General features: G+C 34.3%; 63 protein-coding genes (1 of these 63 running past the window's edge). 9 read left to right on the top strand and 54 right to left on the bottom strand.

Translation table 11 applies throughout. The annotated features are described in order from the left end of the window. The 4 genes from QZU81_RS00315 to QZU81_RS00300 all read right to left on the bottom strand — a co-directional run. Positions 1 to 614, bottom strand: partial view of a DUF354 domain-containing protein gene (locus QZU81_RS00315; protein ID WP_292825942.1) — the 5' portion only. The gene continues 418 nt to the left of window position 1, outside the view; 614 of the gene's 1,032 nt are visible here — the first part of the coding sequence; it begins with the start codon at positions 612 to 614; the stop codon falls past the left edge of the window. 21 nt (positions 615 to 635) lie between these two features. Beyond that, entirely contained in the window at positions 636 to 1,289 is a 654-nt protein-coding gene (gene hypB, locus QZU81_RS00310; RefSeq protein WP_292825945.1) for a hydrogenase nickel incorporation protein HypB, read from the bottom strand. Positions 1,290 to 1,307: 18 nt separating this feature from the next. Next, complete coding sequence (gene hypA / locus QZU81_RS00305; protein WP_292825948.1) at positions 1,308 to 1,685, bottom strand: hydrogenase maturation nickel metallochaperone HypA; 378 nt, start codon at positions 1,683 to 1,685, stop codon at positions 1,308 to 1,310. A gap of 150 nt (positions 1,686 to 1,835) precedes the next feature. After that, positions 1,836 to 2,132, bottom strand: a complete 297-nt coding sequence (locus QZU81_RS00300) for a putative quinol monooxygenase (RefSeq protein WP_295588834.1) — start codon at positions 2,130 to 2,132, stop codon at positions 1,836 to 1,838. Between the two features lie 201 nt (positions 2,133 to 2,333). Between QZU81_RS00300 and QZU81_RS00295 the strand changes: the two genes are divergently transcribed. Next, positions 2,334 to 3,473, top strand: coding sequence for an aldo/keto reductase (locus QZU81_RS00295; protein WP_295588832.1), 1,140 nt, complete (start codon positions 2,334 to 2,336; stop codon positions 3,471 to 3,473). A gap of 5 nt (positions 3,474 to 3,478) precedes the next feature. Here QZU81_RS00295 and QZU81_RS00290 read toward each other — a convergent pair whose 3' ends face one another. After that, the gene (locus QZU81_RS00290) at positions 3,479 to 6,343 is read right to left on the bottom strand and encodes a DEAD/DEAH box helicase (protein WP_295588830.1); all 2,865 of its coding nucleotides are present in this window, start codon (positions 6,341 to 6,343) and stop codon (positions 3,479 to 3,481) included. A gap of 286 nt (positions 6,344 to 6,629) precedes the next feature. On the opposite strand from QZU81_RS00290, the gene QZU81_RS00285 reads away from it, so the two are divergent. Genes QZU81_RS00285 through QZU81_RS00275 form a run of 3 tightly spaced genes read left to right on the top strand, consistent with a single transcriptional unit; the run spans position 6,630 to position 11,016 of the window. After that, positions 6,630 to 9,071 (top strand): DEAD/DEAH box helicase, encoded by a 2,442-nt coding sequence (locus QZU81_RS00285; RefSeq protein WP_295588829.1) that lies wholly within the window; start codon positions 6,630 to 6,632, stop codon positions 9,069 to 9,071. Between the two features lie 11 nt (positions 9,072 to 9,082). Then, the gene (locus tag QZU81_RS00280) at positions 9,083 to 10,318 is read left to right on the top strand and encodes a PD-(D/E)XK nuclease family protein (RefSeq protein WP_292825962.1); all 1,236 of its coding nucleotides are present in this window, start codon (positions 9,083 to 9,085) and stop codon (positions 10,316 to 10,318) included. Positions 10,319 to 10,341: 23 nt separating this feature from the next. Further along, complete coding sequence (locus QZU81_RS00275; protein ID WP_292825964.1) at positions 10,342 to 11,016, top strand: DUF169 domain-containing protein; 675 nt, start codon at positions 10,342 to 10,344, stop codon at positions 11,014 to 11,016. On the opposite strand, the gene QZU81_RS00270 is transcribed toward QZU81_RS00275, so the two are convergent. From QZU81_RS00270 to QZU81_RS00260, 3 genes are read right to left on the bottom strand one after another with little or no spacing between them, the layout of a single operon-like run. Continuing rightward, positions 11,008 to 11,661 carry an NTP transferase domain-containing protein gene (locus QZU81_RS00270; protein WP_292851669.1) on the bottom strand — a complete coding sequence of 218 codons (654 nt, stop codon included), beginning with the start codon at positions 11,659 to 11,661 and terminating at the stop codon, positions 11,008 to 11,010. The genes QZU81_RS00275 and QZU81_RS00270 overlap by 9 nt on opposite strands. 29 nt (positions 11,662 to 11,690) lie before the next feature. Next, entirely contained in the window at positions 11,691 to 12,878 is a 1,188-nt protein-coding gene (locus QZU81_RS00265; RefSeq protein WP_295588825.1) for a hypothetical protein, read from the bottom strand. Positions 12,879 to 12,937: 59 nt separating this feature from the next. Continuing rightward, the gene (locus QZU81_RS00260; protein ID WP_295588823.1) at positions 12,938 to 14,218 is read right to left on the bottom strand and encodes a Mur ligase family protein; all 1,281 of its coding nucleotides are present in this window, start codon (positions 14,216 to 14,218) and stop codon (positions 12,938 to 12,940) included. Between the two features lie 117 nt (positions 14,219 to 14,335). On the opposite strand from QZU81_RS00260, the gene QZU81_RS00255 reads away from it, so the two are divergent. Further along, the gene (locus tag QZU81_RS00255) at positions 14,336 to 14,731 is read left to right on the top strand and encodes a nuclease (protein WP_292825976.1); all 396 of its coding nucleotides are present in this window, start codon (positions 14,336 to 14,338) and stop codon (positions 14,729 to 14,731) included. 30 nt (positions 14,732 to 14,761) lie between these two features. Here QZU81_RS00255 and QZU81_RS00250 read toward each other — a convergent pair whose 3' ends face one another. The 8 genes from QZU81_RS00250 to QZU81_RS00215 form a co-directional block, all read right to left on the bottom strand. After that, positions 14,762 to 17,509, bottom strand: a complete 2,748-nt coding sequence (locus tag QZU81_RS00250; RefSeq protein WP_295588821.1) for an AAA family ATPase — start codon at positions 17,507 to 17,509, stop codon at positions 14,762 to 14,764. Beyond that, on the bottom strand, positions 17,506 to 18,717 hold the full coding sequence (locus tag QZU81_RS00245; RefSeq protein ID WP_292825982.1) for a DNA repair exonuclease: 1,212 nt from the start codon (positions 18,715 to 18,717) through the stop codon (positions 17,506 to 17,508). The genes QZU81_RS00250 and QZU81_RS00245 overlap by 4 nt, the downstream gene beginning before the upstream one ends. A 168-nt stretch (positions 18,718 to 18,885) precedes the next feature. Next, positions 18,886 to 20,400: an ATP-binding protein gene (locus QZU81_RS00240; RefSeq protein ID WP_292825985.1), complete on the bottom strand. Its 1,515-nt coding sequence runs from the start codon at positions 20,398 to 20,400 to the stop codon at positions 18,886 to 18,888. Continuing rightward, entirely contained in the window at positions 20,394 to 21,467 is a 1,074-nt protein-coding gene (locus QZU81_RS00235; RefSeq protein ID WP_292825988.1) for a DNA double-strand break repair nuclease NurA, read from the bottom strand. Before QZU81_RS00235 ends, QZU81_RS00240 begins: the two co-directional genes overlap by 7 nt. A gap of 65 nt (positions 21,468 to 21,532) precedes the next feature. Next, a complete protein-coding gene (locus tag QZU81_RS00230; protein WP_292825991.1) occupies positions 21,533 to 22,285 on the bottom strand; it encodes a geranylgeranylglyceryl/heptaprenylglyceryl phosphate synthase in 753 nt (250 codons plus the stop codon). Between the two features lie 114 nt (positions 22,286 to 22,399). Further along, a complete protein-coding gene (locus QZU81_RS00225) occupies positions 22,400 to 22,546 on the bottom strand; it encodes a 50S ribosomal protein L40e (protein WP_048812436.1) in 147 nt (48 codons plus the stop codon). Positions 22,547 to 22,698: 152 nt separating this feature from the next. After that, positions 22,699 to 23,232 carry a DUF367 family protein gene (locus QZU81_RS00220; protein ID WP_295588818.1) on the bottom strand — a complete coding sequence of 178 codons (534 nt, stop codon included), beginning with the start codon at positions 23,230 to 23,232 and terminating at the stop codon, positions 22,699 to 22,701. Then, on the bottom strand, positions 23,233 to 23,898 hold the full coding sequence (locus QZU81_RS00215) for a hypothetical protein (RefSeq protein WP_295588817.1): 666 nt from the start codon (positions 23,896 to 23,898) through the stop codon (positions 23,233 to 23,235). A 104-nt stretch (positions 23,899 to 24,002) separates the two neighbouring features. On the opposite strand from QZU81_RS00215, the gene QZU81_RS00210 reads away from it, so the two are divergent. Genes QZU81_RS00210 through QZU81_RS00200 form a run of 3 tightly spaced genes read left to right on the top strand, consistent with a single transcriptional unit; the run spans position 24,003 to position 25,741 of the window. Next, on the top strand, positions 24,003 to 24,713 hold the full coding sequence (locus tag QZU81_RS00210; RefSeq protein WP_292825999.1) for a hypothetical protein: 711 nt from the start codon (positions 24,003 to 24,005) through the stop codon (positions 24,711 to 24,713). Between the two features lie 9 nt (positions 24,714 to 24,722). Further along, positions 24,723 to 25,256, top strand: a complete 534-nt coding sequence (locus tag QZU81_RS00205) for a nicotinamide-nucleotide adenylyltransferase (RefSeq protein WP_292826002.1) — start codon at positions 24,723 to 24,725, stop codon at positions 25,254 to 25,256. 47 nt (positions 25,257 to 25,303) lie between these two features. Then, positions 25,304 to 25,741: a molybdenum cofactor biosynthesis protein MoaE gene (locus tag QZU81_RS00200; RefSeq protein WP_292826005.1), complete on the top strand. Its 438-nt coding sequence runs from the start codon at positions 25,304 to 25,306 to the stop codon at positions 25,739 to 25,741. A gap of 164 nt (positions 25,742 to 25,905) precedes the next feature. On the opposite strand, the gene QZU81_RS00195 is transcribed toward QZU81_RS00200, so the two are convergent. Genes QZU81_RS00195 through QZU81_RS00185 form a run of 3 tightly spaced genes read right to left on the bottom strand, consistent with a single transcriptional unit; the run spans position 25,906 to position 26,566 of the window. Then, positions 25,906 to 26,112, bottom strand: a complete 207-nt coding sequence (locus QZU81_RS00195; RefSeq protein ID WP_295588816.1) for a molybdopterin-binding protein — start codon at positions 26,110 to 26,112, stop codon at positions 25,906 to 25,908. Positions 26,113 to 26,125: 13 nt separating this feature from the next. Next, positions 26,126 to 26,332, bottom strand: a complete 207-nt coding sequence (locus QZU81_RS00190; protein ID WP_295588815.1) for a molybdopterin-binding protein — start codon at positions 26,330 to 26,332, stop codon at positions 26,126 to 26,128. A gap of 27 nt (positions 26,333 to 26,359) precedes the next feature. Then, a complete protein-coding gene (locus QZU81_RS00185; protein ID WP_295588813.1) occupies positions 26,360 to 26,566 on the bottom strand; it encodes a molybdopterin-binding protein in 207 nt (68 codons plus the stop codon). A 365-nt stretch (positions 26,567 to 26,931) separates the two neighbouring features. Here QZU81_RS00185 and tsaA point away from each other — a divergent pair, with 365 nt between their 5' ends. Beyond that, positions 26,932 to 27,417, top strand: a complete 486-nt coding sequence (tsaA, locus tag QZU81_RS00180; protein WP_292826011.1) for a tRNA (N6-threonylcarbamoyladenosine(37)-N6)-methyltransferase TrmO — start codon at positions 26,932 to 26,934, stop codon at positions 27,415 to 27,417. A 399-nt stretch (positions 27,418 to 27,816) separates the two neighbouring features. Here tsaA and QZU81_RS00175 read toward each other — a convergent pair whose 3' ends face one another. From QZU81_RS00175 to QZU81_RS00005, 35 genes are all read right to left on the bottom strand, one after another. After that, positions 27,817 to 28,677, bottom strand: a complete 861-nt coding sequence (locus QZU81_RS00175) for a pseudomurein-binding repeat-containing protein (RefSeq protein ID WP_295588811.1) — start codon at positions 28,675 to 28,677, stop codon at positions 27,817 to 27,819. Beyond that, positions 28,677 to 28,799 carry a hypothetical protein gene (locus QZU81_RS00170; protein ID WP_295588810.1) on the bottom strand — a complete coding sequence of 41 codons (123 nt, stop codon included), beginning with the start codon at positions 28,797 to 28,799 and terminating at the stop codon, positions 28,677 to 28,679. Before QZU81_RS00170 ends, QZU81_RS00175 begins: the two co-directional genes overlap by 1 nt. Positions 28,800 to 28,811: 12 nt before the next feature. Then, the gene (locus QZU81_RS00165; RefSeq protein WP_295588809.1) at positions 28,812 to 31,880 is read right to left on the bottom strand and encodes a hypothetical protein; all 3,069 of its coding nucleotides are present in this window, start codon (positions 31,878 to 31,880) and stop codon (positions 28,812 to 28,814) included. A gap of 6 nt (positions 31,881 to 31,886) precedes the next feature. Then, a complete protein-coding gene (locus QZU81_RS00160; RefSeq protein ID WP_295588808.1) occupies positions 31,887 to 34,757 on the bottom strand; it encodes a phage distal tail protein in 2,871 nt (956 codons plus the stop codon). Positions 34,758 to 34,771: 14 nt separating this feature from the next. Then, complete coding sequence (locus tag QZU81_RS00155; RefSeq protein WP_295588807.1) at positions 34,772 to 36,415, bottom strand: hypothetical protein; 1,644 nt, start codon at positions 36,413 to 36,415, stop codon at positions 34,772 to 34,774. Positions 36,416 to 36,417: 2 nt separating this feature from the next. Beyond that, a complete protein-coding gene (locus QZU81_RS00150; RefSeq protein WP_295588806.1) occupies positions 36,418 to 40,770 on the bottom strand; it encodes a hypothetical protein in 4,353 nt (1,450 codons plus the stop codon). A 207-nt stretch (positions 40,771 to 40,977) separates the two neighbouring features. Then, positions 40,978 to 41,421, bottom strand: a complete 444-nt coding sequence (locus QZU81_RS00145) for a hypothetical protein (protein ID WP_295588804.1) — start codon at positions 41,419 to 41,421, stop codon at positions 40,978 to 40,980. 4 nt (positions 41,422 to 41,425) lie between these two features. Continuing rightward, a complete protein-coding gene (locus QZU81_RS00140; RefSeq protein WP_295588803.1) occupies positions 41,426 to 43,333 on the bottom strand; it encodes a carboxypeptidase-like regulatory domain-containing protein in 1,908 nt (635 codons plus the stop codon). After that, complete coding sequence (locus QZU81_RS00135; RefSeq protein ID WP_295588802.1) at positions 43,334 to 43,864, bottom strand: hypothetical protein; 531 nt, start codon at positions 43,862 to 43,864, stop codon at positions 43,334 to 43,336. 18 nt (positions 43,865 to 43,882) lie between these two features. Then, positions 43,883 to 44,314 (bottom strand): hypothetical protein, encoded by a 432-nt coding sequence (locus QZU81_RS00130; protein ID WP_295588801.1) that lies wholly within the window; start codon positions 44,312 to 44,314, stop codon positions 43,883 to 43,885. Between the two features lie 10 nt (positions 44,315 to 44,324). Beyond that, positions 44,325 to 44,687 carry a hypothetical protein gene (locus tag QZU81_RS00125; protein ID WP_295588800.1) on the bottom strand — a complete coding sequence of 121 codons (363 nt, stop codon included), beginning with the start codon at positions 44,685 to 44,687 and terminating at the stop codon, positions 44,325 to 44,327. Positions 44,688 to 44,706: 19 nt separating this feature from the next. Then, positions 44,707 to 46,023 (bottom strand): carboxypeptidase-like regulatory domain-containing protein, encoded by a 1,317-nt coding sequence (locus QZU81_RS00120; RefSeq protein ID WP_295588799.1) that lies wholly within the window; start codon positions 46,021 to 46,023, stop codon positions 44,707 to 44,709. A gap of 38 nt (positions 46,024 to 46,061) precedes the next feature. Beyond that, complete coding sequence (locus tag QZU81_RS00115) at positions 46,062 to 46,700, bottom strand: hypothetical protein (protein WP_295588798.1); 639 nt, start codon at positions 46,698 to 46,700, stop codon at positions 46,062 to 46,064. A gap of 3 nt (positions 46,701 to 46,703) precedes the next feature. Further along, positions 46,704 to 47,048, bottom strand: coding sequence for an XkdF-like putative serine protease domain-containing protein (locus QZU81_RS00110; RefSeq protein ID WP_295588797.1), 345 nt, complete (start codon positions 47,046 to 47,048; stop codon positions 46,704 to 46,706). 273 nt (positions 47,049 to 47,321) lie between these two features. Continuing rightward, complete coding sequence (locus QZU81_RS00105) at positions 47,322 to 47,567, bottom strand: hypothetical protein (protein WP_295588795.1); 246 nt, start codon at positions 47,565 to 47,567, stop codon at positions 47,322 to 47,324. Continuing rightward, complete coding sequence (locus QZU81_RS00100; protein ID WP_295588793.1) at positions 47,564 to 49,267, bottom strand: hypothetical protein; 1,704 nt, start codon at positions 49,265 to 49,267, stop codon at positions 47,564 to 47,566. Before QZU81_RS00100 ends, QZU81_RS00105 begins: the two co-directional genes overlap by 4 nt. Positions 49,268 to 49,284: 17 nt before the next feature. Next, a complete protein-coding gene (locus QZU81_RS00095; RefSeq protein WP_295588791.1) occupies positions 49,285 to 50,718 on the bottom strand; it encodes a phage portal protein in 1,434 nt (477 codons plus the stop codon). An 8-nt stretch (positions 50,719 to 50,726) separates the two neighbouring features. Next, positions 50,727 to 52,016, bottom strand: coding sequence for a PBSX family phage terminase large subunit (locus QZU81_RS00090; protein WP_295588790.1), 1,290 nt, complete (start codon positions 52,014 to 52,016; stop codon positions 50,727 to 50,729). Beyond that, positions 52,003 to 52,536 (bottom strand): hypothetical protein, encoded by a 534-nt coding sequence (locus tag QZU81_RS00085; protein ID WP_295588788.1) that lies wholly within the window; start codon positions 52,534 to 52,536, stop codon positions 52,003 to 52,005. Before QZU81_RS00085 ends, QZU81_RS00090 begins: the two co-directional genes overlap by 14 nt. 12 nt (positions 52,537 to 52,548) lie before the next feature. Continuing rightward, positions 52,549 to 52,890 (bottom strand): hypothetical protein, encoded by a 342-nt coding sequence (locus QZU81_RS00080; RefSeq protein ID WP_295588786.1) that lies wholly within the window; start codon positions 52,888 to 52,890, stop codon positions 52,549 to 52,551. Continuing rightward, positions 52,880 to 53,065, bottom strand: coding sequence for a hypothetical protein (locus QZU81_RS00075; RefSeq protein WP_295588785.1), 186 nt, complete (start codon positions 53,063 to 53,065; stop codon positions 52,880 to 52,882). The genes QZU81_RS00080 and QZU81_RS00075 overlap by 11 nt, the downstream gene beginning before the upstream one ends. A gap of 309 nt (positions 53,066 to 53,374) precedes the next feature. Then, a complete protein-coding gene (locus QZU81_RS00070) occupies positions 53,375 to 53,539 on the bottom strand; it encodes a TFIIB-type zinc ribbon-containing protein (RefSeq protein WP_295588784.1) in 165 nt (54 codons plus the stop codon). 138 nt (positions 53,540 to 53,677) lie between these two features. Next, positions 53,678 to 53,989, bottom strand: coding sequence for a hypothetical protein (locus tag QZU81_RS00065; protein ID WP_295588782.1), 312 nt, complete (start codon positions 53,987 to 53,989; stop codon positions 53,678 to 53,680). A gap of 19 nt (positions 53,990 to 54,008) precedes the next feature. Further along, on the bottom strand, positions 54,009 to 54,314 hold the full coding sequence (locus QZU81_RS00060; protein ID WP_295588781.1) for a hypothetical protein: 306 nt from the start codon (positions 54,312 to 54,314) through the stop codon (positions 54,009 to 54,011). 28 nt (positions 54,315 to 54,342) lie between these two features. Next, positions 54,343 to 54,597 (bottom strand): hypothetical protein, encoded by a 255-nt coding sequence (locus QZU81_RS00055; protein WP_295588780.1) that lies wholly within the window; start codon positions 54,595 to 54,597, stop codon positions 54,343 to 54,345. 353 nt (positions 54,598 to 54,950) lie between these two features. Further along, positions 54,951 to 55,331 carry a hypothetical protein gene (locus QZU81_RS00050; RefSeq protein ID WP_295588779.1) on the bottom strand — a complete coding sequence of 127 codons (381 nt, stop codon included), beginning with the start codon at positions 55,329 to 55,331 and terminating at the stop codon, positions 54,951 to 54,953. Positions 55,332 to 55,335: 4 nt separating this feature from the next. Then, on the bottom strand, positions 55,336 to 55,494 hold the full coding sequence (locus tag QZU81_RS00045) for a hypothetical protein (protein WP_295588777.1): 159 nt from the start codon (positions 55,492 to 55,494) through the stop codon (positions 55,336 to 55,338). Then, entirely contained in the window at positions 55,491 to 55,661 is a 171-nt protein-coding gene (locus tag QZU81_RS00040; protein WP_295588775.1) for a hypothetical protein, read from the bottom strand. The genes QZU81_RS00045 and QZU81_RS00040 overlap by 4 nt, the downstream gene beginning before the upstream one ends. Further along, entirely contained in the window at positions 55,658 to 55,846 is a 189-nt protein-coding gene (locus QZU81_RS00035; RefSeq protein WP_295588774.1) for a hypothetical protein, read from the bottom strand. The genes QZU81_RS00040 and QZU81_RS00035 overlap by 4 nt, the downstream gene beginning before the upstream one ends. 4 nt (positions 55,847 to 55,850) lie before the next feature. Continuing rightward, positions 55,851 to 56,042 carry a hypothetical protein gene (locus QZU81_RS00030; RefSeq protein ID WP_295588772.1) on the bottom strand — a complete coding sequence of 64 codons (192 nt, stop codon included), beginning with the start codon at positions 56,040 to 56,042 and terminating at the stop codon, positions 55,851 to 55,853. Next, positions 56,035 to 56,310 (bottom strand): hypothetical protein, encoded by a 276-nt coding sequence (locus QZU81_RS00025; RefSeq protein WP_295588770.1) that lies wholly within the window; start codon positions 56,308 to 56,310, stop codon positions 56,035 to 56,037. Before QZU81_RS00025 ends, QZU81_RS00030 begins: the two co-directional genes overlap by 8 nt. Continuing rightward, positions 56,303 to 56,518 carry a hypothetical protein gene (locus QZU81_RS00020; protein ID WP_295588769.1) on the bottom strand — a complete coding sequence of 72 codons (216 nt, stop codon included), beginning with the start codon at positions 56,516 to 56,518 and terminating at the stop codon, positions 56,303 to 56,305. The genes QZU81_RS00025 and QZU81_RS00020 overlap by 8 nt, the downstream gene beginning before the upstream one ends. Next, positions 56,511 to 56,927 carry a hypothetical protein gene (locus tag QZU81_RS00015; RefSeq protein WP_295588767.1) on the bottom strand — a complete coding sequence of 139 codons (417 nt, stop codon included), beginning with the start codon at positions 56,925 to 56,927 and terminating at the stop codon, positions 56,511 to 56,513. The genes QZU81_RS00020 and QZU81_RS00015 overlap by 8 nt, the downstream gene beginning before the upstream one ends. A gap of 106 nt (positions 56,928 to 57,033) precedes the next feature. Continuing rightward, positions 57,034 to 57,270: a hypothetical protein gene (locus tag QZU81_RS00010; protein ID WP_295588765.1), complete on the bottom strand. Its 237-nt coding sequence runs from the start codon at positions 57,268 to 57,270 to the stop codon at positions 57,034 to 57,036. Then, the gene (locus QZU81_RS00005; RefSeq protein WP_295588764.1) at positions 57,271 to 57,414 is read right to left on the bottom strand and encodes a hypothetical protein; all 144 of its coding nucleotides are present in this window, start codon (positions 57,412 to 57,414) and stop codon (positions 57,271 to 57,273) included. Positions 57,415 to 57,671 lie beyond the last annotated feature (257 nt).

Here is a 57,671-nt window from a genome sequence, read left to right as displayed (position 1 = left end):
ACTGATTTTCTGCAGTCCGCATCCAAGTAGGACGCAAGTGAAGGTTCAGGTCTCATCAGAATTGTTTTCGGATGTTTCAAATCAAGACTTAAATCATCAAAAACGTTATCGTTATATTTGAAACTTTTGAAATGCATCAATTCAGAGGTTCCGTCATATGAAATGATAGTGTTTGGATCTGCACCGAATTTCATCAGTTTCCACATGTCAATGATTTTTGGAGTAATGATTCTGTCACATAATGGCAGAGTGAGCTTATTGGCGGCCAATGCATGCTCATTATCCAAAACGTATAAACTTGGAATTCCCAAACCGAAACTGATTCTAGGAAGTTCAATGGAATGCTTGCTAAGGGCAACATCCACCTTTTCGTCATGTATAACATCAACAAGATTATAGACTCTTGATGTGCTTTCCTTCAACTTGTCATAAAGGCTTACACCATGCTTTCCGACAGATATGAAATCAATATCATACATGTCCATTAACTTATGGATATCTCCAAACTGCCTAGCAGTAACAATTACATCCTCGCCTTCAGCTTCCAGATACTTGATTACATCCTTAAAAAACCTTACATGAGGCGCATTTGAGATATCAATCCATACTTTCATGAAACCACCTGATTATATCATTTAATTATTCATAGCTTCTTCGATTGCAGCTATAATTTCATCCAAACCTAAACCCTCTTTTAAGCTGGATTTGATTACTTTGACTTTAGGGTTTAATTTTTGAGCGTCTGCCACCATCTTGTCAGCATCAGCGCCAACGGCATCTGCCAAATCAACTTTGTTGATCACAACAACATCTGAAGTTTGGAAAATTATTGGGTGCTTTTCTACTGTGTCGTCACCTTCAGTGACACTGACAACAACGATTCTCAAATGGGAACCGAGCTCGAAGTCAACCGGACAAATCAAGTTGCCTACGTTTTCAATGATTACCATGTCCAAGTCTTCCAATGGCAAGTCTGCAAGTCCGTGGCCGACTAAATGAGCGTCCAAGTGACATTCTTTGCCTGTGTTCAATCCGACGACAGGAACATCATGCTTTTCGATACGTCCTGCATCGAATTTTGAGATGACGTCTCCGGCCAATACGCCGATTTTATAATCAGTATTATCAATTATTTCTTCTACGAGAGTTGTTTTACCGGAACCTATTGCACCGACAAAATCAACACAGAATATTCCGTTATCTTCCAATTTATGTAAATTTTTATGAGCTAACTTCTTATTAGCGTCCATTATATTCTTTTCTACTTCAACATCAGCAATCATGTGCATTTTTTCATCTCCTATGATTTATGTATCATCAGGTTTTTCTATAACAATGTTTTTAACAACAATATCCTTACCGTTTAAAGTTTCTACACTAAGACTATCGCATTTCGGACATTTGACCATAGGAGCATAATGATCTTTATCATCCAAAATGGCTTCACCTTTAAAATCACAGTCATAACATTGGATTTCAGCAGGAATCTCTTCAAATTTTATCTCTGCATCTTCCATTAGGGTATTTTCAACTAATACGCCCAATATGAACTGCAATTGTTCCGGATTAATCATAGCTAATCTGCCGACTTCAACGGTGACTTCATTAACTTCAGTTGCATTATTGGCTTCGGCAGTTTCTAAAACTGCATTAATAATGCCCTGAGCCATAGATAATTCGTGCATTTTACTACTCCTCTTATATAATTATTAATATTATAATTATTGTTTTGTTGATTTATAAAAGTATTTAATAATCTATAAAACTGGAAGTAATACATCGGAAAATAAAAAAAAGTAAAAAAAATATTGGTTAAAGTCTAACCAATATCAAATTTATAAATCGGTTGCTTCTGCATCGAAAACATTAATTTCAAGGTCGCCTGCAAGAAGTCCGTCAATGTTAGCTCCGAAATTAATGAAATGTTCGGTTTGCAAATGTTTTCCTAAAATTTCTTTGGATTCCCATTGTTCAACAAACATTAATGAACCGTCGCCGGTATTTTCAAATAAATTGTAGTCGACGTTTCCTTCTTCCGCTTTAGATTTTTCGATTAAATCTTGTGCAAATTCAATGACTTTTGCTTTTGCTTCTTCATCGTTTGGAATAGCTTTTGCCAATACCATAATCATGTTATCACCCAAATTACAATTTTATTTAATCTATAATTAAATAGATATTATTGTATTTAATTCACTATATAATTAAATGTATCCTATTCAAATCAGTTTAAACCCAGCTCCCATCATCCTTGCAATACACTACAAAATGTTGATATTGGCAACATTTAAATACGTAACACATTAATATTTATATTTAAAGGAGATAGTATTATGACTTACAAATCAAAATTCGGTTTCGGATGCATGAGGCTTCCGCTAACTGATGCAAATGACCCGACATCAATTGACCAGGACCTATTTAATGAAATGGTTGACATTTACATGGAAAAAGGATTCAACTATTTTGACACTTCCTACGCCTACCACAACGGCACCAGTGAAACTGCAATCAGAAAGGCAGTTGTTGAGAGATATCCGCGCGAATCCTTTAAAATCTGTGATAAAATGCCTACATGGGCATTGACCTGCGAAGAGGACAACGACAAATTCGTAAAAGAAATGCTTGAAAGGCTGGGAATAGATTACTTTGACGTTTTTTTCATCCATAACATTAACGGCCCATGGTTTAAAAATGCAGTGAACGCAAATACCTTCGAATATGTTAAAAAGATGAAAGAGGACGGGATTGCAAAAGAGATTGGTTTCAGCTTTCATGACAAGGCAGATTTACTTGAAAAGGTTCTTGATGAGTACGGAGACCTCTTTGACATCGTCCAGCTTGAACTCAACTACCTCGACTGGGAAGATCCATCCATTGAAGCCCACAAATGCTATGATCTATGCGCTAAACATGGCCTTGACGTCTATGTAATGGAACCACTGAAAGGGGGAGTTATTGTAAACCCTTCAGATGAGATTAAAAATGATTTCAAGCAATTCAATCCGGACAAGTCAATAGCCAGCATGGCCATAAGATTCTGTGCATCACTTGAACACGTGAAAATCGTATTGAGCGGAATGAGCAAAATGGATGACCTTCTCGATAACATTGACACCTATGAAAACTTCGAAATATTGAGCGATGAGGAAAATGAGTTTTTAGAGAAAATGGCTCAAAAGCTTTCCGAAAACCTTGCCGTTCCATGCAGCGAATGCGGATACTGTGTGGATGCATGCCCTGAAATGATTCCAATTCCAGAATACTTCAATCTGTACAATACCAGTAAAAACCAGCCTGAATCAGATATCTACAGATTGTATTACGATAAGCTGGCAGACGAAAAGGTTCCTGCAGACGAATGCACATATTGCGGAACATGTCTTGATTACTGCACCCAAAAAATAGACATTCCGGAAGAACTGGAAAAAGTGTGTGAGCATTTCGAGACCGGCTTTACTCCTTACAGTTAAAAGCCCTATGAAATTCTCATCTTCAATTCCTTAACCATTTCACCATTTTTATTTATTTTTATTGCTTTTCTATAATATTCAATGGCCTTTGGGAAAAATCCTGACTGATAATAAATCAAACCCACCAATGCCAATGCTTCAGAGTTTTTATCATCGAAGTCCAGAAGCTTTTCTAGAATCTCCAAGGAGGTTTCCAAATCTCCCTGCTCATATAAATCATATGCCTCCTCATACAATGCTTCTACATCATCCAATGAACTGAAATCTGAATCTTTTTCATTAGGCCCGTTTGTAAGCAATACTTCAAGCTCGTTTGCCATCTCATTAGACTTATCTATGGCCAAAGCCTTTTTGGCAAACAGCAATGCGATGTCATTCTGGTCCTGATTATATAGTATTTGAGCCATCAATGCCAATGCCCTTACATGTTTTTTATCATTTGCCAGAATATTGTTCAGGATGTCCTTGGATGATGAGTAGTCTCCCTTCTCATATAATTCATAGGCTTCATCGAATTCATCCGCTTCTTCGACAGGAGTTTCAATATCGATTATTTCCTCCTTTTCACCATCGAAATCATTTGAAATTAGTTTAAGCATGTATTCAAGGATATACTTGGTTGCATTCTTATGGAGTGGCTTGTTATCGTTTCCGCATTTAGGGGAGTATATGCATGATGGACAGCCGCTTCTGCACTGGCAGTTGTTCAGAAGGTCAATTGTGGACTTGAGCAATTCGACAAATACGTCAACCGCCTTTTCAGTTATTCCAATTCCACCTTCATAGCCGTCATAGATGAAGATTGTAGCTTCCTGAGTGTCTTCATGATAATTTGTTGAAAGTCCTCCGATATCAAACCTGTCACACATCGTATGGAGCGGGAAAAGTCCAATTAGGGCATGTTCGGCACCGTGAAGGCCTCCTGCAAACACCTCCTCCTCATTAGGAAACATGTCCTCCAATGTATCCATGACCTTTTTTGGAATTGTAAACCATAATCCCTTAGTATTGAATTTCAGTGGAGGCAAATCCAAAGGATATGTTCCGATAGCTTTTGAAAAGTGCATTTTCTTATACTTGAAGTAGTCTTCGCTTACAGTCAGCTCTCCGAAATTAATTGTCAAATCGCCGTATCTTGTCTTTGACAGCTTCTTCTTGATGTTGATTTCAGTCTTGTTCAGGACCATCGTATGATAATCTATTGTCTTTTGTGAAACGTTGACATAGCCTCTCTTGAGATTGACGCTGTTGACCACGTAAGTGTCACCCTTATTGATTAAGATGGCTCCTTCATGAGCTTCCCTATAAACCTGAGACCTTTCCATCGTTTCGAGAAGCCTTCCGTTATTCATCACCTTAAACTCTTCTGATGAAATCTGGTCCAGTGAATGGTCCATGGCAGGATTGTCATCATACGGATACATGAAGTCTCCCCTGTGATTTTCATAGAGGTCCTTTTTTGAAACCAAGCAGTCTACCACATTTTGGGAAATGCCGAAGTATTTTTCTGCTTCTCCACGCTTAAGCGGCAATTCCTTGGCTGCGCAGAGCAAATGGGCTTCCTGCAAAATAGGGTTTGTCAAGTCGATGATTGCGTTTTCATGGGGCTTGTCAAAGAAAAATTTAGGGTTGTTCATGAAATATTGGTCCAGCTGATTTTCAAACGCTATCAAAATGGCCAAGGACTTCTGGTTGCTTCTGCCCGCTCTTCCTGCCTGCTGCCATGTGGAAATCATGGTTCCCGGATAGCCTGAGATGATTACGGCATCAAGCGAACCGATGTTTATTCCAAGCTCCAGTGCGTTTGTACAGGTAACGCCCAAATATTTTCCATTCTTTAAGCCTTCTTCGATTTCACGCCTTTCCTGAGGCCTATACCCTGCCCTGTATGCTGCAATCCTATGGGCCAGCTTTCCCTTGACCTGTGTCATGTCCTTTTTAGCCCACATCGCAATCAGTTCGGTAGTCTTTCTGGAAACCGTAAAGCACAATGTCTGGATATTCTTCAGCATCATATACATGAAAATGTTTTCAGTTGCCATGTGCACGGAAGGGGCGTTTTGAGAATAGGCCTTGTTTCGAAGATGATTTTTGAAGGGATTGTACAGGATAAAGTCCTTTTCGCCGCTTGGCGAGGTATCGTCATCTATCAAAACAAAATCCTCTCCGGTCAATCTATTGGCAAGCTCCAGGGGATTTGCCAGCGTCGCTGATGAGAGGATGAACTGGGGATATGATCCGTAAAAATTGGCGATTCTCTTCAGTCTCTTTATAAGAAATGCGACGTTCGAACCGAATACGCCCTTGTAGTAATGTGATTCGTCGATTACGATATACCTCAGATTCTTATAAAACCTTGTCCATTGATGGTGCCATGACAAAATCAGATGCAGCTGGTAGGGATTTGTCAAGACAATTCTGGATTTTTCGCGGATGCCCTTCTTCTCGCCTCGGGGGGTGTCTCCGTCATAGGTTCTTGGATTGACGGTTATTTCAAGCTGCTCCTCAAGATTTTCAAGAACATGCAGCTGATCGTTGGACAATGCCTTTGCCGGATAGATGTAAAGGGCGGTCGCATCCGGATCCTCAATCATTGTCTCTAAAATAGGCAAGTTGAAAGCCAGGGTTTTTCCGGAGGCAGTCGGTGTTGTGATGATTACATTTTCACCATCCTTAATGGCCTCATATGTATCGGCCTGATGCTTATACAACTTTACATCATTGGAATCCAAATAATCAATTAGTCTGTCATTTAAATTGTCAACTTTCTTGAAACTAGCTTCTTTAGCCGGTATTGTTTCGATGTGGGCGATATTTTCCCTAAATCTCACATCATTTTTGAACATATCAATATTGTTGACCTCAGACATAATATCAGCTAAAATTAAAATTAACAATTATATTTTAAGTTTAAATACTATTTAAAGTCTTTGTAAATCTAAAAACAGTAAGTTAGAAACAAAATTGTTCCTAACTTATTTATGCATATCATGAAAGAAGAAATCTTTCACAATCATATTCTAATTTTTGATTATAATAAAGGTATGCTAAACATTAATTGACTAAAAATAATGAATACTTTCCAAATGCTCTCTACATTACTTTATTAATAACCTAATTACATAGATTAAAGCATATTAGATTAAGAGGGAAAAAATGATTTCATATGAAGAATTTGAAGATATTGTAGTGAAAATATTAAACCGAGATATTTCCTCAAATAATGACCAAAGAAGCGCTATACTATCTCCAAGCAACAAGTCCCTTTTCATTGTGGCCGGACCGGGTTCGGGCAAAACAACAGTTATGGTTCTCAAAATATTGAAATACCTGTTTGTCGATGACATCGAACCGAATTCTATACTTGCCACAACATACACCAGAAAAGCAGCAGAAGAGCTTTATTCAAGAGTGCTGGGCTGGGGAGACGAGATTAAAAATCATCTGATTGACACAATTGACGACGACTTCAGCAAGCTGCTTCAAATTGACAGAATTGATTTCAACCAAATTAAAATCGGTACAACAGACAGCATAGCTGAAGAGCTGCTTAGAGACTATAAAAAACCTGGAGAAAACCAAGCCATTGTCATTGAAGAATTTGTTGCGAACTCCGCAATGATAAAGATCATAATACAGGACGAAACATATCTCAATAAGAGACTTGTCGAATATCTTAAAGAGCTTACAGGACTTGAAAAACTCAACGAACCATCAAAAATCAGCGAAATACTACTTAAGATAAAAAACAGGATATATCACGACCAAGTCGACTTTGAGGAGTTATACCGAGATGCCGAACCGGAAAGCGGAGAGCAGATTGCACTCGATTGCATCAGAAAATATGAGGAAGTCCTTTCAAACAGAAATACCATTGACTTTGCCATGCTTGAAGCGCAGTTTCTAAACAAATTGAAGAACAAAGATCTGAAATCATTTTTGGACGACATAAAGATTGTTCTGATTGACGAATATCAGGACACAAATCTGCTTCAGGAGGACATCTACTTTACAATAGCACAGTCTGCACTGAAAAATGACGGGAGCATCACTGTTGTGGGGGATGACGACCAGTCCCTCTACCGATTCAGGGGAGCTACTGTGGACCTCTTCACAAATTACCCTAAGCGTGTTAAAGAGCGTCTGGACATTGATGTTGAAGAGATAAACTTAAGAACCAACTACCGTTCAACTGAAAATATTATCGAGCATTGCAACCAATTTGCGGAGTTGGACAGGGAATACCAGAATGCCCGGGTGGAAAACAAGCCTAAAATCATTGCGCCTGATTTTGAAAAAGATAAAATGCCCGTTTTGGGACTCTTTAGAAATAACCCTGAAATGCTTGCTAAAGACCTGTCCATACTGATAAACAAACTTGTAAACAAAGGCGAATGTGAATTGAAGGTCCTGCAAGTTTTGAATGAAGATTATTACAAAAAGGTTAACGGCAAGGTGGATATCGCCAAATTGCAGCAGATCAAAGAGGAAAACCTGAAAGCGGGAAAAGAAATGGATAAGATAAGCCTTAAATTAGATAGTGATTACGGCTCCGCTTCAGATATTGCCATCCTCTCATATTCACCTAAGGAACGTCAACGGGGAAACCGTTCATTCCTATATTTCCTAAGAAAACAGCTCAAAAGGTACAAGCAGCCGATTGAAATGTTCAATCCAAGGGGAATTGAACTGCAGGACATCGAAATCGTTGAAATCTTTTGCGGTCTGGTACTTGAATGCATTGACCCCGAAGGCACTGTACAAAAGCTGGACAAGACAATTCCAAAGCTGGCGATACATAAGATGAACCAATGGAGAGTCAAGGCCAGGGAATACATAAAGCTGAATCCGGAACCGCATGAGCCGATTTCACTATCCCAATTTGTCACATCCTGGCAACTTAGAAAACCAAGGGGATACGATGAATGGCCGAAGTCTGCAAGCCTGATGGAGCTTGCATATAAGATAACTACATGGATAGAGGAACTGCAGGATGATGTTGAAGGAATCGTATATCTTGAAGCGATTACAAAATCCATCACTCAAACCGGATTTTTCAATGAGTACCATTCAAATATATCATTTATAAGCCCTACTCATGAAAGGGACTCCATCCTTGAAGCGATATGGAATATTTTCGTACCGATATCCACCGGAGGAGTTAAAATTGACGAATCCCTTCTTGAGACATTGCCGGACAATAGGGTAAACGTCTTGTCCATACACCAGTCCAAAGGATTGGAATTCCCGTTGGTCATTGTTGATGTAGGCTCCAAATTCAAAAACAATGATGTGAGAACTCAGCATCTAAGGTTCCCTAAATCACTGAAGGACAAGGTAACCATCGAGGACACGATAAGAAAGCACAGCACACTCGGCCAAAGTGAAAGAAGTGAAAAGGACAGATTATTTGATGACTTAACAAGACTCTATTTTGTTGCATTTTCAAGAGCCGAAAGCGTTTTGCTTCTAGTTGGTCTCAATTCAGCTATTGAAGGCTACCCTAGAAAGAACGACCACTTTTACATACCTAATGTTGCTCTTGGATGGAGCAGGGATGAGGAGTATGTTGGATTCAAGGAGATATATCTAATTTAGGAAGCGATACTATGAAATTACCGTCAAGATCAAAATCATATATAATTCCGGAATACAGCTTAACCGGAGATTTGCTATCATTCTTAACATGCAATCTGCAGTACAGATACCAAAACAAAGGTACCCTTCCGCCTTCAAAGCCTGTGCAAAGATGGTTTGGTGAATTCATTCATGGAGTGCTGGAAGAGGCTTTCATCCAATGGAAAAATGAGCAGACAGAATTTCCATGGGATTGGAAACAGGACATCAGGCCTATTGAAGATAGGATTGATTTGAGATTGCAGGTCAGAGGGCTTTATCCTCACGATGAGGACCTGTTCTTTAGCATCCTGAACCAACCGGACAGCGACATGACAATCGACGATTTGAATGAGCATGACCACAAGAAGCTGGCCAGCGCAAGAGCTGAAAAGGCAATAAACATATGGGGAAAGTATCTATTCCCATTGATAGATTCATCTGAAATGCTGATTAAGGGAATTCGTGAAATGCCCAATTACAAAGAAAACATAAGCAGATCCAATTATTATGGAATCAATGGTGTTGTGGATGTCTTAACTTCCATGAAAATAAATAAAACATTAGAACAAAGCAATCTGGACAATTATGATAATAAGATTATCGAATTTCTCAAAAAGGACCCTGACTTTCAAAGGACAATCAGCCAATATGATGAAGGGGAAGATTATGAAATCATAATTGACTATAAGGGAATGAAAAGGCCTCCTTATATAATGACTGATGAAAAGTCAGAGGACAAATGGGAAAATCACAAACAGCAGATATTGACATATTCCTGGCTCAGATCAAAGCAAGAAGATTCAAAGCCTATTGTTGCAGGAATAATTTTTTATCTAAATGAGCTTGTCCCATCAAAAGAGGACCTTGTCCTGATTAAGGATGAATTGAATAATGATTTAACCGATGTCGGGCAAAGCTATGGAAATGATGTTGACCTAATCAACGGATGGGAGGAAGAGGATAAGGCTCCCGACTTGAGTGATGACTTCAAGATTGCAAGGTCAATCAGAATAATCAATGTCGATGAAACCGAACAGGAACATGCGCTTAAAAAATTTGATAGGGTAGTTGCCAATATTGAAAATTCATTAATCAAGGAAATGAAGGGATGCAAAATTCAGGACGCATGGAAAGCGGATTCAGATGAAAGAACCTGCAGTGCATGTGATTTCAGAACATTCTGTAAAAATAACAGTGTTAATGCAAAAGACTTTAAAATTCCTTAAACAATATAGTAATAGGCGATTGTATGACTAATTTAGAAACAAACAAAAAATACTGCGAAGTAATTGAAAGTAAAATCAAACTCGATGCAAAGCCTGTAGCAATGAAATTAATCAAAACCGAAGATGATTTGCCTGAAGGTTATGAATTAATTGATGAAAAAATCAGACATTGCGAAATGGTCAGAAAAGCATCATTGGGAAACAAGTTTTACTCTACAATTGAAGAACAAATGTGCTTAGGAGGAGCAGGCGCTATTGGACTTAGAGACATGCCTGAAAAGCTGGCTAATGGTGAAAAATACTTTTCACTAGGCAGATTCCAAGATTTAGAAACCGCTAAAAATTTAACAGCAAAACTATCAATAGTTAAAGACATTCACTGGGGAATGGTTTACGCTCCTTTGGATGAAGCTGACTTTGAAGCGGACGTTATACAAATCATAACCGAACCCGTCGGTGGAATGAAACTTGCTCAAAGTATCGTTTATAAAACCGGCGAAAAGATTGCTCCATCCTTTGCTGGAATACAATCATTATGTGGAGATGCCTTTGCTAACCCTTACCTCTCAGAAGGAGTTAACTTCACTTTAGGTTGTGACGGTTCCAGAAAAGCGGCTGACATCAAAGACAATGAAATGACTGTCGGAATTAGCAAAGCTAAAATTGAAGAAGTTATTTCAGGCTTAGAATCAATCTAAAAGAGCCAAATAATCATCGTAATGATTGATATTTAATAATTCTTTTTTATTTTTTTCTTTTATTCCATAAAAAGTGTAACCGTCAGCAAAAATCTTTCTCAATATCGGATTTAAATTATCGTTCTCATTTTCCAGATAGCCCATCAGATTTTCACGAGGCGCTACAAAAGGCATTCCCAAACCTTCAGCGGTATCAAGCAAACCTGTTTTTCTTCTTCTTAAAATTGAAATTGTTCTATATGGATCATCTGAACTCTGACTTACATCAATCATTTTATTGAATGTTTCGGTTGACACAGTTGGCTGGTCCGCAGTTATGCACAATGCAAAATCAGAACTGATATTTGAAAGACCATTGTAAAGTGATACTGATAAACCTACATCAACAGGATCATTAATAATGAATTTGACTGAACCTTTGTAATTATCAAAAATAGCTTCTTTTATTTCACTAGCATAGTGACCAAGTACCACAATGCATTCATCTATATTTGCGGATAATGCATTATCAATAGTTGTCTCTATAACTGTCTTTTCCCCAAACGGCAGAATTAGCTTATTTTTTAATTCGATATTTCGAGAAAGTTGATCCCTTCTCATTCTGGAATTCTTTCCGGCAGCAGTTATAACGGTTGAAATTGACATAAAAAAAGTAAAAAAAGAGATATATTCACTCATTGGGGAATATATCTTACAACTTGACCATAAACACCCATTCCAGTACCTTCACCTTCGGTCCACATTTTAATCATGACCGGATAATCGTGGTTATTGGTTACTGTAATATCACGAGCTGGGTTGAAACCGAACAATACTGCATTTTCATCCCAGGTCATACCAGTAGGCAAATCAAATCCTTCTGCAGTAACAGCAGCTCTTAATGCTCTTGCAGATGGACATACACCATGTGCAGCACTTCCACCCGGAGCGGAAGCATCAGTAGCAGATTCGAAGTAAACATAATCTTTACCGCTTGAAGTTGAATTAGGAGGTATGACAGTACCGTTCCATGCTTCAACAAATTGTCTAGCGTTTACTTCCCTAATTGAATCACCATATTCTGGGTGTGAACCTAGTGATGTTCCATAAACTTCACCAGCTTGTTCAGAATAATTACCTGAGTATAATAATATTGGAGAACCAGTCGGATACTCTGCTGCATAATCCACTACATCCTGACCAAATATCACAGGCACATCGGATGAACTAATATTATTCCTTCCATCAGAAAAGCCAACCATTCCTTTTTCCAATGTGAATATTGATCCTTCAGATGCATCATAATTGTACCAACTGACAATTGTGTCATTATTATAATATTCATTACTAAATTCCAAGTTCTTAATATCATCAACCGGAACAGATTTGATAACTGTACCGTTTTCTACAACATCAACACCATTTGCTGTTTTAACTAACCATTTATATGGAGCACTATATCCCCATACGTAATTATCTGGTGATTTTACAGCTAGTTTATCCCCCTCAAAAGTCAAAAATCCAGGTCCTTCCACATCAACCACATTACCATAGGAATCTATACCTTCACTGGATACAGTTGAAAAATCAAATGGAACGATTCCTGTCGACAATGACTTTAGGATGCCCTGAATGTCAAGAGCTAAAATTTGATGGGTTAAAAAACCTGCATTTGATAACAATGGAAGTTCAATCTGACTTCTTTGTCCCAAAATAGACTGATTTTCAAACATTGACTGGCCTATAGGAAGGTTATAATCCTCTGTTACGGATTGAGCAGTGTAAGGAGTACTATTAACAGCATTGAACACCATGAATAATGCTGATAAAACAATTAATGCAACAAAAATTGTAATAGATATCTTTCTCCAACTACGACTCATTTAATACACCTAATATATTATACATATATAATGTATAACAAAGTAATATAAAAAGATTGTTATAAATTCTCAGAAATCAACTTAATTCTTTCTTGAATATTTATAATAACATCTTGACCGTTACCACCAATCAGTATCGCATCTTCATGAGAATATTCAGCGACCAATTCAATAATCTCATCAAGGGTATTTACTGTGATGATATTTCCCATATAACCTAATGCATTAAGCCTATATATTGCAATATCCAATGTATCGTCCAAACCAGGGAAAAGGACAATGACTTCAGGATTATATTTCACGGCAACATCCAAAATATCTAAGCGGTGCACTTCATTATGTCGGGGTGTTCCTATAAATAATGCATAAAAGTCTCTTTCAGACAAAATAGATGCCAAGGCATCTGAATTATCTGTTTTTCCAACATAAACTAAAACATCATTGATCTTATAAACATCCAAACGTCCTTCAACGGCATTAAAATCTGCGAGTGTTGATTTTATAACGTCCTTAGGCACCTTAAGCTCCCTTGAAATTGCAGTTGCAAGCCCTGCATTGAGAAGATTGAATTTGCCAAAGAGCTTCAGTTCATCCTGATATTCGAAATAATGAATTGTCTGAGATGCAGCCTCCTTGAAGTTAGCATTAAAATCCTGATTATATGCTGTAAAAATTGTCTTGTCTTTGAAAAACCTGACCAGTGAATCCTTGTAATTTGCAATGGTTTTGTGAACATCCATATGGTCATTGCCTATGTTTGTAAGCCCAATCATGTCAAAATCAAAACAGTAGCGGCAAAAGTCAAGAGTCATGTCACATACTTCTACAAGCAAAATGTCATATTCCTCATCATTAGATTCAAGGATTAGGTCATAATAACCTGAAAAACCTCCTCCGCCATTTCCGCCGACTAAAACTTTTTTGCCGGCATTTTCCAGGATTTCTTTTAACATGTGAACTGTTGTGGTTTTTCCATTGGTTCCGGTTATTCCGATTGTGAAAATATCCTTATGCTTAGTTACAACATCACTTAATAATTCGCCGTCTTCCAATAATCTTGTTGCAAATGCTCCCCCATACATGCTGGGACTAATAGCTATTGCATCACACTGTTCAATTGCATAGGGATTTGTAAAACCTAAATCAACTGTTATATCTTCTCCAACAATTGAGATGGTCTGCTTTTCATCAATCATATTCATTGATAACAACGGTAAATCTAAACCTTCCAAATCAACATTAATATTCAAATCAGTTGCATAAACTTCCCATCCATGCTCCAATAGGGAATTTACAGCTTTTTTTCCTTCTACACCCAATCCTATTACTGCAGCTTTCATATAAAATAATTCCTTAAAATAATCTTTATATTAAAGTTACTTCTTTAAAATTTATAAACATTTTGTAAAACAAATTATTTTATACTATAATAGTAAAAATAAAAGCAAGGTGAGAAAATGTTCGAAGATGAAAGAAACGACAAAATCTACAATCTAATAATCACCAACGGCATTGATCAAAACAATGAATACGGGCAATTTACCGAAAAATTATATTCAAAAGTTGATTTTTTATGGAAAGAATCCATATCAGGTTCATATTCGACAGCAGGTGAAGAATTTTATCAGAAAATAGACGGAATCATATTGTTAGCCGGACTTTATAATGACAATAAGGAACTGTTTGAAGATTTATTGTCTGCCAGTGACAAATACGATATTCCTCTTATTCTAGTTAGGCCTTTGGGACTTGAGGAAGTTCCCGAAAAATTAGAGGAAAAGGCAGCAACCATCGTAGGATGGAATGCAAACTGCATCATTGATTCAATTAAAGATGCAAATGAAATCATGTAAAAAAAAATAAGAAAAGATAATAATGTAACTTTACATTATTACTTTTGAAATTCCATTTTCTTTTTCTATTTTAATTAAATTATTCGCAGCATTTTCAAGTTGCGGCTCATGAGTTACAATAATCATTTGAGGCAACAAAGACATTTCTTTTAATAAATTGATTAATTCATGTTTTCTGGAATTATCCAAATGTATTGTAGGCTCATCTAATAATATAGTATCCAATTCGCCTTTTGCCATTGCTTGAGTAATACCAAGTCTTAAGGCTAATGCAATTGCTATCTTTTCACCGCCACTGACCATGCTCATTGATGACTCTCCTTCAGGACCATAAACTGTGACGTCATAATCCTCATCAAGAGTCAAATCGGAATAGTCAAAGTTGAATTCAGAGAAGAATTCCTTGGTGTACTTTTGGATTAAAGGCCTTGAAATATTCCTTAAATCTTTTTGAATACCATTTTTACTGAATAAACTTCTGATATGATTTAACAGATTAAGGTAATCTGAAACATCATCATATTCCTGCTGGAATCTATTAGCAGTGTTGATCTTATCGCTTAAATCTTTAACTTGAGCAATAACTTCACGTGCCCTACCCTTGATTTCATGCAATTCCGTATTAAATGTATTGAATCTTCTTTCATAGAGTTCAGACCGATAAATGATATATTCATATTTCTCTTTATCATATACTGATACGCTAATCTTATTTTTAGTAATGTCAATCTGATTAATGGACATGCCAATTTCTTCCTTGACAGTATCTAATCTAGTTAAGAAAGAAGGTTTACTTTGAACAAATCCTTTAAGTTGATTATATTCTTCATTTTTCTTTTTCAAATCTTCAATACGATTCTTAAGTTCTTCAGTACTTATATCACTGCTTAAATGAGGGTCCTGTTCAATTGCAAGCTTGATGTTTTTAACATGAACATCGATCTCATTATTAATATGATTTAATTTGTTTTGAGTTTCGGATTCACTGCCTAAAACTTCCAAAGCACCATTTGCCTGAACATATAAATCATAATCCTCCTGATAGGATGCACGGTCATTCTTTTTATTTGCAATGACTAAAATCAGTTCACCCAATTTATTGCTGATAAACTCTTTAGATTCAAGACCTTGGTCTAGCTTTCTCAGTTTTACCAATTGATTCTGCAAGTGATTGAACTTGTGCTTATATTCAATGATGTTCTTTGATAACTCAAGAAGTTTGTCATGTTTATCTTCAAGGTTTTCTTTGTTTTCAGACAATGAGGAAACCTTCTCTTCATATTCGGAAATCAGTTCAGTGTTCTTATTTATTTCATCAGTATATTGCCTAATCAATTCGCTTTTCTTATTTTCATCAATATCTGATTGGCAAACAGGACACCTATTGTCTGCATCATATAGGTCTTCAAGAGGTTTCTCGTTGGATTTGATATTTTGCTTGAATACAACAATGTCTTCATTTTTGGCAATTATATCATCACCTAACTCTTTAATGTTTGTAGAAACTTCATCCAATAAGTCATTTGTAGCATTTTCAATATGGTTAATGTCATCAGTTTCTGCTAAAACATCCTGATTTAAACCATAGTCGACCAATTTCCTTTTGGCATTTGAAAAGAACTTTTCAATTTCATTCCTTTCGGTTTCAATGTCTCTTAGAAGTTCCTTCTTATCATTTTCAAGTTTGGCCATGCCAGCTAACTCTTTTTCAAAGCTGACCTTTTGGGCATCCAACTTGTTAATCTCATCATCGGAATTCAGGAATTTATTATATCCTTCCCTTTTATCTTCAATAATCTGTTTTTGATTGGAAATGGAATCGAGTTTCTCATTGATTTCATGTTCCTGCTTTTTTAAATTTTGAATGGAATCCACTGATTTTTCAAAATCCAGATATACATCCAATTTAGAAACATATTTCTCCAATCTGCTAATTTGCTCTTCAGCTTCCCTGATTTTATCGAGATTTTCCTGAATTACTTTCTTTTCATCTTCAAGTCTGGATAAATTCTTTTCTTCAGTTTCTAAATTATTTACCTGATTGTCATAGATTTCCTTTTCTCTTTCCATGTTTCTTTTATTTTCAGAAATCTCATTGCGCAACCCGTTTACATCCTCAATTTGTTCTTCAAGTTCATGTCCTCTTTGTTTTAATGAATCCAATTCATCCCTTTTCAAATTGAGATCTTCAACAAGCTTATCTGAATTATACAATTTACCCTTAAGTTCTGAAAGCTGATTCTCATAATCATTGATTAACGGCAAAAGGTTTTTCCAGGACTTTTCTAACGAATCAATTCCCAATAATTTTCCAATCAATTGTTTTTTCTCGGAAGGAGCTTTATCAACTAATTCTGCTATTTCACCTTGCCTTATGTAAATTGCATTTAAGAATAAATCAGAATCAATGTCCAGAATCTGACGGATTTCATTGGAAACTTCCTTATCGCCTGTGCATATATGAACATAATTGCCGTCAGCGGATGTTTTCTTAAATATTGATGATTTTAGATTGGATTTCTTCTCACGTACAATTTTATATTGTCTTCCATTGGACATGAATTCCAATTCAACAGACATGGATTGTGCATTGTTTCTAACCAAATCATCTATTTTTTTACCTGTGTGTTGTTTGAATAAAGCAAAGCTAATGGCTTCCAATATGGATGATTTTCCAGCACCGTTTTCACCCACAATAACACTAATTCCTTTATCAAATTTAATATTAGTGTTTTCATGAGATTTGAAATTTTTTAATTTTAATTTAGTGAAAATCATTTTAAAACCCCATCTAATGTTTCTTGAACCTCTTCTAATTCTTCTTGAGGTGCTTTTTCGTATTTTTTACTTTTGTCATAAAATTCACTGAAAAATTGTTCAACCAAATCTCTTGATTCATCAATTTTATCCTTTGACAGGAAATCATATAAGTCCAAACCGAATTGGTTTAGCTCATCGCAACCATAATGTTTCAGCTGTTCTGTGATGAGCTCTTCAGGACCAATTGTTGCGTCATTTTCAATATCGGGGCCAATAGGTTCATCGGCCATATTGAATTTTGGCCTAATCATCAATGCGAACTCGCTGAGTTCCTCATTAATCATTTCATAAACCATTCCTGTATCTGATTCAACATTATTAATCTGTAAATTCAATATAGGTTTTTTATCAAAGTTTTGAATGAGTTCCTTAATGCCTGCAATTCCACTTTCAAGACTATCATACTCAAGAGACCTGCTGATGAATTCACGTGAAGCATCGATTTTAACCCTTTTGGTATGTATTTTCTGACCGCTGAAGTCTACAAGAACAAATCCTTTGCCGTTTTCATTATAATCCTTGACTTCATTGGTTTTCCATATTTCAGTAGAACCTGGATAAACTAGTCTTCCCCTTCCAAAGCTGTCATTTACATAATTATGTATGTGGCCCATAGCATAATAATCAAAATTGTCTGGAATTTCACCAATTTCCAACTCATAATTATGGCCGAAATATTTGTCAATGCCTTGGTGTAACACCAGAATTGATTTTTCATAATCAGCTGCCTTTTTAGACAGATCTGCTAATTTGGATTTTAAAACTTTCACTTGTGATGATGGATAATAAGGTAATCCCGCAATGAAAATGTCTCCGTGAGTGTAATTTGTGTTGATTGGGCTGATTACCTTTAGACCTAATCTTTTAAATATCACTTGCGGAGGTATTGCTCCCTTACGCATTACCATATCATGGTTTCCTGCTATTGCATACATAGGAATTCCTGCACCTTTTAGCTTAAGCAATCCTTTCTGGAAAACCAAAAGTGCATTTGGAGATGGCCTTGCGGTTTCAAATAGATCTCCACTATGTATTACAAAATCTACTTTTTCCTCAATTATTCTATCTATAACCTTCTCAAATACTTCATAAAAGTCTTTTTCACGTTCAACTAAACCAAATTGACGATAACCTAAATGAGTATCTGCTAAATGTGCAAATTTCATTATATTACCTTTTTTATTTTTTTGTATATAACCAATTTAAACACTATGTAAAGTATTTAATTGTGTAATAATATATTCCACTGTATATTTAAGGGTTTTCCCAGAGAGCATTTGAAAAGTAATCAATATTGCTTTTGAGAAATTTAAAATAAGTAAAAAAAGATGGGATTAATAATCATATCCCATATCCATTGTTTCTTGTTCTTGTCGTGCAATCTCTTCGGCTTCTTTTTCTTTGATGTTTTTGAAAAATGAAACTATGTCCATGTCATCACCATGGCGACGACCTTTGAACTCATCGATTTTGACTAAAGTAGGCACTTTGCTCATCAGACCCAATACAATAGCTTCACCAACGTTTAAAGAAGGTAATTGATTGACTAAATCCTGTGATAGGCTTTCACTTGCTGATTGAACATGCCTTTGGTCTTCAGGTTCTACAAGCCTCAAAATAATCATATTGTTCATTTGAGACAATGCATCATGGTCGACGGTTTTTGGAGATTGACTGACTAGACATAATCCCAAACCGAATTTACGTCCTTCACGTGCAACCCTTTGAATCCATCGTTTTGAATCGGAATCACGCTTTTTAGGGGCAAGAATATGTGCCTCTTCAAGAATGAAAAATACGGAATTCTTCATCAAATCCTCTTTATTTCCAGTATGCGCCGCATCTTTTGACCTTTGAAGTGAATTTCGCAGAATATGGCTTACAAGCACACTGGCGACATATTCATCAACCTGACTTAAATCCAATACATTGACCTTGCCTGACTCGATAGTGGAAATAATGTTTGGAGCATTTTGATAGAATAGCTTGGAATATTTGAGCTTGGCATCATTGATCTTGTTCATCACGTCAACTATGGTCTTGTCAATTTTGCTTTCCTCATCATCTATGCCTGATTTTGAGTGGAGATAATTATACATCAAATCTAAAAAATCAATTGTTTCTTCGGTTCCTTTGCTTAATTGTTCATTGGCATGATTGAAAGCTTCGCGAAAGTGTCTTTCCTGAATGACCGCATTACTTGGAATGTTCATTAATTTCTTGATTTCATAAAATTCCATGTATTTAGGATTTATTTTTGGTTTGATGACGTTTACATCACCATTAGGAAATTCCGCACCTACATATTCACCATGCATATCAAACACGAAAATAGGAATGCTGTATCCTAAAAGCTGGTCTATTAAAACTGAAACTGTGTTTGATTTACCGGCACCTGTCATAGCCAAAATAGCCAAATGCCTTGATAAGATTGGATTTGCTTCAACATTTACTTCTACATCGCTTTGATTGACCAATGTGCCTAATTTCACTGGGTTTTTAACATCAAAAATTTCCTTTAAAATTTCGCCATCGGCAAGTCTAATCTCGGTACCTGGAAGAACAGGAGTCCTAGGCAGCTTCAAATTGTCATTGACATCTCCAAGAATCTTCACTTTTCCCCTGATGTAATTGTCTTCAACGCCAATGCTGGAAATTTTCTGAATAGCTTTAAAGTCATTGATATCTACATTTAAAGCATCATTTCCACGAATTAGATTTTCAATCATTCCCAGTACCTTTTTTCCATCATATTCCATTGTTACATATTCTCCGACTTTTGGCATTTTATCGGAAATGAATGTGACTTCTGTAAGTGAAGTTTCTCCAACACAAATTCCAACTACCATGACATCACTTCCCTATTGGTTGTTTCATAAATTTTTGCTATCTTCAATAATTCTTTAATATTCCTGTCTGTAATTACAACGTCATTATGCGCCTTATTAAGCAAATAAGGATAACCCTGAACTGAGAGCACATTAATCTTTTCAATTATGCGAAATACATCTTCTTTAGAAGCCTTATATGGCAATTCCACTTTCAGTACATTTTTATTGTCCTGTAAACGCACATAAAAAACTGTGAATGTCAACTCCTTAAAAAAGTCATTGTAAAATGGAAAAGCCGCTTTGCTGAAGACTTTCCTATACTTGATTATGGACATTCCCTGTTTTTTGGTAAACTTATCCAGAAATGCAATGTCCGGAATGTTCCAATGAAACAGTTCATTATCCGATGAGGTTTTCGAAATTGAAATTATCTTTTTCCTGTAATTAAGGATTTCCCTTAACAATATTATCTTTTCTATTGACGCCAGCTGAAGGTTGAATTCCTCCATCTTATTGAAATCATCGCTTTTGGGCAGCTCCATCAGTTTCAGCGAATCTCTGATTTCGGGAAATACCAATCCGAATTTCCTTAAATTCAATCTTCTTTCAAATTCATTCAAAAGGGCATCATCCAGATTATCCCTAAGTTTAGGAGGTAGGCTTGCTCCTCTCGGATATGCATTTTGCAAGTCCCCTAATATGGATCCGTCAAACATATAATAGTCTACATTATATTCTTTCAGAGCCCTTAAAGCGCATTTCAATTCATATATTGCCATGTAATTACCCAAAAGTTCATCCAAAAAAGAAACATTGGGTATATCGAAAATATCTGAATCGTCTATCTTTTTTATTTCACCGTCGTAAATTATGGATTCCGCACCTACGGCACAGAAATTGCTTGTTAAAAACTTCTTTTTATTGAAGCTTCCATCTCCCGCCGCAATAGTAAAATCATCATTACTTTCATCAATAAATCTATTAAACCAGTTATATTCTAGTTGAGATTCAACATCGGTATCTGAATCAATATCATGGAAGAATCCTCTTTTAGCGATGGCTTTTTCATATAACGAATTTAACATAATATCACTGTTTAATAATTATGTTAATTAATAATAAAAAAAAGAATGGTGAGAGCAGTTGAAAACTACTCCATTGAAGCCTTCATTATGGCTCCGGTCAATTCTTGAATTTTAGCTTTTACGTCATCAACCTCTTCTACAACAGTACCGGTTACAATTATGTCCCCACCAGCTTTTGCCGCCATATAAGCTGCCTTGCCGTCACGAATTCCTCCGCCAACAACAAGAATGTTTTTAGGAGCGGCCTTTTTGGAGTAGGCAATCATTTCTACTGGAATTGGCTCTTGTGCACCGGAACCCGCTTCAAGATAGAAGAACTTGATTCCGAACAATTCAGCTGACATCGCATAAACTGCAGGTATTTTAGGTTTGTTTCTAGGCACCAGATTGGCATCTCCAACCCAACCGACTGTTCCTCCTGGAGAAACAACCATATAATGCATGGATAATATTTCCATTCCAGATGCCTTTACTGCAGGTGCAGCCAATGCCTGAGCTCCGTTGATCCAGTAAGGATTTCTTGAGTTTACATAGCTCATGTAAAAGATTGCATCAGCGTACTCACTTACACAACTTGTATTTCCAGGGAAAATGATAATTGGAACTGCAATGTTTTCGGACAATATTTTGCAGGTGTTGTCCACTTCATCGCCGTTTACGGTTGATCCGCCAATCATAATTCCATCAGTTCCGCCTTCAATAGCTTGTGTAGCAATCTCCAAAGCTTCCTCAGGTGTTTGTTCATCAGGATCGATTAAAGTAAAATGTATTTTTCTAGTCTTCAAAATGTCTCTAATATAATTTTCAACGTCTTTCATAAGAATACCTAAAATAAGATATATAAAAGATAATATATTAAATTAATTGTTTTAAAATTAAAATTAGTAAAAAGTAATATAAAAAAATAAATAAAAAAAGTTAAGAGAATAGGTCTATCCTCTTGGTTCTTTAGCTTTAAATCTTAAGCCTTTGTAACCACATTTTCTGCAGGTAGTTGCACCAGCAGGGTTACGAGCGTTACATTTTAAGCAGATTTTTACATTGAACATTCTGTTTTCTGCTTCTTCGAATCTTGCCATTAATAACTCCTCCTATAATCATGAAAATTAATAATAATAAAATGTTATGCTATACATAACTATTAATTAATTATTTTAACTTAATAGTATTTAAAGGTTTAGTAAAATGGCCCAAATTAATGGATATCCAATCTTTTTTTAAATAATAAAAATTAATCATCATTATCAGTAATTCCCTTTTCAGCAAGGAAATCATTCTGTATTTCGACAACTTCCGCACTGGTGTCGGCTTCACTATAGGCCTCAAGCAATTCATGATTTAATTCAAGGAATGTGTGGCCCCATTTAAAGCCGTTCATGAGATCACGGGCCTCTTCTTTAAATCTGGTGATGTACAGTGTAGCTGCTACTGCCTCAACAGTAGACAAAATGCATGCCTTTCCATAGTTTACGGGATTTGTTGCAATCAGGAAAGGAAGGGATCTGTGATATTTGGATAGGGAAAAGAATTTTTTGGATTTGGACACTTCATTCCATGAACAGTCCAAACCTACAATCCCTCTCCTACGCACATATCTATAGTCTTCATATGATACAGCCTTTTCAGCATATGGATTAAGGACAATTGCACCTCCGGGAATCTTATTTAAATCATAGACCAATCTGCATTTGCCTAATTTTTCCATTTTAATGGAAGTGCATTTTTTTCTGTCGCATTCATCTGCATGAAAAACTGTAATCTTCATTTATTGAGCTCCTTCCAATGCAGAGGTATTTCCTGCTTTAATCTGTTGGATTAAATCCATTTGTTCGGCGAATTGATCTTCAGTTAGGCCGAATTCCTCATTGATTTTTGGAACATTCTTGCTTTCCTTCAAGGTAATGCTTTCAAGCAGCGGCTGTGCAAAATCTTTGTATGCTTGGCCGAATTCGTTTCCGGTTGAATTGACTTTTGATTTACTATCAATAATCATGTAAATCAAATATCCCTGCTTTTTGCCTTGGGATTGACAGATAATGATGTTCATTGTATTGTTATCCTTTGCGGAAGAGTCATTGCCCGGAATAGCTTCGGTGAAATAGATGTTCCAGTCATTGCCGTTGAATGACCTTTCTTCAGGATTGGTAACGCCTTGAACTGAATATATGTCCATTAAAGCAGTCGAATTGTCGACAGTCGAAATGTTATAAGTTATTTTATGCTTCTTATCCACATAAGAGTGCATGAATTTTTGCTTTCCATCTTTAAGAGTCACATTTCCAACAAAAGCACCATCCATGAATTCTGTTTCGAATGGTGTTGTTGCAGTTTCTTTGGTTCCATTAAACATGCCAGAAACAAATATGGCACCCACTATTGCAATAATGGCTACAACTGCAACCAGTATCATAATTATATTTTTATTGTCCATTAAGAAAACTCCTTAATTTTGAATTAATATAATATAAGTAAAAAGTCTTTAATATAAGTTTAGTTAGATATTTAATTATTAAAAAGTTTAAATAAGGTCAATCTATGAATAAAAAAATACAATATCAGATATTGCTTGCTGTTCTAATAGTAATTGTATTATTTAATTCAGCTATTATCCTTAGTTCCATAATGGATACTCCGGATAATATCTACAATGTTACAACTGTTGGAAAGAATGCAAATGGTACTGTCTATAAAATTGAAGCCGGAAACATGTCTTCAAATGAAACAGTAGGACTTATTTTGGGAGTCCATCCAAGAGAACATGAAATTCACGAAGCAGTGAACAGAACAATATATAATATCACATGTGAAAACGGAACACATAACCTTACAAAGAAATATGCAATATATTATATCCAAACAAAAGACAATCTGACTTCACGTGAAGATACAAGGCCTGCCGGTGAGGAGCTGGCCAACAAATATGTAGTTCCGAATATCGCCAAGGACAATCCTTTCATTGTTGTTGACGTTCACGAAATAAATCCTGATTATGAATATTCAAATTTCATATTTACCTTATCGAATAAAAGCGATAAAGTCGATTCATACCTTTCAAAGTTGTGCAGTGATGTAAATCTTGTCGACTTTGAGTTTAATGAAGGAACCAGCCCTGAAAAGGTTACAAAACCGATAGCTAAAAAAGGGATCAATACGTTTCTTGTGGAAACTTCAATAACCAATTCATTAATGCAAAAGCAGAAAACCGCTGACAATTTAATTAAATGTTTAGATAGTTTAGAGGCATAAGTGATTAAAATGGAAAAAGTTCGTGGAATATTGATTGGGAGAATGCAGCCTGTCCATAATGGACATATGCAGGTTATAGATAAAATCTTGGATGAAGTTGATGAAATCATAATTGGTATAGGTAGTGCTCAGTTAAGTCACGAGCTGAAAGACCCTTTTACTGCCGGAGAGCGTGTTATGATGATTAGCCAATCCCTGGCCGAAAGAGGCGTCGACCCGTCAAGATACTACATCATACCAATGCAGGACATTAACTTCAATGCAATTTGGGTTTCACATGTCAAAATGCTGACACCTCCATTTTCAATTGTTTATTCTGGAAATCCCCTGGTAAAGCAATTGTTTTCAGAGGAAGGTTTTGAAGTGAATCAGCCACCCCTTTATGACAGATTGCACCTATCAGGAACAGAAGTTAGACGCAGGATGCTTGAAAATCTTAATTGGGAAGAACTAGTTCCAAAGGCGACTGCCGAACTCATCAATGAAATCAACGGCGTTGAAAGATTGAAAAATTTATCCAATAAGGAAGTCAGTGAATTATAACAATAGTTATTAATATGAAAATATAATATTTATTTGGAGATGAAAGAATGATTGTAAAAGTCATTGAAGCAAAAGAAGATAAAATTACAATAGCAGATTTAATAGAAGATTTGAAAAAGAGTACAAAAATTGATTATTCAGGAGCAATTTTCACTTTTGAAGGAATAGTGCGCGGAAAAGAAGAAAATATGAATTTGGAAAAGTTAATATTAACCACTCCTGATAAAGAAAAAACCAAAAGCGAAATTGAAAAGATCGTTGAAAACGCAAAAATAAAATATAACGTTCATGAAATATCCGTCGTACATTATATAGGCGAATTTTACACAGGAGACATGCTGTTTCTGGTTGCAGTTTTAGGAGCTCACAGGGGAGAAACCCTTGACGCGCTAAAAGAAGTAATTGAAACCGTTAAATACGACGTTGAATTTAAAAAAGAAGAAATTTCTAAAGAAGGAACAAAAACCATTCTTGCTGGAGGATAAATCTTGATAACCTTCATGTTTATTTTAAGGTTAATATTGCTGTTTTTAATAATATATGCAATAATCAAAAACCTAAAGACCTTATTAAAAGCAGGGATTGTTATATTTATAATTTTAATATTGTTAGGATTGATGGGATATTAATCCCAAAAACATCCCTAAACTTATTTTCCGATAATTACTTCAGTAGATTTGATGATTGCAGTAACATCGTCACCTTCAGCTAAACCTAATTTTTCAGCAGACTCTTTAGTGATTACCGCAGTGATAACGTTAGGTTCACTTACTTCAATTTTAATGTTTGCCATTACAGCACCAAGATCAACACTAGTAATTTTACCTTTTAATTGATTTCTTCCACTAAGTTGCATCCTTTCACCTCATTTATTTTCCGATAATTACTTCAGTAGATTTGATAATTGCGGTTACATCATCGCCTTCAGCTAAACCTAATTTTTCAGCAGACTCTTTAGTGATTACTGCAGTGATAACGTTAGGTTCACTTACTTCAATTTTAATGTTTGCCATTACAGCACCGAGATCTACACCAGTTACTTTACCTTTTAATTGATTTCTTGCACTAAGTTGCATTTTATTTCACATCCTATCAAATTATATTTATTTTCCAATGATTACTTCAGTAGATTTGATAATAGCTGTAACATCGTCACCTTCAGCTAAACCTAATTTTTCAGCAGACTCTTTGGTAATTACTGCAGTGATTGTATTAGGTTCAGATACTTCGATTTTAATGTTTGCCATTACAGCGCCTTTGTCCACGCCGGTTATTTTACCTTTTAATTGATTTCTTGCACTAAGTTTCATAATTTCACATCATTTTATTTTGATAATAATAAGTTATATCGAATTGTATATAAATGTTTCGTTTTTAAGGAAATAAAGAATTTTTAAATCGATTACCGAATTTACTTCATATCGTAAATAAGTTACATAATTTTCAATACAAATATTAATAAAAAAATATTTAAAACTTAAATAAAAGATAAAAAATTGTTAAATATTAATATTAAAAATTTATAATAATATTTATAATAATACAATGCATATTACTTTGTTTTATCAGAATATATCGAAATTCATAGATTAAATAATTAATATAACTATAGTTACTATCCAAATTAAGAAAAAAAAGAAAAATTATATTAAAAAACAAAACGAAAAATAGTAATATGAATATCGAATTGGAATCTATCGGCACAATACATACAGAATTTACAGAAATTGAAGGTATGCCAATACAGCCAACCGGAGCAAAAGGAATAAAAGGAACACTAGAAATCAAGGATAAATATGTTGACGGTCTTAAAGACCTTGACGGATTTTCACACATTCATTTAATTTATTTACTTCACAAAGTAGAGGGATATATGCTGGAGGTCAAACCGTTTATGGACAATGATACCCATGGAGTATTTGCAACAAGATCACCAAAAAGGCCAAACCGCATTGGAATGAGCGTGGTTAAGGTGGACAAAGTTGAAGGAAACACTGTCCATGTTGAAAATGTAGATATTCTAGACGGAACACCTCTCCTGGACATCAAGCCCTATGTTCCGCAATTGTATGAGGATACAATTGATGAATTAAAAATAGGCTGGTTTGAAACCAAACACCAGAAAGCCAAATCACAAAAGTCAGATGACAGATTCAAATAATCTTCATCACTATTTTTTAAAAAAAAGAAATTTAAAGCTATAATTTGTTTATATGTTACATTATAATATACTTTTGACCTCACGTTATAAACATATGAACATAATCATACAAATAATTGTCTATAAATTATGTTTAGAGAGAGCATTTGAAAAGTAATATTTTCCTTTAAAAAAAAATAAACCAGGAACATTAAAAAAAAATAATGTTCCTGGCAACAAACCAAATCGTTTACTCAATAGATCCAAAAGTTATTACAAAAACTGAGAGTCTAAAAAATTTTTAATAAAACCGAGGTGTATATTTCATAAAATAATTTTTTTTACATCTAATCTTCACATTCGCTGTTACTACTTAGATAGACTTTTGAATCTACATCATCGTAAAAAAAAAAATAATATTTATGTTTTCCCATCATCACTGACGGCCCAACTAGGATTTATATTTGTGATTTCAACAACTTTTGCACAGATAACACTGCCAATCGGTTTGCCTTTTGCAGCTGCGGAAGCATCAATATTAATCCATTTGCCATTAATTTTTATACGGCACCATACATGACCGTAGTTTTTACCATCATTGCATCGGACCAAACCTCTGACTATCTGGACATCATAGTCGAGTTCCTTTAATGCTGCTCTTTCAACTTGATTCAAATCTGTGCAATTGCCTTTTCTTCTTGCGATTGTTTGAGCTTGAGTTTGCAAATCATCATAATAAAAATCATAAGTAAAGATTTTGGCAATTGCTTTATACACATCGTTATAAGTGTTGATGCTCATTTTTGCAAGTTTCATTAATTGTTTACATACTTTCCCACCTTTTGTAGTATACTTGGATGGGGAACTAGATTTGAAAACACTACTGTCAAACTTGCAAGTATTAGGTAAACGATGATTTTCCCCATAAAATTTAATGATCTTTGCGAAACAATAAACACAAAGATTTATGTTAATTTTCTTATTCTGATACTTATCATAATTAGGCAACCTTTTGTTTGGTGAAACGAAGTTATTTACATCACTTGCTATATCTTGATATTCTTTTCTTGTTAACACTTTATTGATAACATCACCTGTTGGGTTTGGTGCGTCTTTATAATGCAGTTGTGCAATTTCCTTTCCAGGATTCATAACAGTTTTTGTAAATAAATAACTGTACTCCGCTTTACTTATTGTAGACATTTTAGCCGGTAACTCATGATGTTTTTCAACATAAGATTTAACCAATACTGCAAGTTCATAAATTGCTTTAAATTTCATTAAAATTCCTCCTCATTTGGATTTTCAACTATACACTTAGCTTTCACTAAGTAACAACATCTTTCCAGGTCACCGTCACAATTATATCTGTAACAGCAACCTTGACATTCTAATTTACACATTTTTAAACACATCTAATATTTTCTGTTAATATCGGGTAATGAAGGGTATTGGGTTATTGTTGCACTACCAACTTTCCCGTAACCTGTTTGATAATGGCCATAAGGTGACTTCTTGCAGACATCCACCCATTTTCCATTTATCTTTGCGAAAACATGACTTGTTTTCTTCTTTTTCTTCTTAGATTTTGTTTTCTTCTTTGATTTAGTTACTTTGCTAGTACGAACATAATAGACACCCATTCCAGAAGATTGTATTCCTACAGCATCACACATTTGAAGTAGCAAATCAGTTTTACAAGCATCATTACCTTTTTTACGGGCCAATGTTTTGCTTGGGGATTGGTAAAAACCTTCACGGTCTTCGGTTTTAATATTTTTACTGATCCAGTTTGCTAATTCTTTGACTGCACTTACACCTGTTCTACTTCCAACAAGGTTTTTAGCACGGGATTTAACTTTGTTGCTAACTTTACCTGTTTGAGACACTGGGAATGTGTTTCTAGAGATAACTTGTCCGTTATTTTTACCATTGTCTTTTTTACTCACAATTTTTTTAACTGTACCAAATTTAAGAGTTCCTTTCTTAAGTTTACTGCAATTACTTTTACTGGATTTTTTAGTTGCTCTTTTGACAGTTAATTTTTTATTTCCACCATTTCCAAGTACATCGTAAGTTGCACCGCATTTCTTACAGATTATTCTACCCGTTTTAGCTCCGGATAATGTTAATTTTAGTGCTTTGAAATATCCAGTATCTCTTTTTTTAACCCATTCAAAGCCCCAATAAAGTTTTTCAGAATTGCAGTGAGGACATTTTCTTTCAAAAATAGTTTCAAGGAAACCTTTACCATATTTCCTTTTATCCGCTGCTCTTACCGCTTTTCCGATTGCAATTATCAGATTATCTTTAGATTCTTGATCTTTCAATCCTACATCAGAACGAGTAACATATTTTCCTTTTGGGCTAACGCCATATTTGCTCCATTTCAGATTTTCTGTTTTGATTTTCTGATTGGTTGTTTTATAATAAACTCCTGTGATTGTGAGTTTTGCTGTGGTTGTTGATGATTCGTATTCTGTGTCTCCACCGAAATTAGCTTCTAATTCATACTCTCCAGGTTTGTAACCTATGCTAAGACTAATTTTACCATCATCACCAGTTTTACGATTATATGTAGTTCCGGTATATGATTTTTGACCGTTTTCAACTTTCAATGCAGTAACACTCACATATTTATTAGGTATTGCATTGTCTTCCTCATCTTTTAAAGTTACTGTAAAATTTACTTTATTAGGATACTCAGTTTCAACATTCTCGGCAAGTAAATGAGTTTCTTTTTGAATATTTTTTGTATTAACACTGTAATTAGTTAATTCAATTTTAGTAGCTGTTATATCATGTGCTTTTTTCACTGTTTTACTTACACTTGCAACAATCAACTCTTCAAAACCAGGAATCTTCACAGACACTTTATCATACGGATTATAATCATTATACACTCCATCATGGAAGTTTGCAACATCAACTTCAATATTTACAGTAGGATTTCTTTTTTCTTTTAATTTCATACAAACATCATTAAAAATCGCATAAGGATCTGTGTCAGATGTTTCTACGGTGCCTATTTTCACATGATGATCATCATCTTTTTCTAACTCAAGGTCAGGCCTCATATATATTGTATCATATTCAGTTCCAGTATCCGTATCATCTGCAACAAAAATCTCCCCTGAAACTTTACTGAATGGAGCATTCCAATAAGCAGTTGCCTTATCATATTCCTTGTTTCCATCATTATTAGTTGTTTTCACAGGTTTATGCCAGTAATTATTTGGGACATTCTGTGCATTAGAAGGATAATTCGCTGAATTAATCCTTTGCACAATCATAGGAACTAACGTATCTTTTGTAACTTCAAGCTCAATCCAATCCTTAATAACTCTGTTTAATTGATTATGAGTTAACTCATCAACACCTGTGAGGATTGGTGCAATACCTTTATAGGTGTCAGTTTCATCAGTTTCAAATTTAATATTCTCTGTGTTATATGATAACTGGAGAATATCCTCATGAACTACACCAATTCTTGTGTTTATCATATACTTGAAGACTATTCTTTCATTAGCTGTATCATATAATTGTAATTCTACTTGTTGTGGAAAATCAATTACAACTGTGGGATCCTGTAATGTTGAATAAACTATCTTTTCAGAAGTTAAAACATTATTATTTTCAACTTCTCTTCTAACAGAAATCGCAAGATTTGGTTTTTGATATTGTAAAGTAATTTCAAAATCCGTAAAACTACTATTAAACCCAAGATTATCCGCTGTTTCTTCAAAAAGAATATCTTCCTTATCACATAATCTTAAAACTAAATCTTCAGCAGGAACACGATAAACATCTTCTTCAATAGAGTAATCATAATCAATAACCACATCCCAGGATTTATCAAAATCGTCAGGATTTAAAAAATCAAGGTAACGATGAATAATATTTTCATTCACATCTTTTTCATATCTTGTAATGAAAACATTACCCGTTTCATCTTCAATAAACCTTAATAAATCAATTAAGGTCATTGTTCCTTTTGGATTAATCTTCAAGCGATTAGAATCTAAACAGTCTTGGATTACTCCAATATTATAATAATCTCCAAACCAGTATCCGAGGGCATTTCTATCTAATGTTACTACACCATCACTTGTAACAGTAAAACCATTGTCCACCGTATTGCCGGTGCCATCTGTTACGTCTGTCTGACTGAAAGGAGGAGCATAATTTAATTCCACCAATACTTCTTCAGGTTCAAAAGTAATATTATTCTCTTTGAAATAATCCTCCTCTATATTAGTATTTATAACATACAAACAAGGTGTTGAGTTTGGTATCCCACTGATGTAGAGTTTATTGCCATTTTTGAAGTTTTTTTTCGCAGATTCAAAATCAGTGACAAGATATTCAACATTAACACTACGAATTTTCTTTTGTTCATTAGTCTCTTCTACACTAATTAACTCAGGATTTAAGAAACTGATAAAATCTTCTTTATCATCTAATAAAATAACAGTTAAAACCATATTTTATCACCCTCTTTCTCTGAATCTTACTGTTTGAATAAGACCGTTTTCACATTCAAAATTATAATTTCCACTAAGACTAAACCAATCAGCATGCCAATCTACAGCATCAGTAATATCTGTTGTGTCATAATCTTCCTGACCTGCTTTTTCCAAGTAAAGTTTCTGATTTTTACAATCAACGGTTATCACATCACCTGATTCAAAATCAGTATGATTAATAATCATTACCTGGTTAGATTTGACTTCACGAATTACAATCTGTGCTCCTTGTGGAATCAACATTATTGTTGGATTGATTTTTGTAATGCTATTGCAATTTCCACTGTTGCTGGTTACTGTTTCTTCTGTACTCCAACTAGTGCCATCAGGACACACTAATTTTAAAGTAGATTCATAATCCACACTATCCGTATTAGAATCAATTGGATCAGTCATAAGAACTCTCCAATACTCACCAGGATAATTTGTAAATTCAATGTTATTTAGAATAGGTCTGTTTAATTCATCTCTTTTATTTACAAATAATTTTCCTAATAAACGAAGATAACTTGTTGTTTCTTCAATTGTACAGCCATGAATAGCAAATTTAATGGTAATTTCTTTTTTAGTTATATTCTGCCTACAGGCATCATTTGTATCAGTACCCTCATTTTCAAGGTATTTAACATCAGTTTTCAAACCTTGAGGGACATCCACATCTAAAAGAAACATACCATAATGACTAGTGTCTTTACCATTCACGAAACATTTCTCCGCTGCTGCTTGGAGTTCATTAACATACCATAATAATTCAATATTTTCAATAGTTACAGATGCTTCTTTATTCCAAACATTTGAAACAACAAGTTCAACTTGCCAATCTTCTAAATCAACCCAATCTTCAAAATCAAATCCCCATGAATCAAAAGTACCGCCAATACTAACAATACGATTATCCGCAGTATTTTCTACTAATATGCTTCTTTCGCCACTAACATCATTTTGATTTTTCAATTTTACAATTAAGAAAACATTATCATTAGTATCAAGGGTAACATTCACCTGAAAACCTAGTATACTAACATTACTATTTGTTTCAATGTCAGTTTCTTCAAAATCAAATAATTCAATACCATTACTAGATTCAAAAGGTTGTAAACTTAGTTCTGATAAAGAACCATCACCAGCTATAATTTTTTTGAATGGAACTGGGAAAATACATTGGTTATCTTCACTTTCACTACTTTTAATGGTAGGTGTAGTGAACTTTAAATCCTCACCAAAATTTGGATAATCACCAGTGAATACTATATATACAGGATAGTCATCATCATAAGTAAACTCACAACTAACCAAAGCAAAAGTATTTGGCTCTTTAAGTGGATCACTCCAAGCAGTGATATTATTGAAATCTTGAGTAGGTAAATAATTAGTATTCAATGATGGTAATTCTCCATTTAAAACTCCCATACGGAAGTTTTTACCCCAATCCCGAACATAATAATCACTTGTAACTTCTTTCAAGTATGAGGAAACAATATAATTATACCCATCACTTAACCTGTCTGTTTCTTCACTAGTTAATTTCAAAACAGTTAAACTAACTTTATCACCTATATCTTCAGGTTTTGGTTTTATTTCAATACTGAAATGTCCTTCATACTCCTCTTCTCCAGTATACCAATCACTAATATAGACAGTTAATTCAGTTTTTTCATAATCAGGATATCCTACAAAAAGGTACAATTTCCCATCATTAGTAACATAAAACCAGGTATCAGTGATTTCCTGTTCAAGAATGCCCCCTTGTAAATAAAGTGTCTCATCAGAATATTCACCATCCTCATCTGTCCAATCTATGTATTCTGACCTGCCTCTTATTAACTCCAAATCTTTACTACTTTTGACATAAATAACTTGAGAATTATAATTATCTTCAAAATCTATACAAATAGGAATAGGGTAACCTACATATCCCGTTACTGGAATAGCCGTGCCTTGAGTATTTGAATTATGAATACTGCCTTCACCACCATGAGTTGGCGTACCTTCTCCAGTTTCATCATCAGTATCGGGTGGGGCTTGTGTTGTTTTTATTTTTAGGGTATTTGTATGGCTTGTTGCGGTTTCACTTAAACTAATAGTATGATCTCCATCAGTAGTGATTTTCAATATAATATTTACACTTGCGCTTAATTTCGAACCAATTCCAGTATTCCAAACTAAACTACTACTATTAGATATACTACCATCACCACTGCTTTTACGAACAAAATAAACCCCCCTTGGAAGTGTTATTTTCACGTTCGTACCACCGCTTGTTTTACCTTTATTATTACAAGTTAATTTCACTTCAAATTCATCATCAGTATATTCACCGCTTATTTTTGAACTAGAAATTGTGAAATTTGGAGTAGAATAAGTAACAATAATTCGGACGTATTTTACTTTTACTTTTCCAACATCAGCTTTAGTATTAGCAGGATAATTAATTTTAACACCGAAAGCACTACTATTCACTGAGGCAACACTAAAACTACCTGTCCATGACAGACTTGTTTTAGTAACTGTTTTAGTTAATGCTTTACCTTTTTTGGCCTTTGCACTAACATTTAACAAGTCTACTGATGGTCCTGCAATACTAATATTTCCAGTGTAAGCATTTGCATATTCAACTGTTATCTTTGTAATTTTTGAACCATTTGGAATATTAAATTTGAAATTTTTAGCAGTTATTGTAGCAGGTCTTTTTTTTGTTCCTGTGCTTGATGCAACATTACCATTTGAAACTGCATAGGAAGTTGCATTTTTCACATTCGCAAGACTACTAAACTCACGGATATTAGTTCCACTACTCTGGCTTACTGTTGTTGGATATTTAGTTAAACTTGACATTATAATACAACCTCTTATAATTGGTAAATCATGAAATTTCGGTATTCAACAAAAGAATTAGGTCTTGCAAGGAATCCGAGACTAATCAATGAATTGAAAGTACATGGAATTGAAGTTTTTTCTTCACCATCCACGAATATTCTGAATAGTGATCCATAAAAAGCAATTTTCACATGACTTTCTTCTGTGACATCAATATTATGGAAATAAATGTCTTGTCTGGTGCTACCATCATAGAAAACAAAACCATCATTATTCGCACCATAACCTAATATATCACATTCAATGATAAAATCAGTATAAGCATATCTTGCAGAAGCATCAGTTACACCATTTTTCAGTGCATAATAATATGATTGTTGGACAGTTTCACCAGTAATCCTCGTACATTCATTAGTTACATTAATACTCGCACGATTACTATAATTGTACCATGATTCGTTTTTATTTTTCAAAGTACCTTCATCATACATGAAAACATCATAAACGTCACATTCTGAAGTTATATTATTCACTTTTGCAGAATACTCCGTAAATCCATTCTGATTTGCTTCCACAGTTGCAATTGCTTTTCCATGACTAGTTTTAACAGTTGATACAATTTCATCATGTGAAACACGAAGATTCCTAAAGTAAAACGTTGGGTTTTGAGTTTTTCCACTATAAAACATCAAACGATAACCTGCATCATCAGTATTAGATAATGACCTTTGAACTAGAGTGTCACTACCATCAGCATACACATATAATGTATTTCCCTTAGGTACAAGTTTAATATGCACCCATTCATCCGTCTCTTTACCCATATCACTTAATGAAAAATTACCAAAACTTGATGAACTAGTATGATCCCTAATATAAATACACCCGTACGTTTTCGAACCATTGCTTAGTTTAAAGTCAAATTCAACAATATCTCCATCTGAAAAGAGATAATCCTGTGAAAATACAATTGATTTTGCTAAAGAATCATTAATAGCCGTTACAACAGAATATCCATTTTCACGAGATAAAGTCGTATTACTTAATTCCCAAATATTCGTATTATCTGCATTAGTACCATTATCCCCATACCGGAATTTCTGTTTTTCTATGAAATCAACATTTAAACCGTTAACATCACTGATTCCATCAAGTTCAACATCTGCAATTAAATCAATCACATCCCCGATTTGCATAATCTCTTTATCACTATCCAAATCAAAATTAGTAATATCTCCACAGTTTACATGAATATAACTTGCACAACCTGCAACACTACTAGTACCCGCATAAGCTACTTCAATGAAATAACTAACAACACCAACTTCTACTGGAATAGAAAAAGTAACATTACCGCTACTATTTGTATTTCCTGTTAAAACATTAGTATCATTTACAATACAAGTTACTGATGCAGAACCAATAGCAGTAGAACCTTTTTTCAATTTACAACTCACATTAAAACTACTTGCACTACTAAAAAAGTTACCACTATTAATCTCCAAAATCGCACCATTCAATGCAGATAATGAGAAAACAGTCATACTTTCACCATTTACAGTATCAGTGCTTGAACTCACTTTACATTGATAATTCCTAAAATCAGAAGAGGATTTGCTAGGGAGGATATTCCCTAAACCTCTTATTCCTTCTGGATTTAAAATTAACTTATCCAAATTTAGACACCTCCTGCACGGATATTTTTAGCTTCCAACCGGCCTTTTTCCCTTAAATCCCAGTTTTGGAAGTCTTTATTTTTCACTAATAATTTTATCAATTTGATTAACCAATTATCATCTTCAGGAGCATCATTGATTAATCTTGCAACTTCCTCAGCAGAAACAGAATCCGGCAAATCAATGAACTTATGAATATGCTCAACAGTAACTTTACCGTTAACCTCATGTTCATTACTGCCTTCATTCAATACTAAAGGAGCAGTTTCATTATTGGAGTTAATTGCATCGATAAACTCGCCAAATGTTAATCCTCTTGGAGCAGGACCCGCATGACTAGCAGATGGTGTCCAATTCCTTTGATTCATCCAACCAGTAGTGTCCATCTTATGACCAGCAACATTAGCCCAGAAATGACCTACACTTCCCCAATGACCATGAACTTTACTTGCAGGTAAGCCCATACTATGAGCCATCGCAATAATTGCATCTGAGGAATCACTACAGTTCATATCTCCATGCTGGAAAGCATTCATCCAACTACCCCATTTGTTACTGTCAAAGTAGAAAGCATAATGGCATTGGCTGAACACATCTTCAGCAATCTGTTTAAAGGTAGCAAAATCAATATTAGGAGTTCCGTTTTCAAAATCACCAACTTTAAACCCAATGCTTGTAGCGTATTTGCCAATGATTTTAGGGCCTTTCATTCTCCATTTGTCGGATGTGGATTTGATTTTATTGATGTGTTTACCAACACCATCCAACCAACCTGCACCGCTCTTTTTATTGAATGGATCTTCAAGGCCAATAGGTATTTTGAAGTTACCTGCTCTGACAAGATCCGCTACACTGAATCTATTATTATTGCCAGTGACATATGATCCAACATTATCCATTGATATGAAAGGATTGGTACGTATTTCACTTAAGGTCATTGTTTGTGGCATTTGATATTTTCTGAGAGCATTTGTAATAGCTCTAAAACCGTTTGTTCCACTGCGTTTAGCAGTTGAAACTCGGCCACTTGGACTTGAAGGACCAGCACCAAAACCACCAGGATTTTGAAGTTTACGATAAAAACTTCCAATCTTACTACCTAGTTGATCAAAGTGTTGGCTGGATTGGGTTTTGATTTTACCTGCAAAACTAATAACATCATTAGTCATTCCTTTCCAGGAACTAATCATTTTGCTGTTAGCAGTTTTGGTTTTGTTAACCATGTTGTTTAATTGAATATTAGTATTGTTTTTAGCGGAAACAAAACCTTGTTTGTTTTTATTAACAATACTATCCATGTTAGTTTTAACGTTATTGGTCATTTGTTGCATTTTAGTTCCAACAGTAGCAGCAATATTGCTCATTTGTGTAGTGTCATTTGCTTTAATACTGTCAAATGCAATTTTATCCTGTGAAACCATACTTTGAAGACTGTTTCCAGTAAGATTAGCAAGATTACCGTATTGATTAATAACATCCTGATTTGCAGAACTTAAGTCTGTAGTGTCCATACCAACATTCATGTTCATACTTGGAGCGTCCAAATCCTGAACCAGACTAGTGTTAGCTTCCAGTGATGGATTTCCAAATTCATCAACTAATGTTTCACCAAATTCTTTAGCAATTTCACCAGCAGGTTTCATCTGGTCAGCTATTCCACCAACCATATCCTTAAATTCATCAACAACTTTAGTCTGAATAATACCTGGTGAATGAATACCCATAGCACCTAATAATCCATCAACAATATTTTTACCAATATTCTTGGCTTTGTTGATAAGGTCACTACCGGCACTCATTATCCTTGATCCAATATTCATGAATTCCTGACCAACTTTACCAGGTAACTGGCTAACATGATTGATTACGCCAGACACCATTCTTGATGCAGAACTTGCAGCATTACTCGCCCAACTTGCACCAGCACTCACAATCCTACTAACAACAGTTAAAAGTAAAGAGTAGACTCTACCTGGAAGACTTGTTATCCTATTAATAATTGCATTAACAAATCCTCTAGCAGCATTAATTGCATGAGTAACAAGTTGAGTTGCAAAGGTAGATGCCCTACTAATAATCAAACCTAATACTGAAAAGAACAAAGATTTAATAACTACCCATATTTGACCAAGCATTGCCTGTAAAGTAATTTGACCACTTAAGAACTGGCTAAAGATTAATATAATCACTTGTAAATGATTCCACACAGTAGTGAATACCATAATCATTGTTTGCCATGCAAACTGGAATGTAGTTATTAAGAAAGTACCAATTAAAGTTAACAAATCCAATACTGGTTGAATAGCACTAAGTACAGTAGGAATGATTCCACTTAACAAGGATACAATAGCATTCCAAACAGTCATGAAAACTTCTTGAACTGTTTGTAAAGCCGGAACAATACCGGGACTACAACCGAGAAGAATACATACAATAGGTTTTAACGCTTCATAAATACCTTGACCTATAGGTAAACAGAAATTATACAAAGCAGACAATACTGTGATTACAGATCTAACTGGAGCGGACAATATTTGAAATGCTAACCCTAAAGCATCAATAATAGCACGTGTTCCATCAACTTTATCTTTAGCTGAAGCAGGGAACATTTCATCCCAAATTCCATGTAACCAATCAACAACTGGCTTAGTGACTTCAACTAACCATTGCCAAACAGCACCAATAGTTTTAATAGTATTCTCAACATCTGGATGATGAATAAAAGCACTCCATAAACGCATTACACCGGCTTGAATGGCTTCTAACATACTGCTTACATCACTCCACCAACCGAACGCTTTGCCTAATTCATATACTGCTGCTATTACCAATCCTATTGCTGCAACAATAGCCACTAACGGCCAACTAAACGCAGCTACAAATGCTCCAATAGATAATATTACTGGTGCAAATATTGCAGTTAATCCTCCCATTGCAGCAACAATACTTCCAATTGCTAATGCAACTGCTGTAATGCCTATTGCATATTTAGCCCAATCAGGTAAACCATTCCAAGCATCTTGAATTCCTTTGATAAATGCTTTTGCTTTTGTAACTGCATAATAAAAACCATTTGAAATTTCAACAAGGTAAGGAGTTAAAGGTACTAATATTGCAGATAATAATTGTCCCCCACTAACAGTAAGGGCTGCATAAGCATCGTCTAAAGTTTTAACTTGTTTTGCAGTTTCTTCAAAACCCATAGTGCCTAATGTCTGATTCAATGCTTGCAAAAGATTATCTTTATCTTCATAGTTTCCCTTAAAGCCGTTATCTATTAATCTTTGTTCATCAATACCTAGCTCAAGTAATCTTTTTAATTGACCATCCATTGCATCAGATACTGCAAGAATAGCGTCTTCCTGGGTACGGCCTTCTTTAACGAAAGCAGAGGACATAATAGCTGTAGTTCGGGATAAATCAACCATCTTGTCTTTACTTATTCCAAGTTTTACTCCCATCTCTAGTGCTGAAGCACCAACAGCATCCATATCTACTTTTCTGAACTCACTTTGTAAATCGCCCATACTATTTTTGAAGCTTTCAACTTCAGACTTGGACATACCAATTCTTTTACCAAAAGCATCGATGTTTGCTTGAGCATTTATGTTTGCTCTTGCTGCTTCTGCAAAACCATTAACAAGATCATATCCTATCATTCCCGCAGTCATTGATGCTGCACTACCTAGAAAACCCAACCCTTTTCCGGCTCCAGCAGAACTTGATTTAAGTTGTGCAAGTTTAGCTTTTATTTTATCTACTGAACCACCAAGACTAGTGAGTTTTGCTTTTGCATTTGTTATTGATCCTGTGAATGCTGAAGTAATACTAGACTTTGCAGCACTACCCAAACCAATTAATTTAGATTTAACATTTCCAATTGTTGAACTTATTGATGATAAACTTGAATTTGAAGATGTAGCACTAGTTGTAAGTGAAGTTCCCATTTTTGAACTTTCTGAACCAACTGAGGATATAGAATTTTTAATTGTATCAAATTTTTCTTTAATCGAATCTGAAACACCTTTGATTCTTTCCATTGCTTGAGAAGCAGATTGTGAAACATTTGTTATCTTACCAATGCTATTGACTGCATTTCCTACTTTTTGTTTGATTTTGTCAAATGCATTGGATCCACTTTTTCGCAGACTGTCAAATTTTGTTTGTGCAGATTTTACCACTTTTTCCATCTTGGACATGGTTTGATGTAGTAATTTGGATGCTTGATTTATTCCATTCATCCCTTGTTTTCCCTTTACTCCCATGTCTTTTACGGCTTTTTCTGCTTGTTTTGCAACTTTACTTACTGTTTCTTCTGCTTCTATTATCACACGGATTACTTGTTTTGACACCATCACTTTCACCTCCCATACTAATTTTTTGAATAAAAAAAAAGGAGATGAATAAAAAAGAATAATATGATGTTTTATTCTACTTTATTCATCTCCTTAAATAATTTTATTCTACCTTTATCAATGAAAATTGCTTGAACTGGAGTTAAATCATTTTGTTTATCACATAAAGGATAACCACAGTAATCAAGCCATACAATCCTTCGACCTTCACTCGTTTTCAAGAAAGTCTTCAATTTCATCCTCTAAATCTTCATCGTTAGCACCGGAGATTTCTTCAATTATTTCATAAATTTCAAGAACCTCATTTTTATGCAACCTTTTGATTTGATCAAGACTCCATTTTTCAGGATTACCCTCATTAGCCGTACTTAATCTGATTGCTTCATACATTGCCTTTTTAGTGGCTTTAGATGATGCATTGATATTAAATTTAGCACGTGATTCCATTTCACCTTTAACTCTTCTTTTCTTTTTAGTGAATGTTTTTTCATTGATTGTGTAATCACCTAAGTCTTTTTGTTTGATTTCATCAATCCTATCCCATTCACCACTAGTTAAAGGTCTTAAGCAAATTTCACCACCTAATGATTTAACATGATACTCTTGAAAATCATCTCTCCCATTAAGTATTTCAGATATTGATAATACCATAAATTTACACCTCAGTTAATGTTATTTCAAATTCTGTTTTTTCAAGTGTTACTTCAATTGTTTCGGTGTAATCTTCAAATCCTTCAGCGGTAACAGTTATTGTTTGACTACCAATAGGTACATTTTGAAGAGTACATCCTCCTGCTGATCCTGTTGTTGATGTGATTTCATCAATGCTTACATTAGCACGTGCTACGGAATCATCATTTTCATCAGTTACACATACTCTGATATTGACGGTTTCAGGGTTTACCTGCCTAGTGGGAGAGTCATCATCTTCCTCTTCAAGGTCTAATTCTTCATTTTCTTCAAAAGGATTGTTTAAAGAAATGTTCCTATTGAGGTTTAAATTCATTGTTTCACCAGGAACAGAACGGTTACCTGCATCCTCATCTTGATAAATTACGAATTGTCTGTAAGTGAAACTTCCTTCAGGGTACATGTGGAAACGAATTTCAACAGGTTCAGAGAAAGTTTTTTCAACAGAATATACTGGTTCAATACTATTATTAACATAATAATTTACAGTAGTACCATCATAGGTAATTTTAAAGGTCCCGCCATTTGCGATTCCTAATTGTTCCAAACTACGTGAAACATAACTTTCACTAGATTCAAATAATTGTAAACGAACATTATTCGTACTACCAACAATATCCCCTTCGATTGTAAATGGAGCTTCCCAGTCATGGACATTACTTCCAGTACCTGGTTTATTTGCACTGTAAACTTTTCCAGTGACCTCTTCAGAAATATTGGTGACAAGAATACCATCACTAGTAGAAGTTACTGTTACTCCCTCTTCATTGTATTGGAATGAAGATCCATCAAATATTACATCAGATTTTGTAAGTGATCTTTGATTATTTTTTAATAAGACATACATGTCAGTTTGAACTTTTGTAATTCCATCATTTAATGTAACTTCATTTGAACCTAATGTTTCCATGCTGATAGTTGCATCAATAGCGTCTGCACCGGACATGTCATATTCAACAGCCAATGTACACATTGGGAATAATATTTTCATTTCTAAATCTGGATATTCGCACAGGCGGACATTTATACCGAATGGAATTTCAAGAATTGTACATTTTGCAGGTTCATAAGCTCCGCTGTCGCCTACTTCAAATGAACCTACTTTACCATACTCGGCTTTTAATATAGATTCAATAGTTTCTTCAGTTAAAGTAATAGTTACACTTGGAGTGTTTTCTCTTTTTTGTGCTAATGCAGATGCTTGCGGTGCTCTTGAACCGAAACCAATAGTATTGTCCACAGCTAGATTGTTTTTACCTTCAAAAGTTAAGTTGGTTCCGATACCGGTCATTGGTTGGTTGTTTAGTTCTAAACCGATATCATAGAACATTAAGAATAAATCATTTTCTAATGGGGCTGGTTTAGTGAATGTTTCACCGTTTCTACCGATAATTCCAGAATGTTCTGTTTTATAAACCCAGTTTGCTTCTACGCTCATGGATTCATCTGATACTTCAAATTTTAAGCTGTCACATAATAATCCGAAGACATATTTTTTCAATTGATCCACTACAGATACTGCTCTGAATGATTGGAGTTTTTTATTTTCCCCGCCCCAGAATTCGTGAATATGAACATCCTGAGAGTTAATAGTATATTTGTAATGGTCTAAGTATGCGCGCCAATACCATGCAAATCTTTGTAAATCTGCATCTGCTTTGGTATTTCCAGTTGGTTTAATGACTCCCGCACGTGATACTTTGTTCATTCTAGATGAACCTGATTTAGTGACTGGTTTATCATTTAATTTGAAGTTAGCTGAATCTGCTTCACTCCACCAGTCAAGATTATGTTCATTAAATTCAGTTATTGGCTCAACAACACCGTAGTGAGCAGAATCTTCTAATTGTAATCCAAATCCTCTATCTACCATTTAATCACCATTAATATTATTATTTTGATTTTGAAATCTGCAACATATTTTCCAATCTACATAATAAGTGAAATTAATTCTTAGCTTTGTAATAGGTACTTTTTCCCCCAAGTCCTCATCTTCTATGAAACCCACAGGAGATAATGATTCAAATACTGGTTTTAAACCTTGAATCATCGTATCTTCTTTTAGCACTCTATTATGATTTTTAGCAATGCATGCTGCTATTCTTGCTGCTAAATTTTTCCCTTTTATTTCAGATTGTTCTATGTCATCCTCATCATAAACTATACAATAAAAATCGAAAGGAGTTTGTAATTCTAATTTGTCTGAAAGTGTTCCTTTTCCACTTGCACTTGTTGTTTCCTGTTCGAATAACCAGATACATGGTTCTTCTATTTCATCATCGGAACGATAACTCGGAACGAAAGTTTCAACATCAGATAATAGGCCTTCTGGAGTTAACTCTTTAGTGATGCATTGTTTCACCATTCTTGTTACTGCTTCAGGCCCTTCAATAATATTCAACATAGCTCTTCACACCATCTTTTATTCTAATGTTCCTTTCTTAGCAATTACAACAGCACTTTCAACAGATTGTATGATTTCTGGAATACTCCTTTCAACGAATTTTTGAGGTTTTTGACCTTTAACATATTTAAGAAACCATTCACGGCCTTTCCAAGTGAAGTGCAATACTTTTGCTCTTTTAGGTCTTATTACTGCATGTCTAACACCATAAATACCAGTACCGTCATTAGGGAATACTAAATATGAAGCATCATTAGTTACTTCATGCTTGTCTTCAGATTTATTAATCCTGTAATTATTCGCCCCACGACCTGATTGTTTTGGAGTATTTTTTTCAAGAATAGTTTTAGCATTTTTACTTAGCTGGTTTAAAAGTGCTTTTTTAAATTCTGCAGCATTATCAGAAAGATGAATGTTTGATTCAAGTCTGATGTGTATTGTAACCATCATGAACCAACTCTTATATTCTGAATACTTTTACTCGTGATGATTTCTTAAAAGGTTTGAGATCTTGTTTGAGGTCTGATGTGAAAACTTCACTTGAATAAATTTTAGTAGTGTAATCATTGACTTTTTTGATTGGTTTTTCACCACGTGAAATGTGAAATGCAATCATATTGGAGACTAATCTAATGCATACATTTTTCACAGCTAAAGGCACATCAGATTCCCATTTTCTGTTGCAATAGGAGTTGATTAATCCTTCAGATTGTTCTATCCAATCCTCGATTAACTCTTCAAAATCCTTCTCGTTATCTTTGAATCCTAAGCTTTTTGCTTTGATTCCGGATAAGTTTTTCACATCATCAACTGTGCAATACAAGACCTACACCCCAGTAATCTTATTGTGTAGTTAAAGTGATGCTAAGTGTAGTGTTATTTTCACTTACTTCAAATGTTCCAGTGTAATCAGTGTATCCTGTTGCGGAAGCTGCAACACTGTAGGTTCCTTCTGGAACATTACTTATTGTACAACCACCTGCTGAACCTGTTTTACCAGTGTATTGGTGTTCTTCAGCATCTTCCAATACCACATCTACATTTTCAACTGGGTCGGTTCCATCGGTTACGGATACTGAGATGTTACGGGTTACTGGTTCTGGGTCATCTGCTCCTGGAGTAACTTCAGGTGTGGATGCGGATCCTTCAATTAACCATGCTAAAGCAGAACCATCTTCTTGAGCAAAGTTAATATCATTATACATTGTAGAAGCAATATCCCACACGTTAGCTCTGAGGTTGAATGCAGATTGAACGAGAATGTCATCTGGGTCTGCTAACCATTGGATGTTTTCTTTATGAGTTAAGATAATCGGTTTTCTGGTGAAACCGTTAACTGGATTTGAAGCAGTTGGAAGACTAAATTGTGGAACAGCGATTAATGGAACATCTTCAACAACAGGAATTCCATCTTGATTAATGGAAGCATCAATGTTGAATTTGTAATGGTTGCCTACGATGAATCTTCTTACGCTTCTTACAAATTTGGATGGAGCGAAACAAGCCATGCCTCCATCAACTTTGTAAACATCTGGGAACATGTCTAAGAATCTGTAGAATTCAGTTAATGGATCTGAATCTTGAGCAGTTAAATCAATAGTTTCATTATTAATATCTGCGTCATCACCCATTTTTTTACAGATACCGTCGATTACTTTATATGCGGTGGATGGTGGATTGTTAGATGATTTATCTCCGAAAATTAACACTCTTTCTGCTGCAAGTCCGTTTGCAACTGCGAATCTTGAAGTTAAGGTGTTCATGAATCCTTGACCTTCAATACTGTCTTTCATTACAGTTGTATGAAGACCTGTTAATGCACGGAGTTCTTCAGCATCGAAATTCCTGCTTGAGAAGTTAGGGTCTTGAGAATCAGATAATACTTGAGGCACACCATTTAATCTGCCTGCTTCTAATTCTACTCTTAATTCCATTTTATCTAATTGCCTTTTATGGTTAGTAGATAAAATTCTTTTAGTCCTGTTAAGGAATACTGCTTCTTCATCTAATTTTTGAAGGTAAGTAGGAGCTTTTTCTGCTTGAAGAATACCATCATTAAGTTTTCCTTCACCTTCGCCGATGTCTACAAATTTAATTACAAATTTTTTACCGAGCTTTACGGCATTTTTAATTTCGTTTTCAACAATATTTATTGACATGATTTAATCACTTAAAAATAAGACTTTAAATATGATGTTTACCAATTCATACCATTTTCATTTCTACCAGTACGTTCATTCAATGATTTACCGGATGAATTTCCACGTTGAAGATCCACATCTAATGCTTGTGAAATACTTGTGCCTCTTGGAAGGTATTTTGCTACAACACCATCATCAAGGTTGAGTGTTCCATCTTCATTTAATGGTAATTCAACAGTTTGTGGTGCCGGATTATCATCATTGTTTGGTTCTGGGTTATTAGCGTCATCACCTTCAGGATCATCATCATTGTTTGGTTCTGGGTCTGGTTCACTAGGTTCCACATTATTTTCTATAGCGGTTACCCTAGCATCGATTTTATCTAATTTTTCTAAAATTTGAGCGTTAGTAACTTCATCATCCCCAGTTTGTTTTTGTGGGGTTTGGGTTGGTTCTGGAGCTCTTTTAGCTACAAGAGTATTTAACAGTCTTTCAAAGAAACCTTCACTCATAGTTACGTTAGTTTCACTATCTGGATTATTAGCCATTATATCCCTCTTCGATTCACTAAATTTTTTAACGAATTCCTCATCATTCTCATACACTTCAAAATATGCTAAAGGATGGTATGGAACATCAACAATGCTTATTGTAGAAGGAGTCCAATCACCAATATCTTTAAATTCAAGAGCCATAGTTTATTTTATCCCCCTATTCATTTCTTCCATTGTGCGTGTTGGAGCTGCAAGAATGCTGAAACCGTTTAGTTTACCTTCACGGATGCCTTGTTGTATATCATCATCGATTACATCAATACTCCCCATGACGGTGCCTTTAGGTAGCATGTCTCCTCTCCAATCCATTGGTGTGTCAAGAACATATAATCCAAGTATTTTGCCCACATTTCGTAGGGTATGTTGAACATCAGTTAGAACACCATTTCGAGCGATTATTAAAGCTGCTCTTCGAACAGTTTCCTCGTCAAGTATATCCCCTGACATATCTGGAATACCTGGTATGAGAATTGGTCCTTTAACAATCATCTTTTTATTGCCTCCAATAGTCATTTGAGGTCTATTATATTTTTTTTAAAAGATAGAAATTGAGAAGAAGATAATTAAATTTTTTTCAAAAATATTTTTTTTATGTAATAAAATGTTTAATCAAAAAATTAAAATAGAGTCAAAAAATTGGTTTTTTCGGGTTACTAAAAATTCGTACAAAACATAAACAGATTACAAGTGTAAATATAATTGAAAAAAATTTTACCTCCTCTTCAATATACACTGTAACGAATTAGAAAAAAACAATAAAAATTAGACATTAGAAAATAATTTCTCATTGATAATTGGATCATCACCATACAACATTGCTTGTTTAATATTGACAATTTCAGATTCCAAACTCTTTTTTAGATTTAATATTTCAATATATCTCTCTAAATTTTCTTCCTTTAATTTTCGTTGAAAATTAAGTAATTCTTTTGGATTGTCCTCTAAAGAGTACATAGTTTTAATACATTTAAAATAATATGCTTCCAAACCAATATTATTCATTTTCATCGGAATCTCCTTTGTATATTAATATATGTAATTTCTACATCATAAACTTTTAGTCTAGAATTAAATTCATTCACATATTTATTAATATTCTTTGAAACGAATTGATTAAATAATATAGTATACTCATCGGAATTTTTATCCATACCTTTAATTTTTTTACTTTCAACTTTTTCAAAATCATCGAAAATCTTGAATACAAATGTGGAATGTACGGCTAAAATTAACTCTTTTTGGTTTAACGATAAGTTTGTCTTGTATTTTATTACTCCAAATCTAGTTTCAGCAGTGATAACTCCATATTTAGCATCATGTTTTAAATTATTAACCATATCCCCACGTGAAGGTATTACTGCCCCATGAGTATGATTATGAATAGTCATATGAAGTTTTTTATTTTTAAATTTTTCAGGGATTTTAACATGCCCATTAATTCCTTTAATAAATCTTTTTAAAATTTTATGTGATTTATCAACAATTGTTAAATATTCAATCAAGTTTCCTTTTGTTTTATTATTGTGGTATAATATTTCATCAATGAATTTTGTGAAAGACTTATCATTTAAGATATCTTTTCTAATTTGTTCTATTGTTCGAGGTGAGGAATTATCAACTTTAGAAATCTTTTTGTTAAATTTTTTTGGAATATTGTTAGGATTTAAATTAGTGAAACCTAAATTTGATTTTTGAGTTTTCTTTTTTGGATCATGTTTTGTGGATTGTACTTTTGGTGTTTTGATTTTTGATGTGAGTTTCTTACCAATACCTTTAATCTTGGAAGTTACTTTTTTTCGGGTTTGTGATATACGTGTCTTAATGGTTTCTACTGATATTGTTTTTGCACCAGTAGTATTTCCATTATTGCCGGGTTTATTTGATGGATGTAGGTATGAAGTGGTTGGAATATTGAAGACGTTTTGTGTTTTGCCCAATCCTTCAGGTCTGCGATTGGTATATCTTAACCAACATCTGCAATTAGCCACGTTTTCTGCTCCACTATATAAGTCTCCAGGATACATTGATTCTTTGTGACCATATGGTCCGTAGATATCAAAGTAATCCTCAATTGGTACAGGTGCAATAATTTTTGCTCTGTGCCATCTCCTTACTCTTCCTTTACCTGCACCATTCATCCAAACCTTAAAAGAGTAACCTTCATTTAAGGCATTGATGAAACTGATGTTGGATTCGTTTGTGTGTACGCTGTCTCTTATGATGTTTCTGATTCTTGCTTTTGCAGTGTTGCCGTATTTTTCTTTGAGAATTCTTTTTGTTTGAGCTTCACTTAAACCATTATGGATGCCACTGCGGAGTTCAGATTCTATTTTCTGCTCTAATTTAATTGCCTCGGTGTTGATACGATTAGTTAATATTTCACTATATCTTCCAGCATTAGCTTCGACAGCATGATCAACCCATCTATCCGGTTCATGATGTATACGTTTTCTTTCATTTTCTAAAGTAGTAGTCATTAACTCTTCAATAATAGAATCAATATTTCGGATACTGGAAGCATTTCCATAAACAGCATCATCTATGATTGCATTGATAATTTTATCTTGCAAGGATTGTGCTTTGTTTATTGCTTTGTTTTGATTCTTATATTTGTAAGTTAGATGAATATTACTCTTTATCACATATAATTCATGCAATCTCTTTAATTGTTTTGCATAAATTAATTGTTGTTGTCTTGTATACATCATATGCTCCAATTTAGGTTTTATTCTTCTAAATCATCATCCTCTTCAAATTGAGAAGGATTAAGATTATTCATATCCTCTTCCATGTCATCAATCATCTTATTTAATTTACCTTCAGCATCCATTGGATCATTACCATACAACACAGTATCTAATGATTGATTATTCATATATCGAGTATCATAATACTCATTATTCTCATCCATACTTAAACCAAAAGGTTCACCAAACCTGTTAACAAATTCACCTAAAGTCATAGCACCATTCTGTAAGAGTTTAATGCCTCTTTCAAGAATGTTTTCTTCCTCTTCAAAATTAACAGGTAAATATTCAATTAAAATATCATTAGTTTCAAATTCATGTTTGATAATGGTTTTATTGATGAAGTTTGCGATTCTTTTTTGTAATGTTCCAACAGTGGATTTACTGTAATTTTTAAGTAGCATTTCAGTACGATTGGAACCTACTCCTGAACCTTCACTGTCACCGAGTCTCTCACGAGGTACACGGTGAACACGACGTATACGATCACCAATACTTTCAGCTAATTCAAGAAAACTACCTTCTTTTTTCTCCTCACCAATTTTATGAACAGAAACCGTAAGGTTGTTATCTTCACTAGGTAAGAAAATGCACATTGCAGTTCCTGGTTCATTAGTCACATCTTTAAATTCTCTTTCCAAGTCTCTTTCAAAATCATCAGCAGAATAATCTTCTTTTTCCTCAACATTACCGCTGATTGTGATAACATAGTTAGGAACTCCTTTTGCCCTGAAATGTGAATGTTGATATTCAACAATTGCATTGTCTGTTATGATTGCTGGTAATTCTGATAAGTATTTAGGTTTTCCATAGACTTTGGAATCTGAAGAATGAGTGTTAAACCATAATATTTCATTTGCAATATTTTCACTAGTTATGCCTTCATTAAATCTTCCAGTATTTTTGTTTAAGACATCGTTATTGTTAGGGTCATATACTTTAAAATAAGTGGTTTTAGTTCCGACTTTGTTAACAACTCTTTTCTTATCTTTACACATTCTCAGATACAAACTGCTGATATGATTAATGCTTTTGAACTGATTACCTTCTCTTAAGATTTCAAGGCCAGCATAACCAAATGTGTCCAGGTCTTCAGTGAACTTTTCGGTTTCCTCATCAAAATTAAAATCATTTAAAATTTCATCCAATTCAGGAGGTATGTCTTTACCGTTTTTACTAATTAGTTTCTTACCATTGAAGATAGCATCTTCACATTTTGTAGTGATGCAAATATCATGTAACCCTGAAACTTCTCTTAATTTATTAAGTTTAAACGGGTCATATGGAGGTTGGATTACTTCATCCCCATATTGTAAGTCATCTTTACTTAATTCTTGTGATTTTATATCGTATTCATTAAGTACACTTTTGATTACGGCTTGTCTTAAAAATTGGTTAGTAACAACTTTCATGATTCTTTTTAACTCCTTTTTTTACGTTTTCTTAATGATGTTCCTTTGTTTTTACGTGGGCCTAGTATGCCTCCACGCCACATGTCTGGACAGTGATCATCAATTTTCAATGGTTTGTCCTCACCACGTTGTTGGGCTCTGGTGTCCCAACAGTAAGATTGAGCTTGAGTAATGCTATGTTTGCATTTTGAGTTTATGAAAAATCGATTATTAGCAAATAAATTTTGAATGGTGGTAATGTCCTCATAAGTGTCTGGAGTATAGGTTCTTACCTTCATTCGTATTCTTTTATCTTTTTTACATGCTGCTTTTAGTGAAGCTGCATCATGCGGGAGAAAAATAGTATTGTATTTTGTAAGGTGGTATTTATCTTGAAGTTTTACGATCGTGTCTACTCTATCACTATCTGATTGTGTTACTCCTTTTACTTCAGCATCATAATATGTTTCATCTGCCAGATAGTATGTGTTCCCATCGACCAGGTCTTTTTTAATGCCTATTACTCCGAATGTTGTTACAGTTGAAACACCATAGTCACAGGTGATGTTCATATCATCGACTTTACATGATCCATTGTAAACATGAACATCCTCATCGAACATGTCATAAATAGCACCTTCAGCAATAACCCATTGACCGAGAATGTTTCTTTTGTAGAACAATGGATTTTTCTTATTTACTCGGATTAATTCTTCAACATATTGTTTTGGAAGGTTAGGATTGTCTTCTAATAAAAAATGCCATCTTTTAACTGTACCTGCTTTTAACAGGTCTTTATTATTGATGTAGTCTTTATATAAAAAATGATATGGACTTGCTGGGTTCATGTTCAGGAACATTTTTGCTCCAGGTAAACTGCAACGGGATATGGCCATTTCAATTGTTGATTTTGGGTTACGTGTAACCTCATCACCATACCATCCTCCAACAGTCATTCCTGCAACAACATCTGTGGCTCCCTCATCATTAAAACCCATGAGGTAAATAGTTTTGTCATCAACATATAGGATATTTTCGTAGCGGTCATGATGATACCAGATGTCTTCAGTGTTTAACATTTTAAAGAAATTATTTAAAACATTCCTTTTTAGTGTACTGATAGTTTTACCGCTCATGAGAAATTCATCATGAGGGCTTTCACTTAAAAATTTTAACCATCTTGCACTGCACGTTATAGTTTTTGAAGATCTAACAGCACCATCTATAATGTTAATCCAAGCATCACTATTATGGAAAAAATCTTTACTTTTGGGACTAGTTTCTCCCCAATTCCAATATTGTTTACTACTTGAAAGCATCTGCTAACCTTTTCAAACCGTTATGTTCAACTACAGATTTATTATTATCAGTAGACATGCCCATGATTAAACGTAATTCTTTCATGAGAATTGCTTTATTCTCACTATTACGTCTCAAAGATAAAACCTTCTTATCCTTATTAAGAGTGGATTTTTTTATAGATTTTCTTTCATCATCAAGATCATCAATTTGTTCCAGGAGAGTTCGGACCTGGTTGCCAAAAGCATCATCAACAAGAACTTTATTATCTTTTCTTAATTTTTCGATATGCTGTAAATCAAATGAATCACACCTATCTTTCCAATGCCATCTTTTAGACCAATATTCGATATTAGATTTAGTTGCAGGTTTTATGGCAGTGTCCGGCAGTTCCTGGTAGCGTTCAATCAACCATTTTTCAAATTTGGGGTAAGATAGTCTAGGTTTTTCTAGATATAAATATTGGGTGAATACTTCAAATGCTCTGGCTGTTTCTGTGCCTTTTTCATCTGTTTGTCTTTCTTCCCAGATTTCCCCCAATGAAACCACCTTTTATTCTTTTATGTTGTTCATTGCTTCGAGTATTTTTTCTTCTGCGATTTCGATTGCTCTTTCATCAATGTGTTTGTTGATTATGTCGAGTTCTTCTTTTTTCTTTTTGTCTTTCCATTGATCTATCAGCACGACAACTATTATTGCGAGTAGAATCATTATTGCTCCTACTATTATTGCTATTTCGTTCCATTCGTTGAATAATGGATGTTCGGTTATGCCGTTGAATAGTAGGACTACTCCTGTTGATATTAATGATGTTGAGATTGTTGTTTTTAGGAATCCTGTCACCCAAACTGTCCTCCGGTAGGGTATTTTTTCTTTTAGTGGTTTAGAGCTCATCTTCCTCAGCTTCATTTTCGGGTTGGTTGTTTATTGTGATGTTTGCATCTTTACTGAGGTATCCTACGAGTCCTGCTACTATTGCTAGTGCTATTTGTTCATAGTTGTTTAGCATTGCAATGATTGCCCCTATTATTAATCCAGTTATGAGTATTGTTTTGTTGTCGAATTCCATTTTTACATTCACCTATCTATTTTTTTTTAAAAGAAGATTTTTTTGTAGGTATTTGTGGGGGTTATTTACATTCCCCCTTATTTTTTTAATTAGGAGTGATAAATTTTTTTACCTACATTGTAAAGAGGGATAAATTTTTTAACGTATTAATTCTTGTGAGAGATTTAAATGTTCCCTTTATTTTTAACTAAAATTTTAATTAATGATTTCACGGAAAAAAATATGGCAGTGGCCCTTTTTTTAACCATTGGCTGATAAAATCGTTTTTTTTGTTTTTAAACAACACCGAAGTAATTATATTTTCCTAAATTATGTACCAGAATTTCTTTTACAAACATTTGTATCATGGAGTATTAATCCGCATTTTGTGCAGTAGATTATTCCATGATGTTCATCATAGAGTATTTCTTTTGTTTCACCACATTCATAGCATCGCCAATGAACGTGTTTGTAGTTATACTCTTGATTAATCATTTAAATCTCTACTTATGAAGAAATGTGTTAAAAAAAATATCCTCTTCAATATACTCTGTAACGAATTTAAAAAAAAAGTGGGGATATCGAAGAAGAGTTTTAATTTGGAGAGTATTTTCAGTTTTAATCTTCTTCAATTTATGAGGGAGGGAGTTGATCTTTTTTAATTTTCAAACCTAAAACACCCATCAAAGGAAATCTAAATTCATTTCTATTTCTTTTTATTACTACAGTTACATGTGCTTTTTTAGCTGCAGGACTACCCGGTCTTGCGTCTGCTAAATAATAATGTTCAAAATCCAATTTATCTGATTTAAATAGTGGTATTGGATAAATGTCTCGATAATCTGTACATAGAATTAATAGGTATTCATCATCTTTTAAGTTATCAAAATGGTTTTTGATATCATCTTCTGTAAAATTTCCTAGTAGTTCATCGCTTGCTCTCATTTTTATCCTCCTTGTTGTTTTATTTTGCAGGTATTTTTAGCCTTCGGTATTCAGATTGTATTGCTGCATGTTCATCTTCAAAATCATTTTTTGGTGTTCCATGTAAGTAACCCGTACCCAAACCCCAATAATTGTCTGTTTTACTGTGGTTTTTGCGGTGTTTTCTTACTCTTTCTTCTGTGTGTTCTAAATCTGAATAGTATCTGCAAGTATCGCTACAGAATTTTGTTGCGTTTTGGAATTTAATATATGGTTTTCCACAATATTTGCATTTGCTAGTGTAGAATCTTGCTTGTGGATCTCCAGGTATTTTTTTATATAGCATTTATCACTCCCATATTATTAGGTGATGTTCAACTTTTATATTTTTCTAGTAGGAAGTCATCTATATGTTCTAATAGATATTCTATTGCTACGCTTTTAAATACTTTTAAATTGATTTTGACCTTTGTATCCTCATCGTAAAAATAATGTCTGTTAGGATTATAAGGTGTTTCTTCAATTAAAAGGTTGAGGTAGTCATCAACCCTGAAAGTGTTGAACCTATCAAACATAGGAATACTTTCCCTGCAAGCAATTAAAATTTTTTTACGAACATTTTCCCGCATCTCACTTTTATTGTTAAAAGTACAATCCTTAAACTTCACCTTCTCACATCCTCCTTGAAAACTGGACAACTGGTCAAACCACCAGAACTGTTAACCTCACTACGCTTATGCTTACATGCAATTTCCCAACTCCTAAACTTAGGATCCGTTGGAACATATATCCTGTATTCACAGTCATTGCATAAATGATATTCTTCAATCATACACTATTCACCTTTTCCTTAAATTCCATCCATTGTTCTTTGTTGAAGCAGTAATCAATACATGGTGTTCTCAACATTACCCTAGAAGGTATCCTTTTATGTTTGTTTTCATGGATCACTACTACTTCAAAACTGTCAATCCATTTACCATCATAATTTGTCATAATCTATTCCTAAATTAGCTGCTAGATTCTTCAATACACTTTGACCCATCTCGGTTTTTTCATGCTTGATAGCTTCTTTTACAGTATCTTCAAAGTGTTTTATTCTATCAAGATAGGTTTCGTTGATTTGAACTTCTTTTAAAATTAGTTCATTCCTAACTTGTATGCTCCAGCGTAATTGTAAGTTTTCTTCGTGGAAATAATTCAAACGCTCTACCACTTCATCTTCATATCCAATAGGTTTGCCGGCATAATCTTCATCAAGAAACTTATCGTTTTCAACATCATAAATTTGACCCACAATATTCCGAATAAAACGTTTTTCAGTCATCACATCATCATCAAAAACTCTATTCCGCCTAGCCATCCCATCACCAATTATCCGTTGAAGTCATAGCTCCCATTTTCCATTCTTCACGTTTAACAAACCTGTAAAGTATGTTGCATCTTAAAATGTTGTCTAATTTGCAAGGATACTTTTTGTTTTCCATGTCTAACATTTCGCAATTTTTACATTCTTCACTGATCATATTAACTCCCCATTTTCAAATCGTTCCTGTAATTCCGTATCATGAATGAAATCCTCACATGAATTTATTCGTATATCCACATATTTTCCCCATCTGCTGCACCATTGTTGATTTGATGGTGGAACAATACTTATACGTAAATATTTGCAATGTTTACAGTTCCTCATTTTTTCATCTCATATCTTGCATTATTCACAGCATCATTAAGACTTTTTACAAATCCACATCTGCCAAACCACCCTAATTTACGGGCAGATTTCAACAATTCTTTATCTGCTAATGGATTATCTGCTCTTGTAACATTGAATGGTAGATTGTATTTATGTAGAGTATTAAATCGTTTTTTAGTCATTCTATCACCATTCATACATACTTTTTTGCAAAACAATACATTCAACAACTTTACCCTCATCTTTAATAATTAAAACTGGTATGCCATTTATTTTATTCGCAGACACTTGAAAATTAAGTAAATGGTCTTTATATTGTTCTCTTAGTTTTTTTAGTCTTGAATATAAATGAAATATTCTAAAATCATCATCAGTCATTCAAAATCACCATATCCTCTTTAACTTCAAAACTCCTAAAACCCATAGATTTTATTTGTTTCTTCATATAATCACTTAACACAAAATCATCACAAATACTATGTGGATTTCTACTACTATATAATTGGCAAATCCATATTTGTTCATATCCTATCTTCGGACATCGTTTATCATTATTATAATGTCCTATTATTTTTTCAATAGTTTCTCGTTGCCAATGTTGGCAGTTTAAACACTTCTTCCGTAAATAATATTGTTTTTCAGTCATTCAAAATATCCTCCAATGTAATTCTTAACTGCCTATCATTATCTAAATGGTCTTTTAAATTAAAAATGATAGTTCTTTCAGTTTCAATACATAATTTGTCCTCACATAACATTTTAGCAAAGTCCACACCATATTCAACAAATATCTCGCCCAAATACTCTATAAAACTTACACCATTCTGGATTGATTTAATTTCAACATCAGTCATTCAAATCACTCCTTTCAACATCAGTATTTTCACCTGCTGCATCAAATGCTTTTAATTTGTTTAATGTTACTAATTCATGCCTGAGGTCCTCAAGTAAACCTTCTGATATAGGTATCATTTTATCTGGAACAACAGGTACTTTCTGTCCGTTTAGATCTTTAATTTTTTGACCTGCAAGTTTTTCATATTTTTCTTTTAATGCATGGTATTCGATTAACAATCCGTTTAATAATCCGCATAGTTGTTTGGCTTGATAATCCATGTCCCTAAAACAGAACTGGTACTCACCATCCTCGTTTGAGTCTACACTATTACAAAACCAGTAGTCTGTGTAAGGGTTTTGATGAATTGCAAATCCTTTTTCTAATGCGTTCCAATCAGGTTTGGGAGTATAATCTTCAATAGTCATTCTCTTTGCCTCCACATCCAGCAATAACCTAAAATCAAATCATCAAGCAATGTGCAGATTTCTTTATTGTAGCAATGCATACAATTTAAACAAGATTTAGCCATTATTACACTCCGTTCATTAACATTATCTCAGAATATGGTTTTGTGAAAATGCACACCATATCGTCTTCCTGGACAAAAATGGGATTGCCGTTCTCATCCCATTCATCATCATGATACACTGGGTAAGCTATCTCATCAATATCTTCAGTGTCATAACTATCCACACCTGCAGCCAATATTTTAACTGGCTTGTCTTTCGGAAATTTACTTAACAATTCTATTGCTTCTCCACAATTCATTCATATCATCTTCCTATACTTTTCTTGGCGTTCTTCAAATTCATCCAACGCTTTAAAATCTTCTCTGAAAAGAAGATAAAAAACGATTAAACCGGCCACAAGGCCGGTGATTAATCCAATTATAAAAACTAATTCTAAAATCATTTTAATGGCACTCCTAAATCTAAAGTTGCTTCCCTGTTCTTAATTTTCAACAATTGTTTTTCCAGGTAGTTTGCATAATCGAAAAGTTTACGATTTTTTAGTGACTCTGCTTTGATGATCATAACATCAAATATGAGGAAATCAATGTCAATCTCTTCAATTGTTTCAGGTTTAGAATTTATTGTTAAATTATTCATTTTTGTCATTCATGACACTCTCCTTGAATTTTTCTTCTGCTTGTTGGCAGCTTTCTACGG

The sequence above is a fragment of the uncultured Methanobrevibacter sp. genome, assembly GCF_902770715.1.
Lineage (GTDB): Archaea > Methanobacteriota > Methanobacteria > Methanobacteriales > Methanobacteriaceae > Methanocatella.
The sequence above is the reverse complement of the archived record's forward strand: the minus strand, read 5'-3'. Positions and strand labels throughout refer to the sequence as shown.

Coding starts and splice junctions, on each gene's coding strand:
- hypA (WP_292825948.1), bottom strand. CDS start 1,685: ATGCACGAATTATCTATGGCTCAGGGCATTATTAATGCAGTTTTAGAA.
- QZU81_RS00140 (WP_295588803.1), bottom strand. CDS start 43,333: ATGGTAGATAGAGGATTTGGATTACAATTAGAAGATTCTGCTCACTAC.
- QZU81_RS00165 (WP_295588809.1), bottom strand. CDS start 31,880: ATGGTTTTAACTGTTATTTTATTAGATGATAAAGAAGATTTTATCAGT.
- QZU81_RS00080 (WP_295588786.1), bottom strand. CDS start 52,890: ATGAGCTCTAAACCACTAAAAGAAAAAATACCCTACCGGAGGACAGTT.
- QZU81_RS00240 (WP_292825985.1), bottom strand. CDS start 20,400: ATGGTAGTTGGAATTTGTGTTGGAGAAACTTCACTTACAGAAGTCACA.
- QZU81_RS00290 (WP_295588830.1), bottom strand. CDS start 6,343: ATGTCTGAGGTCAACAATATTGATATGTTCAAAAATGATGTGAGATTT.
- QZU81_RS00210 (WP_292825999.1), top strand. CDS start 24,003: ATGAATAAAAAAATACAATATCAGATATTGCTTGCTGTTCTAATAGTA.
- QZU81_RS00130 (WP_295588801.1), bottom strand. CDS start 44,314: ATGATGGTTACAATACACATCAGACTTGAATCAAACATTCATCTTTCT.
- QZU81_RS00135 (WP_295588802.1), bottom strand. CDS start 43,864: ATGTTGAATATTATTGAAGGGCCTGAAGCAGTAACAAGAATGGTGAAA.
- QZU81_RS00190 (WP_295588815.1), bottom strand. CDS start 26,332: ATGCAACTTAGTGCAAGAAATCAATTAAAAGGTAAAGTAACTGGTGTA.
- QZU81_RS00110 (WP_295588797.1), bottom strand. CDS start 47,048: ATGATTGTTAAAGGACCAATTCTCATACCAGGTATTCCAGATATGTCA.
- QZU81_RS00045 (WP_295588777.1), bottom strand. CDS start 55,494: ATGATCAGTGAAGAATGTAAAAATTGCGAAATGTTAGACATGGAAAAC.
- QZU81_RS00070 (WP_295588784.1), bottom strand. CDS start 53,539: ATGATTAATCAAGAGTATAACTACAAACACGTTCATTGGCGATGCTAT.
- QZU81_RS00015 (WP_295588767.1), bottom strand. CDS start 56,927: ATGACTATTGAAGATTATACTCCCAAACCTGATTGGAACGCATTAGAA.
- QZU81_RS00020 (WP_295588769.1), bottom strand. CDS start 56,518: ATGACTGATGTTGAAATTAAATCAATCCAGAATGGTGTAAGTTTTATA.
- QZU81_RS00005 (WP_295588764.1), bottom strand. CDS start 57,414: ATGATTTTAGAATTAGTTTTTATAATTGGATTAATCACCGGCCTTGTG.
- QZU81_RS00120 (WP_295588799.1), bottom strand. CDS start 46,023: ATGTCAATAAATATTGTTGAAAACGAAATTAAAAATGCCGTAAAGCTC.
- tsaA (WP_292826011.1), top strand. CDS start 26,932: ATGAATATCGAATTGGAATCTATCGGCACAATACATACAGAATTTACA.
- QZU81_RS00295 (WP_295588832.1), top strand. CDS start 2,334: ATGACTTACAAATCAAAATTCGGTTTCGGATGCATGAGGCTTCCGCTA.
- QZU81_RS00185 (WP_295588813.1), bottom strand. CDS start 26,566: ATGAAACTTAGTGCAAGAAATCAATTAAAAGGTAAAATAACCGGCGTG.
- QZU81_RS00170 (WP_295588810.1), bottom strand. CDS start 28,799: ATGTGTAAATTAGAATGTCAAGGTTGCTGTTACAGATATAATTGTGAC.
- QZU81_RS00285 (WP_295588829.1), top strand. CDS start 6,630: ATGATTTCATATGAAGAATTTGAAGATATTGTAGTGAAAATATTAAAC.
- QZU81_RS00025 (WP_295588770.1), bottom strand. CDS start 56,310: ATGACTGAAAAACAATATTATTTACGGAAGAAGTGTTTAAACTGCCAA.
- QZU81_RS00230 (WP_292825991.1), bottom strand. CDS start 22,285: ATGAAAGACGTTGAAAATTATATTAGAGACATTTTGAAGACTAGAAAA.
- QZU81_RS00090 (WP_295588790.1), bottom strand. CDS start 52,016: ATGCTTTCAAGTAGTAAACAATATTGGAATTGGGGAGAAACTAGTCCC.
- hypB (WP_292825945.1), bottom strand. CDS start 1,289: ATGCACATGATTGCTGATGTTGAAGTAGAAAAGAATATAATGGACGCT.
- QZU81_RS00300 (WP_295588834.1), bottom strand. CDS start 2,132: ATGATTATGGTATTGGCAAAAGCTATTCCAAACGATGAAGAAGCAAAA.
- QZU81_RS00245 (WP_292825982.1), bottom strand. CDS start 18,717: ATGAAATTTGCACATTTAGCAGATACTCATTTAGGTTATCGTCAATTT.
- QZU81_RS00150 (WP_295588806.1), bottom strand. CDS start 40,770: ATGGTGTCAAAACAAGTAATCCGTGTGATAATAGAAGCAGAAGAAACA.
- QZU81_RS00115 (WP_295588798.1), bottom strand. CDS start 46,700: ATGGCTCTTGAATTTAAAGATATTGGTGATTGGACTCCTTCTACAATA.
- QZU81_RS00220 (WP_295588818.1), bottom strand. CDS start 23,232: ATGAAGATTACAGTTTTTCATGCAGATGAATGCGACAGAAAAAAATGC.
- QZU81_RS00200 (WP_292826005.1), top strand. CDS start 25,304: ATGATTGTAAAAGTCATTGAAGCAAAAGAAGATAAAATTACAATAGCA.
- QZU81_RS00100 (WP_295588793.1), bottom strand. CDS start 49,267: ATGATGTATACAAGACAACAACAATTAATTTATGCAAAACAATTAAAG.
- QZU81_RS00275 (WP_292825964.1), top strand. CDS start 10,342: ATGACTAATTTAGAAACAAACAAAAAATACTGCGAAGTAATTGAAAGT.
- QZU81_RS00105 (WP_295588795.1), bottom strand. CDS start 47,567: ATGAAAATGAATAATATTGGTTTGGAAGCATATTATTTTAAATGTATT.
- QZU81_RS00235 (WP_292825988.1), bottom strand. CDS start 21,467: ATGTTAAATTCGTTATATGAAAAAGCCATCGCTAAAAGAGGATTCTTC.
- QZU81_RS00055 (WP_295588780.1), bottom strand. CDS start 54,597: ATGCGGGAAAATGTTCGTAAAAAAATTTTAATTGCTTGCAGGGAAAGT.
- QZU81_RS00040 (WP_295588775.1), bottom strand. CDS start 55,661: ATGAGGAACTGTAAACATTGCAAATATTTACGTATAAGTATTGTTCCA.
- QZU81_RS00250 (WP_295588821.1), bottom strand. CDS start 17,509: ATGATTTTCACTAAATTAAAATTAAAAAATTTCAAATCTCATGAAAAC.
- QZU81_RS00265 (WP_295588825.1), bottom strand. CDS start 12,878: ATGAGTCGTAGTTGGAGAAAGATATCTATTACAATTTTTGTTGCATTA.
- QZU81_RS00205 (WP_292826002.1), top strand. CDS start 24,723: ATGGAAAAAGTTCGTGGAATATTGATTGGGAGAATGCAGCCTGTCCAT.
- QZU81_RS00145 (WP_295588804.1), bottom strand. CDS start 41,421: ATGGTATTATCAATATCTGAAATACTTAATGGGAGAGATGATTTTCAA.
- QZU81_RS00270 (WP_292851669.1), bottom strand. CDS start 11,661: ATGTCAATTTCAACCGTTATAACTGCTGCCGGAAAGAATTCCAGAATG.
- QZU81_RS00065 (WP_295588782.1), bottom strand. CDS start 53,989: ATGAGAGCAAGCGATGAACTACTAGGAAATTTTACAGAAGATGATATC.
- QZU81_RS00010 (WP_295588765.1), bottom strand. CDS start 57,270: ATGAATTGTGGAGAAGCAATAGAATTGTTAAGTAAATTTCCGAAAGAC.
- QZU81_RS00095 (WP_295588791.1), bottom strand. CDS start 50,718: ATGAAAGTTGTTACTAACCAATTTTTAAGACAAGCCGTAATCAAAAGT.
- QZU81_RS00030 (WP_295588772.1), bottom strand. CDS start 56,042: ATGACTGATGATGATTTTAGAATATTTCATTTATATTCAAGACTAAAA.
- QZU81_RS00050 (WP_295588779.1), bottom strand. CDS start 55,331: ATGGCTAGGCGGAATAGAGTTTTTGATGATGATGTGATGACTGAAAAA.
- QZU81_RS00195 (WP_295588816.1), bottom strand. CDS start 26,112: ATGCAACTTAGTGGAAGAAATCAATTAAAAGGTAAAATTACTAGTGTT.
- QZU81_RS00075 (WP_295588785.1), bottom strand. CDS start 53,065: ATGGAATTCGACAACAAAACAATACTCATAACTGGATTAATAATAGGG.
- QZU81_RS00225 (WP_048812436.1), bottom strand. CDS start 22,546: ATGGCAAGATTCGAAGAAGCAGAAAACAGAATGTTCAATGTAAAAATC.
- QZU81_RS00060 (WP_295588781.1), bottom strand. CDS start 54,314: ATGCTATATAAAAAAATACCTGGAGATCCACAAGCAAGATTCTACACT.
- QZU81_RS00255 (WP_292825976.1), top strand. CDS start 14,336: ATGTTCGAAGATGAAAGAAACGACAAAATCTACAATCTAATAATCACC.
- QZU81_RS00280 (WP_292825962.1), top strand. CDS start 9,083: ATGAAATTACCGTCAAGATCAAAATCATATATAATTCCGGAATACAGC.
- QZU81_RS00175 (WP_295588811.1), bottom strand. CDS start 28,677: ATGAAATTTAAAGCAATTTATGAACTTGCAGTATTGGTTAAATCTTAT.
- QZU81_RS00260 (WP_295588823.1), bottom strand. CDS start 14,218: ATGAAAGCTGCAGTAATAGGATTGGGTGTAGAAGGAAAAAAAGCTGTA.
- QZU81_RS00035 (WP_295588774.1), bottom strand. CDS start 55,846: ATGACTAAAAAACGATTTAATACTCTACATAAATACAATCTACCATTC.
- QZU81_RS00160 (WP_295588808.1), bottom strand. CDS start 34,757: ATGTCAAGTTTAACTAAATATCCAACAACAGTAAGCCAGAGTAGTGGA.
- QZU81_RS00215 (WP_295588817.1), bottom strand. CDS start 23,898: ATGGACAATAAAAATATAATTATGATACTGGTTGCAGTTGTAGCCATT.